Here is a 57671-nt window from a genome sequence, read left to right on the forward strand (position 1 = left end):
GTGAGTCGCAGCGTACCACAGTGTTATCTTTGGCTTTTAATGGCGGTACCGAGGCCATGGTAGGCAAAAATCTGTCGGCTGCGATTGTCAGCGGTAACATTCATAATGCTTTTTTTGAAGTGCTGTTTGGCAGTAATAGATCCAAGGACTTCAACGATGATGGCAAGGCCGATGGCAGGTCATATGGGTTGCAGGAGCGCCGTTTTGCGGAAGCGTTCAAAGTGCTGGAATCAATGACACTGGCGCAAAAAAAACAATTGTACGCGTTGCTCAGTGAGCAAAAGGGCAAGATTAATGACTATCTCAATAATGTTGTCGATGTCAATAACAAGGGGGAGCACAGTCTGCTGGCGGACGATCGTAAAACTGCCATGTTCGCCAAATTTAATAACCTAGTTAAAGAGCTGAAAACCGAGCTGGATGCGGCCGACTTTCCGGTCGGTGAGTTTGAATGTAAAATTGACACTACCTTTCCAACAGAGCCCTATCTTATTTATATGGGCCAGGATATTCACCCCAGCGATCAGCTCTGGGTGAATCCAGATGGCTCTATTACTAAAGGCGGCTACAAAGACCCAGCTACCAATTTACTTCCTCCTAGTGTTGAGCTGATAGAGAGTCACACCGGGGAATTTGTGGAATATTTTACTTTGGTACTGCGGGATGTGATCACCGGTAAGCTTACTCACCCCGATGGTACCACCTATGTGCCATACAGACCAAGAACAGGTAGTGGCAATGGTAACAACAAGGACGATGATGATGATGATGGTGGTTCAGGCAGTAAAAAGAAACCTAAGTATAAACCTAAACCACCACCGCCGCCGCCAAGAGTCCCCAGAGACCCGCTTGCGGTGGACTTAGATGGTGATGGTATAGAGACCAAATCATTAGAAAATGGGGTGCACTTTGATCTAGACAACAGTGGTTTTGCAGAGAAAGTCAGTTGGCTGGCACCCGACGATGGTTTTGTATTTCTTGACCGAAATCATGATGGGATTGTAAATGGTGGTGGAGAGCTTTTCGGTACTGAGACCATGTTAGCGAGTGGCGATTTCGCCAGAGATGGTTACGAGGCACTGGCAGAGCTGGACAGCAACGAAGATGGTATTATTGATGCGCAAGATACGCAGTTTGCAGCACTTAAAGTATGGCAGGACCTGAACAGCGATGGAGTAAGCTCTGAAGGTGAACTGTTCTCTCTTGCAGAGCTGAGTATTACTGAGTTGTCACTACGCACGTCACGCGGGACAGGCATGGATCCCAATGGGGTTGATCACCGTGGTGCCGGCTATTTCACGCGCACGGATGGAAGTCAGGGGTTGACTGAAAGCCTCTGGTTTGAGCGGGATACGATAAATACTATTCCTGTTGAGATCCATCAGAGTAAAGATAAAAGCATCCCTCCTGAGTTGATGTTGCTGCCCGATGCAGACGGCTATGGCAACATGGCATCACTACGATACGCAATGCTGCTCGAAGAAGGTGACCAGTTAAAGTCTCTGGTGCGGGCATTTGCTGAGGAAAGAGAGCCAGTTGCTCAGCGCAATATGCTGATGGATATTATCTGGCAATGGGCTGGTATCCCCGCGGATGCGCCGAGCGAAGGGCTGGAATCGGGTTATGTTCAGTTTCTTGAAAAGCTTTGGGGTGAGGAAATCACATCATGGACTCTAGATAGGCTCGGTGACAGGATCAAAGCCACGTTCGATGAAATGGTTGACGGGTTCTACTTTCAGATGTTGTCAACTTCGACCTTAGCGCCTTACCTTGGCTTTTTATATGATGACACGGTAGACCTCGTAGTATCGACCTCTCGGCTGGTTGTTGATATAGAGCAAGGGTTGGTACATGGAGACTATTTGTTCCGATATATTGATATTCTGGATCATTACTCAGAACCTGGCGAGTCGATGTTAATTGAAATATATCCTCTGGTTAAGGATGAGCTGCGTATCTTACTACTTGACCCACAAAAACGACTAGAACTGGAAAATGGTGATTTTGGTAAGTTGCTATCTATTCTTGAAAGCTCTATGAGCGAGCTTGAGCTTTTCCCAGAAGTTGCACTGTTGCAAAGTAAAGGAAGAACGGACCAAGATGTCTTTGAGCACATATTCCCTCGCATTCAGGACGAGGTGATTGCTGCAGCACGCGACCCACATAAACGCGCGGTATTGTCAGAACTAAGTTTTGTACGACATGCTGCGCACTCCTATGGGCGAATATTGAAAGGAACTAGTAGCCATAACCTTTTAGTGGGAGATAAGATAGACAGCCAAAGCTATGGCGGTATGGGAAACGATATACTTCTTGGCGGCAAAGGGGCTGACAATCTGTACGGTGGTGCAGATAACGATATCTTGTTTGGCGATGCTGGAAATGATGTGCTAAATGGCGGCTTTGGCAATGACGAATTGCAAGGTGAGCTAGGAAATGATCGGCTAGAGGGCGGTGCCGGTGAAGATATACTGCAAGGTGGACAAGGTAATGATATTTTAACTGGTGGCGCCGATGATGATATTTACTTGTGGAATGTAGGAGATGGTAACGACATCATTATTAATGATATGTCCCGTTACTGGTCCAATGCTCATGATAAAATTGTTTTTGGCTCGGATGTGACTAAAGATCAGATCGAGGTGGCGCGGCAGGATAAAGATATCGTTCTAACTATCTTACCCAGCGGCGAAACCATCACTATTCGTGACTATTTTGTCAGTCAGCACCAGCAAATTGACGTGTTCGAGTTTCATGATGGGTCTGTCATGACGGCTAATGAAATCAAAACACGGTTATTGATCGTACATGGTAGCGAGCAAAACGACACCTTGACAGGTAATCGGGGCGAGCATGATGTGCTGTATGGTTTGGGTGGAGATGATGAGCTTAAGGGTGAATCAGGCAATGACGAGCTTTATGGTGGTCGAGGCAAAGATACGCTGCATGGCGACTCCGGCCACGATGCGCTATTAGGTGACGAAGGTAATGACACTCTGGATGGTGGTAGTGGTGATGATGTCATCTATGGCGGTGCGGGAGACGATACTATCTATGGTAGTAGTGGCGATGATTTTATATCCGGTGGTATCGGTAACGACACCATAGAAGATACTGATGGCGATAATGTGTTCTATTTTGAGCAGGGTTGGGGACAAGACACATTGCTTGCACCGCGAGAGTATTTTGAAGCTTATTTGGATGAAAATGGCGAGTTTGCCAATGCTGACTGGCGTTATGATCCACACAATGTTATAGCCTTTGGTCACGGCATATCACTCAGCGATATGACATTTAAGCGTGTTGAAGAATCACTGCTCATTGAGCATGATGATGACTCAATTCTCGTGAAACAGTTTTTTACGTCTGAGGTTGATTTTAATACACTAAGGATCTTTGCTCACATCGATGAAATTCATTTTGCTAATGGTGACGTGATCACCTACGAGCAGATAAAAGCGTTGACATTTGGCGCAACAGATGGAGATGACACGATCACAGGTCTAGCACAACCTGATCATATCGAAGGCGGCGCGGGTAACGATGACATTCGAGGATTGGATGGTAATGATCAGCTAAAGGGCGGGCTTGGTGATGACCGACTTGATGGGGGGAAAGGCAGAGACAAGCTTTATGGAGAAGCTGGCAATGATACTCTAGTGGGTGGAACCGGTTATGACGAGCTGTTTGGCGGTGCTGGTGATGACGTATTGGAAGGCGGTAAAGACGGTGACCTGTTAGTTGGTGGTTCTGGTAATGACCTACTCAATGGAGGCTCGGGCAACGACAAGTATATCTTTGCGAAAAGTTGGGGCCAGGACATCATTGAGGAGTATGGCTCAAAGGATGACTGGATCATTTTTGAAGATGGTATCACACTGGCTGACGTGCGATTTGAACGTAATGCCAACCACTTGACTATTATTGCTAAAGAAGATGATAGCCAGATACAACTAGATAAATATTTTTGGGGTGATGGCGTCAATGATTACACTATAGAAGTCATTGAGTTTTCCGACGGCCAGCAACTGCGCTTTGAAGATCTCTACCAGCTATTGAACACTGCAACCGAGGGTGATGACATGCTCTATGGGAAAGAGCAATCAGCCGTTGAAATCCATGGTTTGGGTGGCAATGACACCATTATTTCTTACGGCCAAATCTATTCCAAATTTTATGGCGGGGATGGCAATGACACCATTGAAGGTAATGGCTATTTAGATGGCGGTATTGGTAATGACGAACTGAGAGCTGGTTTTTTTGATGGGAATCACCTATTCGGTGGTGAAGGCGACGATACGCTGCATGCATATTTTCACGACTTTTACCGGGTTTCAGGTACTTTTGAGGGTGGTAAAGGAAATGACGAAATCTTCGGCAGCCTAGGAAATGATACCTACATTTTCAACAAAGGAGATGGTCAGGATACCATCATCGAGTGGGATCCACGCATGCGCAAACCGCAACATGAAGCCTCTTACGACGTGATCCAGTTCGGAGAAGGGATAGGCAAAGAAGACCTTGTGTTCCGTCAGGTTCACACAGATCTGGTGATTGAAATTGCCGGAGGTACCGACAAGATCACGGTGAAAAACTGGTTTATGGGTACTGAGTACTATAAAGTCAATGAGCTACAATTTACAGATGGCTCAGTGATCAGCATTGCTGATATTGAACAAAGCATCACAGCGGACTCTGGTGGGAACGATGGTGGTAAAACAAATGACAACAGCAGTGCCTCTGTGACCAATTCAGGAGGTACACAGGATGTACTAACGGGCAGTGACGGCGATGATGTGCTCAGCAGTGGCGCTGGATCGGATGAGCTGATTGGCGGGGCGGGTGACGACTTGTTACTGGGTGGCAGAGGGGATGACTACTACTTCTACGACAGTGGCCAGGACGTGATCCGTGATAGTGAAGGCGTTGACACTGTGATGTTCAGAAATGGCATTACCTTTTCCGATGTCGCATCTGGCCTTACACGATCTGGTGATGATCTGGTGTTGAGAGTACAAGGCAGCAATGAGAACACCCTAACGGTAGAAGGCTTTTTTGCCAGTGGCCACAACATGGTTGAAGTATTCCAGTTTGAAACCGGGGGGATGTTCAATGCGCAGCAAATTTATGGCGCTTTTGGCTTGCCATTACCGAACCCTGAAGCGCCAGCCGCAGCAATCAGTTACGGCACCGCAGGCAGCGATACCCTGAATGGCACAGACAACGATGAGATCATTGAGGGATTGTCCGGTGATGATACTGTGTCTGGTGGTAAAGGCAATGACTTACTTATTGGCGGCCGCGGTCATGACCGCTACCTGTTCAGGGCTGGCGATGGTCAGGATGTCATTGACAACACCCATGGTGGTGATGATGTTATTGAAATGCAGGGCATTGGGTTTTCTGATGTAGCACGCGGATTGCAAAAGTCCGGTAACAATCTGGTGCTGAATATCGGCTCTGGGGGTGACAAGCTGACGGTCAAAAACTGGTTTCTGGGTGGAGATTTTGTGGTTGAACAAATTCAACTATCTGATGGCTCGAGTATTTCAGCCGATCAGATCTTTTCCGCATTTGGTATGACAAACCCAAGCCGAGTGCGCTCAGTACAGTATGACAACTTGCCTGATGAAACGCGGTTTGAGTCACGTTTTTCTGGCGATGGCAGCCAAAATACCCTGCTCGGCGGCTCTAGTGCTGATCTGATCGATGGTAAGAACGGTGATGACTGGATCATCTCTGGCGGTGGAAATGACTATCTGATTGGTGGGGCGGGCAATGATACCTATGTGATCGGTGCTCAGGACGGGCATGTGGTGATTAACAATTTTGATGAATCAGTGGTGAGCACAGAGACGCTGATATTTACTCAGGCTAGCTCAACAGATGTCCAGTTCAGGCAATCTCAAGCGGATCTGATCATCGATATATCGCCAGGCAGCAGTGTCACAGTGCTCAACTACTTTGTCGGTTCCGAGCAAACAAGTTATCAGCTGGAGCAATTCCAGTTTGCAGACTCTGTGCAGCTGACTCCCACGGATATTGCGGGCAGGTTGCTTGTGAGCAGTGAGCAAAGTGGTGTCTCAATCAGTTTTGAACGTCTGATGCAGGCTGTTCATGCTGCTGATACTGCGGACGATGATGCAGAGCTTGGCAGCGCTGTGCTGCTGGACAAAATGCTTGCAGTTACTCAGCATTAACTTCCCGATCAACCGCTACACTTTGGCTGTAGCGATTGAACTTACAGGCCACGTCATGTAAATGGCGCAGCCTGTGCGTTCTATTGCGACTTTTTCCGAGCGGACTAGCGCTTCGGCCTGTTCATCTAGTCGATTCTGAATAATGACGTATTAATACTCAGCTTGCTGAACTAAATCAGTTTGGACTGAGCATTATCTGTATTGAAAGCTCTGTTATCGCACAGTGCTTCATGCTGCTAATAACTGATATGAAATCAAAGCATAAAAAAGCAGCTGTTGGGCTAGAATTGTACGGCAGTTTTGGCCTACGCCTGCAAGCACTGCATTAAGCCTATCACCCAGCTTTCCTTTCAAACGGTTAAGACCTAAGTGACCGTCCTGTTTCATGTGCCCGAAGATTGGCTCTATCGCATTGCGTCGCCTGAGCTTTTTCTTAATGCTCTGCACCATTTTCCGTTATTGCCCAGCAATATACACATCATAACGTGCTGTAAAGTGCCCGCGCCAACGTCTATCTAAAAAACAGCTTTAAGGTCGCTCATCTTTGACATTTTCCACTATGCTCAACGTGTTCTATAACGCGTCACTATCATAGGGATTACTGTGTATCATATGAGAGTACACTACAAATTGCTCTTTCAATGTCGTTGCGGCACTCTCTTTGACACCAAACTCATACGGCCTTGCGCTTTTTCCCTTGGCGATATATTCAACACTCGGCTCATGTTGGCTATAGAGTTTGTTTTTACTCGTTTTTTCTTGCTTTAACAGTCGCTCGGCCCGCTTAGCGAAACCAGCCAGTTTATCGCAGTATTTTTCTAGTAGTTTACAACCTTTTGAATGGGTAACATTTTTCTCCATGGTTGTACTGTCTACGAGTACTTCTCGCAAGTTTGAAGGCTTAATGGTATTACTTTTAAGACCAGTATCAACAGGTAACGACAACATCGACTCAGCCCCATCTTCGTCAAATCGCTTTCGAAAGCGTGTCATTTAACTGGGCAGCAAGGCAGCTCATGGGTAAAAAGCTGTGTTCCACAAAAGTATTGGCCAATATGGGTTTTCGCCCCACATGGCCAGCCTATTCTCGTCGGACAGTTTGTAAATTTGTTTCAGGAGCGACTAAGCATGGCACTTAGTGTCCTTTAGTTATTAGCCAGTTATCACGTCATACTGACTTTGCCTGCCAATTGCGCTTCAGGGTGGGTTTCAATGGTTTCGGCTTCGCCACGGTGATCGCTGGCTAGCTTTTCATAAAGTAGCGGTAAGACAATCAAAGTGAAGAAAGTACCGATGAGCATGCCTGCGACTAAGATAATACCTATACTGTTGCGCGCTTCTGCGCCTGCACCGGTTACCAATACCAACGGGAAGTGACCAAGCACGGTTGCACCTGTGGTCATCAGTATGGGTCTTAGACGTGTGGCCGCAGCCCCTTTTACCGCCTCAAATTTCGATTTACCTTCAAGCTGTAAATGGTTCGCAAATTCAACAATCAAGATGCCATTTTTGGCTATTAAACCGATAAGCGTAATTAGGCCGATTTGGCTGTAAATGTTGACGGTCGTGAGTGATAAAAACGGTAGCATCAATGCACCTGCGAGTGCCAAAGGTGCGCAGCCGAGTAGTACCACGAGCGGATCTCTAAAGCTGTTGAACTGGATCGTCAGCAAGAAAAACACCACTATCATGGCAAACAGGAGTACGCCAACCATGGTGTTGCCTTCTTTTCTTAGCTGTCTTGATTCACCAGCGTAGTCAATGGAGTAGTGACTAGGTAAGACGTCTGCTGCAATTTCCTCGACCTGTGTGAGCGCTTGCTCTTTGGTAATGTGTGGCAGTGTGCCTGCCAATATTCTAAACGAGTTTTGCTGATTGAATGAGCCAAGCACTCTAGGGCTTGTAAAGGTGCGCAAGGTAGCAAACGCTGAAATCGGAATAAGATCGCCAGCATCCGTTCTTACTTGCATATTAAGAATGTTCTCAGGATTGTACCTTTCGCCATCGCCGACAATGGGAATGACGCGGTAGGCTTTGCCTTCTTTGTTGAAGTAGTTGGCAAAATTATTCGACATATAAATGCTAAGTTGCTCGTTTACCGACGACAAGTTTAGACCTAAGTCAGCAACTAGCTCTCGGTCGATTTCAAGCTCGGCTTGCGGCAGGTCAATTTTTAGGTCGGTATTGACGAACATAAAGCTGCCACTGGCGGTTGCCCGTTGAATAATCTCATCGGCGTACTGCTTCATCGCGGTTGGATCGTCACTGGCACGGAATACTACTTCAACGTCAAACTGCCCTGCGGTAGGAAGCGATGCCGGTAGAATAGGGAATAAACTTAGCCCAGTCACGCTGCCTAACCGGCCGTATAGATCGTATAGCAAGTCGTGTACTGAGTTTTCTCGCTCATCAAATGGTGCAAGCTCTACACCGCCAAAACCCGCTGCTGCCGTAATAATCTGCCAAGTAAACTCAGCGCCTTCAGTGGCGTTCATGACCTCGGCAGTGTCATTCATTTTCGCTGACGTATAAGCTTGAGAAGACTCAGGTGGTGCTTCCACTACGACTTGGATACTGCTTTGATCTTCGATAGGGGCTAGCTCTTTTTGTGATAACAGGTAAAACGGCACCGACAATAAAGAGAACACGATAGCGACAAAAAAGACCTGTGGACGCCACTTAAACAAGGTATCGAGTGCACGAAAATAGAACGTTTGTAATCGATCAAAATAGCCATTGACCTTTTGCGTTAATTTACCTTCTTTACCGCCCTCGGGATTAACGTAAGCACTCATGATGGGCGATAAGGTAATAGCAACCAGTCCAGAAATTAATACCGCAATGGCTAGGGTGAACGCGAACTCTCGGAATAAGAACCCCGTTAAACCTGTTAAAAATCCGATTGGCGCGTAGACCGCTGCAAGGGTCAGCGTCATGGCAATGATTGGGACGAGTAATTGACGTGAACTGATAAGCGCGGCTTGTAATCTGGGTTTGCCTTCGCGCATATGACGCGCAACGTTTTCAACTACCACTATGGCATCATCCACCACTAACCCAACAGAAAGTACGATAGCCAAAATAGTCAGTAAGTTGAGCGAAAAGCCGATTGCTGAGATCACCGCGATTGCGCCTAAAATCGAGATAGGAATGGTAACCAGCGGCACCATGGCGGTTCTAAACGAGCCCATCATCGCGAGTACAACAATCCCCACAAGTAGGACGGTTTCCCCAAGCGTGGTGAAGATTTCTTTTATGGAATCACGCATATAAAGCGTGCCATCGTAGCCAATTCTTAGATGCATGCCGTCGGGTAAGATGGTATTTATCTCATCAATCTTTTTATACAGCGCGTCACCAATATCGATTTCATTGGCACCTGGTAATGCCCACACCGCTAAGAATACGGTATCGTGGTCATCAAGGCGTGCGGTTACCATGCCTTCGGCCTCACCGAGTTCTACCGTGGCGATGTTACCAAGCTTGAGTTGCGTGCCATCGATTTCTTTTACCACTAGGTTGTTAAAATCTGCTACCGTTTTTAACGAGGTATTGGCCATTAGGTCGATGCGTTGTCTGTTATTTTCACTGTAACCTAAGGTGGCAATGGTGTTGTTTGCTTGTAGTGCGGCAAATACGTCGCTAGCACTTACGCCATAGATAGCGAGTTTTTCGGTATCGAGCCAAATTCGCATTGCTGGATCGCGGCCACCTTCCAGCGTCACTTTTTGTACACCGGGAATATCAGACATAGAAGGGACAACATTTCGGATCAAATAATCGCTCACGTTATTACGTGGCAGACCTTGAGATTCCACATCGAGATAGAATACCGCATACGGACTATCGGCACGTACGATTTGAATGGCTGGATCTTCCGCTCCGCTGGGTAACTCAAACTTAATCTGGTTTAATCGGGTGGTCAGCTCAGCCAAGGCATCGGTGGTACTGTGATTAAGCTCAAGCCAAGCGGTGACTTTGCTAAGTCCCGAGGTAGTTATCGAGTCTACATAGTCGACACCCGGGACAGTAGAGGCCACTCGCTCGATAGGCTCGGTCACATAGCCTTTAACGACGTCTGCGGCTGCGCCCGTATAGACAGTATTGATCACCAGTGAGGCACTTTCTATTTTTGGATATTGCTGCACCGATATATCTCGGGCGGCATTAAAACCCGCTAGCACAATAAGCAATGACACCACGATCGCTAGTACCGGCCGGTTAACAAAAATATCCATGATAGACGGCTTATTTTCGTGTAATGCGCTCATTACTGGCCTCCGTTATTGCCATCAACAGCGGCAACCTGATCGGTATAAACCAGTAAATTTTCTTGTAGCTTGAATGCCCCCTCAGCAGCAATAAATTCACCACCACGCAGGCCAGATAGTACAAGTTGCTGATCGTTTACCTTATCGCCTAAAGTAATTTTTACCGGTTTTGCTCGCCAGTTTTGGCTGTCGTCCTTTTCAAGTACATAAACAAATTCGCCAAAGTGATTGCGCGTAATTGCATTGGTTGGCACAACTGCGGCGTTCACAATCTCGGTTGGTACATTGACTAACACCATTTGATTGTGGCTGAGTGTGCCATTGCTGTTTTGTAGTTCAGCACGATAACTTTGTTGACGCGATGCGACATCGACCATTGGCATTTTGGCTGATACGCGAGCAGGCATTTGGCCGCTAGCATTAGAAATTGCCACGCTAACGTCTTCGCCTATATTAGGTTGTGGTAAGGTTTGTGGAATTTTGAAATCCACCCAAATGCTGTCCTCTAACCCAACCAAGAAAGTGATTTCGCTATTGGCATCAAGTAATTGACCAACTTGATATTGTTCTAACCCCGTTTGACCCGGGTAAGGTGCACGAATGGTTTTTTTCTCGATTAATGTGGTTAGTCGTTTTACGTCTGCCTGATTAATTGCCACCTCGGCTTCGGCTTTGTCCACCTCATCTGGGCTGATCCGCTTTTGTTCTAGTAATTTGGCAACCCGTTGATAGGTTGATTTAGCAAGCTTTACTCGAGCTTTAGCCGCTAATAGATTTGCCTCATCAATGCTGCTATCTAAGCGCAACAATATTTGGTTCGCTTCCACTTGTTCACCGGGTTTAAAACCGACGTAAGTGATAAGACCAGGATACTCGTTACTAATAGTGACGGTGCACTTGGCATGGAGCTGACCTACAACCTTAACCGATTTAATATGCTCAGTGGTTGATACATATGTGCTTTTTACCGAAGCCGAAGGCTCCGGAAAAGACTCCCCAAAGGCGATTGCCGCTTGGATTTGTGTAAACTTCACAAAACCAAGGCTGGTAATAACGATGAGAATGATGACAACGGCCATAAGCCAACGTTTGATGTTCATTGTGATTTCCTTAAGTTAACGAAGCTCGAGCGCTTGCAATTCTTTCTCTATACGTACCAGAGAGTCTTGAGTGATAGGTTGTTGCCATGGATAACTGTTAAGTAGCCTCACCGTGCTGCGAATAACAGGATCATTAAGCTCAAGTGGTGCGAGCAATGAAGCTGTGCCCTCAACAATTTGCTTAGTTTGTTGCAAGCGCAGTACTTGCTCATATCCCACGGTAAGCGCCCAGCCGGTGATGATAATTTCTTCTATCATGTCGTGTAGATCTGGTGTAGCTTGCAACTCACCTGCTTCAATGCCATCAATTAGCGCTTGTTTAAACACGTTTTCACAGCCACCACAGGATTCGATAATTTTATTGGTCCAAAACTCAGAAGCCCTTTTAATCACCGCCTCATTGGTAGAGTAGGACTGCAATTCATAATCAAAAGAGAAGCGTTTTAGCTTTTGTGGCGAGATAAGACACACCGCGAGCATGCGTTCTGGCGTGCTAAGTGGTAACGACAACACTTGCTTAAAAACACTGGATGTATGGGTAAAAGACTCATAGGCCAGCGCCATTACTAGGTCTTCTTTAGTCTGCACAAATTTATAGATTGAGCCCATAGACAATCCTGCAAGCAAAGAGACCTTTGCCATTGTAAAGTCAGTGACTGAAGACTCATTAATGCATTGTTCCGCAGCGTTTAAAATCATGCGTTGCTGGGTTTCTTTATCATATTTAGGTGCCGGTGCCATCGTTTCTCCTTAGAGTTTGAACCTTATTCGAATGTTATTCGAATAAGGTTCAATTATAGAGAGCATTTTTAAAAGTGCAATAAGTAATCAGGGGGCTTGCTTGAAAATGCGATTTAAAGATATCAAAGGGAGTAGAATGAATGCGCTGTACGGCGTTCCTCTGAAAGAACGCCACGCTAATTAACCAAAGCTCAGGTTAATTAGTGATTTAAAATCCAGCTTTTAACTGGCTTTAACCACTCGTCTCTCGGGAGATAAAAAGCGCCGTGTTCCTTACCGGTTGAAATCGAAAGCTCTGTAAAGCTTTTGAGGTTTGCAGAGCGTGCTTTCACAAAATCGCAAGAACCCACTTGATCTGAGGTTTCGTAAACCGACAACACCTTGCCGTAGAGTTTAATCTCGGTTTTACTTTTGATAAGCCCAGCGCAGCCTGCTAGTACCACGTAGTGAATGGCATCATTTTTTAATGCATCACTTGCCATTATCGTTAACGCTCCACCGCGAGAAAACCCCACGAGTGTAATGTTGCTGGCGCTGACGCCCGCGTCCAGTAACTTGTGAACCTTGCTAACCAAGGTTTTTGTATACGCTTCTGGTGCGACGCCTTTAGGGCGATGCTCAGCAATTAGCGTATAGGCATCATCACTTAATGCCTGTTTGATGGCTGGAAAGTCATATTTACCCCAGCGCTTATGAATAGGGGTTTCATTATCACCTTCAACGATATAGCCATGAGAGTAAAAAACATATTTGGCAGATGAATTAATCTGCTCTGGTACATCTGGGTAAACTGCTTTTGCTGAGGCGATCGACGCCATGCAAGCAGCAAATGAGGTGCATACAGCACGTAGTAAACGATTCATTTTTGAGTTTTTTTAGTTGATGTAGAGAGATGGTAGCCAAGCTTTGATAAAAGAAGCAAGCGTAGCGCGACCATTGTTGGGTATTGAGGTGAAGGCCAAATAAAGTATGCAGATATTTCTATAGTAGGTACACTATCTAGCGAAACAGGTAATAGGGTAAATCGAATGAGTAGATTACAGTTTTTGAAAGTAAACAGTGATGTAGCAGGTGACATGCTCAAGTTAAAAGTGCGTGACTCACAACAACATCTAATTGCATCAAACGCCGAGTGGATCATTGAGGATAGCTTTAATGAAGACAGCGTGTGTTTTGGCATGTACGATGATGACTTGCCTGTTGGTATGATTGCGCTTATTGATCCTCGCTTGGTTGGGGATGACAATGGGCACTTTCAGGCACAACACTTATACATATGGCGTTTGATGATTGATGAAGCGTCACAATCTAAAGGCTATGGTAAAGCCGCTATGTGTTTTGCCAAACAGTATGCTGAGTTAATAGGGTTAGTTGGTTTGTCGCTTACAACCATGGATACAGAGGCCGAAAACGCGTTGAACTTTTATCAAGCATTAGGTTTTATTCCGACAGGAAGAAGGCTTGATGGTGAAATTGAGCTCATCTACACACAGAAATAATTACGCTTCAGGCTTACGCCATGGCTAGTTCGCTCTTATCACCCATCCAGCGCCAGATGATAGGGTCAACAATATCGCTGTGGTTTTTTAGCACGGTAAAAGCGAGGCTTCTCACTTGCGGTAATAGATGTTTATCACGGCTAAGATCGGCAATTTTTAGCTCCGCCAATCCAGTTTGTTTTGTACCAAGCACTTCACCGGGGCCGCGGATCTCAAGGTCGCGCTCGGCGATGACAAATCCGTCGTTACTTTCTCTCAGCACCCCCAAACGCTTTTGCGCAGTGACCGACAGTGGTGCATGGTAAAGCAGTAAACAATGTGATGCGATTTGCCCACGACCAACACGGCCACGCAATTGGTGCAGCTGCGCCAAACCCAAGCGCTCAGGGTTTTCAATAATGATAAGGCTAGCGTTGGGGACATCCACACCTACTTCAATCACGGTAGTGGCAACCAGCACATGGGTATGACCTTGTTTAAATTCGTCCATGATGGCCTGTTTTTCTTGGGCTTTCATACGGCCATGTACCAGCGCAATATTAAGTTCTGGCAAGGCTTCGGCAAGTGCTTTGGCGGTGTCTTCTGCGGCTTGGCATTGTAACGCCTCCGACTCATCTATCAGTGTACATACCCAGTAAACTTGACGCTTATCTTCAACACAGGCCTTTTGTACTTTTTTGATCACTTCATTGCGTCTGGTGTCTGGCACGGCGACGGTTGTGATAGGGGTTCTGCCCGGTGGTAGCTCATCAATAATTGAGGTTTCAAGATCTGCATAGGCCGTCATTGCCAAGGTTCTCGGGATTGGGGTTGCGGTCATCACTAACTGATGCGGATAGCAATCGCCAAACTTACCCTTTTCTCTTAGCGCTAGGCGCTGATGCACGCCAAAACGATGTTGCTCGTCGATAATGATAAGCGCAAGGTTAGAAAACTGTACTTGCTCTTGGAACAAAGCATGGGTGCCAACCACCATCTGTGCTTGTCCTGAAGCAATACGCTCAAGCGCATGAGTGCGTTCCTTACCTTTGGTTTTACCACCCAGCCATACGGTTTCTATGCCCATAGGTTCAAACCAATTAAGGAAGTTGATGCCGTGTTGCTCAGATAGTATCTCAGTGGGTGCCATCAATGCTACTTGATAACCCTGCGCGATAGCCGTTAACGCACTAAGCGCTGCCACAAGCGTTTTTCCTGAGCCAACATCCCCTTGTACCAATCGCATCATGGGGTAGGGATGTTGTAAATCGCCTTTGATCTCTGCCACTACTCGGCTTTGGGCATTGGTGGGGGCAAATGGCAAGGATGACAAAAACTGAGCTTCAAGTGGGTTGGTGGGCGGTAGTGCAACCGCTTTTACCGCTTGACCTTTTTGTCTTAGCTTAAGCAAGCTGAGGTTTTGCGCCAATAACTCTTCAAACGCCAATCGTGCCTGTGCAGGATGTTGCCCGAGCTCTAATTGTGCTAAATCCACTTCCTGTGGTGGACGGTGCAGTAATAACAGCGCTTCTTTTAGGCTTTGCTGCGATGGTCGATATTGAGCTGGTAAATAGTCTGGTACATCATATTTGCGTAGTAACTCAACGGCTTGATCGGCAATTGCCCGAATGCTCAGTTGCTTTAATCCTTCGGTGGTAGGATAAACTGGGGTAAGCGTCGCAAGGCTCGGATCGCTCGGTGCAGAGCGCGTCTCTTTGATGCTGTATTCTGGATGCGCCATTTCAAAGCCATAGTGACCACGGCGAACTTCACCAAAACAGCGGATCACTTTGCCCGCTTGCATGGCATTTTTTTGTGCTGCATTAAAGTTGAAAAAGCGCAGCGCGATCCGCCCCGTCCCATCATTAACATAACACACCAACATGCGGCGTTTGCCTTGCGTGATTTCGCTGCGTTCAATCTCGGCTTCAATACTGACATGGCTATGCGCTTGCAGCTCGCAGATAGGATAGGTGCGCGCACGATCTTCGTAGCGTAGCGGAAGGTGAAATAACATGTCTTGCACCGATTGAATGCCAAGTTTGGCCAAACGCTCGGCCGCTTTTGGGCCTACGCCTTTTAATTCGGTGATTGGATAAGTGGCCAAATTTGGTGTCGACATGCTAATCCTCTAGCGTGATCCGCGTTATTTATTTCTTCTGCGTAAACTTAAGAATGTCCCAAAAAGCGTCGTCTGCAACGATTTCACCGTGCTCATCAAGTGCCGGGTAAGGTAGCCCTTTTTCGCGACAGCGGGTTGCAATGATTGGATGACATCCTTCAAATAGTAACTTATGTTTTACCACAGGATCCATCATATCTGTACGTTTGTACAGTCCTGCTGCATCTCTTTGGCGCTGCGCTTCGTATAAAATAAGCGCTGCAGCAACAGACACATTGAGTGATTGCACCATACCTTGCATTGGGATCACGATGTGCTGATCCGCATGCTCAAGTGCGCGCTCTGAGATCCCTAAACGCTCTTGCCCGACAATAATTGCGGTAGGTTTGGTGTAATCAATTTCACGAAAATCAACGGCGCTATCGCTAAGGTTGGTTGCTAATAATTGTACACCTGGGTTTTGTTCACGAATTGTCGCAACAGCTTGGTCTATATCCTCATGCATATGGGTTTCAACCCAATTTTTGCTTCCGCCTGAGGTATTGTTTGTTAACCGTCTTTGATCTTGTGGCCATACTGCGTGTACGTGGTGACAGCCAACCGCATCTGCGGTACGCACAATCGCTGACAGATTATGGTGCTTATGCACTTCATCTAGGCACACTGTGAGGTCGGTTTGGCGTCTATCTAATACGCTTTTTACACGATGGAATCTATTCTCAGCCATCTACTTACTACTCTAATCAAAAAATTCCCGCGATTATAACAAAAAAGAAGCTAGGGCATAACGGTACGCTGAATTGGGTTTTGCAGTGAGATCAGCGTTTCGGTTGACTGGATAGACTCAATGGTTTGCACTTTATTAATAAGCACATCTTGAAGGTGGTCGATGGAGCGCGCCATCACTTTGATAAAAATGCTGTAATTGCCCGTGGTGTAGTAGGCTTCAACAACTTCTTCAAATTCCTTTAAACGTGCGATGGCTCCCGGGTAGTCGCCAGCGTGTTTTAAGTTTATTCCGATAAAACAGCAGACATCATAACCAAGTCGTTTGGCATTAATGCTCACTTGAGTCCCTTCAATGATCCCCGCTTGCTTCATTTTTTCGACCCGAACATGGATGGTACCGGCGCTAACAGCAAATCTTTTTGCTAATTCCGCGTAGGGCGTTCGTGCATTTTCTTTTAAAGCGTGAAGGATGGATCTATCCAGATTGTCGATCTCATAATTTTCCATGTAAATATCCATTAACAATTATCGTTTATATAAAATTTATAGCATATTTTTGATGAAAATAATTATGTAAAGGTGTTTTTGTTGAGGGTTATTGATGTTTGTGTCGGTTTCTTTAAATATAGACTCAACAAAACGACAAATTCGGGAATGAGGACCTAACCATGTTGAGCAAGTATCAAGAGACACAAAAACAGATAGCACGAGTAAAACAAGTATTTTCAGCACAGCTAACCGAGCAATTGGGTTTAGTTGAAGTACAAGCGCCTATTTTGGCGCGTTTGGGCGACGGTATTCAAGACAACCTAAGTGGCCACGAGCAGGCGGTACAGGTAAAAGTGAAAACGCTACCGGATGCGCAGTTTGAGGTAGTGCATTCACTTGCTAAGTGGAAGCGTAAAACACTAGGCGATTATGGTTTTGCTAAAGGCGAAGGCCTCTATACGCACATGAAAGCGCTACGTCCAGACGAAGATAAGCTATCGCCAATCCATTCTGTCTATGTGGATCAGTGGGACTGGGAAAAGGTGATTTGCGAAAACAGTGAGCGTTCGCTGGCAAAACTAAAAGAAACGGTAGAAACCCTTTATCGCTCAATTAAAGCAACGGAAAAAGTGGTTGAGGATGAGTTTGGCATTGCGGCATTCCTCCCTGAGAAAATTACCTTTGTGCACAGTGAAGAATTACGCACTATGTATCCAGATTTTACTGCCAAGCAACGTGAAAAGGCGATTGCCCAAGAATATGGCGCGGTATTTTTAATTGGCATTGGTGGTGAGCTTGGTGATGGTAAGATTCATGACGTTCGCGCGCCGGATTATGACGATTGGTCAACGCCAACATGCGATAAATATCAAGGGCTTAACGGTGATATTTTGGTGTGGAACCCAGTGCTAGAAGATGCATTTGAAATCTCATCAATGGGCATTCGTGTTTGCCCTGACTCACTTGCAAGACAGCTTAAATTAACCGATGACGAAGCACGCTTGAGCTTAGATTGGCACCAACAATTAGTAGCGGGGGAATTACCACAAACCATAGGAGGTGGTATTGGCCAATCGCGTTTAGTGATGTTGCTGTTGCAAAAGCAGCATATTGGTCAGGTACAAGTTGGGGTATGGCCTGAAGAAGTAAGTAGCAGCGTAGCTGATTTGCTTTAAAAGATCGCGAGGTGAACTCGCTCCTACTGGGTGAACATTCTGGTAGGAGCTGCTTTACGCGGCGAGCTATTAAGAGAGCGCGAAGTGAGCTCGCTCCAACTGGGTTAATATTTTGGTAGGAGCCGCTTCACGCGGCGAGCAGTGAAAAGATCGCGAGGTGAACTCGCTCCTACGTGGTGAATACTTTGGTAGGAGATGCTTTACGCAGCGAGCAGTGAAAAGATCGCGAGATGAGCTCGCTCCTACTGGGTGAATACTTTGGTTGGAGATGCTTTACGCGGCGAGCGGTTAAAAGATCGCGAGATGAACTCGCTCCTACGTGGTGAATGCCTTGGTAGGAGATGCTTTACGCGGCGAGCAGTGAAAAGATCGCGAGATGAACTCGCTCCTACTGGGTGAATACTTTGGTAGGAGATGCTTTAGACGGCGAGCGGTTAAAAGATTGCGAGGTGAATTCGTTCCTACTGGGTGAATACTTTGGTAGGCGCTGCTTTACACGGCGAGCAGTGAAAAGATCGCGAGGTGAACTCGCTCCTACGGGGTGAATACTTGGGTAGGAGATGCTTTAGGCGGCGAGCAGTTAAAAGATCGCGAGATGAACTCGCTCCTACGGGGTGAATACTCTGGTAGGAGCCGCTTTACGCGGCGAGCAGTTAAAAGATCGCGAGGTGAACTCGCTCCTACGGGGTGAATACCTTGGTAGGAGCAGCTTTACACAGCAAAATAACATTCTGTTTTAGAGGAATAAATTTAGCACAGTGATAGGTTTCTGGGTTACTCACAACGCTGAATTTATTCCTCGACTTTTCCTTATTCTCATCCCTAGTGTATTCTTATACGTTACTCGGTATAATGCCCGCTTTTAGCTCTGCGGCAGACTTGAGTAAACCAATATTACTCGGCCGGTACTTATTGTTGAGAATGACTATGACATCACCTACACGCGGTAATCTGTTTATCCTTTCTGCGCCTTCTGGTGCGGGTAAATCAAGTTTAATCAAAGCGTTATTGGAAAAGCACGACGATATTAAAGTGTCGGTGTCTCACACTACGCGTGCTCCTCGTCCAGGCGAAGAAAACGGCGTACATTACCATTTTGTCTCGGTTGATGAATTTAAGCAGCTGATCGATAAAGGCGATTTCTTTGAGTGGGCGCAAGTATTCGAAAATTACTACGGCACTTCAAAACAAGCGATAGAAGATCAGCTTGCCGCTGGTATTGATGTGTTTTTAGATATCGACTGGCAGGGTGCGCGTCAGGTGCGTGAGTTGATGCCTGAAGTAAAGACCATCTTTATTTTACCTCCTTCAACTGCGGAGCTAGAAAAGCGCTTAAATGGTCGTGGTCAAGACTCTCAAGAAGTAATCGCAGGTCGTATGGCTGAAGCGAAATCAGAAAGCTCACATTACAACGAGTTTGACTATATTCTTGTCAATGATGACTTTGAGCAAACACGCGGTGAGCTTGAACATATTGTGATTGCCGCAAGACTTGAGCAACAAGCACAGTCTATCCGTCATCAAGCGCTTATCGCTGACTTGCTAAAATAATTACTTTTAAACCTGAGGTTTTTTAACCATCAATACTTGGCGAAAGGCTAGACATACAGTAAACTAGCCTTTTGCATAATGAACTGAATTTGGAGTGCTTCGATGGCTCGCGTAACTGTAGAAGATGCAGTAGATAAAATTGGTAACCGCTTTGACTTGATTTTAGTAGCAGCGCGTCGCGCTCGCCAAATTTCTGTAGGCGGTAAAGATCCTATGGTTGATGCTGAAAACGACAAGCCAACCGTAATCGCGCTACGTGAAATTGAGCAAGGTTTTGTAACCACTGACTCGCTTGATATTATCGACCGTGAAGAGCAGCAGCATCAAGAAGCTGCAGAGCTTGCCGCAGTAGCTGCAATCGTTGGTGGCAATCGCTAATCCAACCACTGTCTAGATTCAATAATGCCAGCTTTTTTGCTGGCATTATTGTTTTATAGCAATTGAAATTAAGCAAATTGGTATAAATCGCCAGCACATTACACAACGCGTAACGCCTTTAACTTCCTAACAAGTAGCATAAATTGTTCATTGGCATTGCTGGTGTTTCATCGTATATTCTTAAGTAACTAGCTTGTAACCCGTTTTATACTCGCCGAGTATAGCTTCTCTGAAACATTGGAGTGTGAATGTATCTGTTTGAAGGCCTCAAAAAGAAAATCTCAGAATATTTGTCACCAGAAGACGTCGATTTGGTGCAAAAAGCCTATGTCGTGGCCCGTGAGGCACACGAGGGACAGACGCGCTCTAGCGGTGAGCCCTATATCACTCACCCAGTAGAAGTAACCCAGATCCTTGCGAGCATGAGGCTTGATCATGAAACACTCATGGCTGCGCTGATGCACGATGTTATTGAAGATACTGACTTTAGCCAAGACGACTTAGCAGAGATCTTTGGTGATACGGTCGCTGAGTTGGTGGAAGGGGTGTCAAAGCTCGATAAACTGAGCTTCAAAGATAAAAAAGAGTTCCAAGCCGAAAACTATCGTAAGATGATCATGGCGATGACGCAGGATATTCGTGTCATCCTTATTAAACTTGCAGACAGAACGCACAATATGCGAACGCTAGGTGCTTTGCGTCCTGACAAGCGCCGTCGAATTGCCCGCGAAACACTAGAGATTTATGCACCAATTGCAAACCGTCTTGGTATTCATGATATTAAAAATGAGTTAGAAGATCTCGGGTTTCAGGCGTTATATCCAATGCGCTATCGTGCGTTACGTTCAGAAGTCGCCAAAGCACGTGGTAATCGTAAAGAAGTGATCAGCAATATTCAGTCTGAGATAGAATCTAGACTGGAAGAAGCGGGTATTCAAGGCTCAGTAAAAGGCCGTGAAAAGCACTTATACAGTATTTACCGCAAGATGCTGAATAAAGAGTTAATGTTTAACGAGGTGATGGACATTTACGCCTTTAGGATCAATGTCGACAACCTAGATACTTGCTACCGTGTGCTAGGCGTTGCACATAATTTATATAAGCCAATTGAAACTCGTTTTAAAGACTATATTGCCGTACCGAAAACCAACGGTTATCAGTCGCTTCATACGTCGCTGGTAGGTCCGCACGGTATTCCGGTAGAAATCCAAATTCGTACTCACGATATGGATCATATGGCGGATAAAGGGGTAGCGGCGCACTGGATGTATAAAAAGTCAGGCGATAATGCCGGCCATACCGCGCAGCAGCGTGCGCGTCAGTGGATGCAAAGCTTACTTGAGCTACAGCAAAGTGCAGGCTCGTCTTTTGAATTTGTGGAAAACGTTAAAACCGAATTATTCCCAGAAGAAATTTACGTCTTTACGCCAGATGGCCGTATTGTCGAGTTACCTATGGGCGCAACGGCGGTAGATTTTGCCTATGCTGTGCATACCGATGTGGGTAATACCTGCGTGGGTGCTCGTGTAAACCGTAAGCCTTATCCTTTGAGTAAAGCGCTCGATACCGGCCAAACGGTCGAGGTTATTACTAGCTCAGGTGCACACCCTAACGCTACTTGGCTGAACTTTGTGGTAACGGGTAAAGCACGCCTTGGGATCCGCAATTATCTCAAGAGCCAACAAGAAGAAGAAGCGATCCAACTAGGCCGTCGTTTACTCGACTCGGCACTGGGTGAGTATAAGCTAGATGATATTGCTCAAGAGCAAATCGATAACGTACTTGAAGAGCATAACCTCAATACCTTGTTGGAGCTGCTGGTTGAGATTGGCTGTGGCAATATCATGAGTGTATTGATAGCGAAGCGTTTACTGCAAGATGATAATGCGGTAGAAGATATTGCTAAACGTGCTAAAGCCGCGATAATCGGAACAGAAGGCATGTTGGTAACCTATGCTAAATGTTGTCGCCCTGTGCCGGGTGACGCTATCACAGCATATATGAGCCAAGGCAAAGGCCTAATGGTTCACCGCCAAGAATGTAAAAATATTAAGGGTTGGCGCAACGAGCGTTCGAAGTACTTCGTCGTGAAGTGGGAAGACAACCCAGAGAAAGAATATATAGCAGCGCTGCGTGTGGAAATTATTAACCACCAAGGTGCGTTGGCTAAATTAACCAATGTGGTTGCGACGACTCAAGCTAATATTGTCGAAATCGCAACGGACGAAAAAGAAAGTAATTTATACGTGATTGATTTAGGTATTACCGTGAAAAACCGAATTCATGTCGCTGATATTATGCGCCGAATTCGAGTGATGCCAGATGTACAACGCGTGTATCGTAAAAAATAAAGGAACATTAATGAACAAAGCTATTATTTCAACAGATAAAGCGCCAGCAGCAATTGGCACTTACAACCAAGCGGTAAAAGTTGGTACTGCTGTCTATTTATCTGGCCAAATTCCATTGGTACCAGAGACGATGGAATTTATTTCTGAAGATTTTGCAGAGCAAACGCACCAAGTGTTCAAAAACCTTATCGCAGTATGTGAAGAGGCTGGTGGCGAGTTACAAGATATGGTTAAGGTTAATATCTTCCTAACTGATCTGAGTAACTTTGCAACGGTCAACGAGATCATGGCTCAGTATTTTAGAAAGCCATACCCAGCTCGTGCTGCAATTGGTGTAAAAGAACTACCAAAAGGCGCACAAGTTGAGATTGATGGCATTATGGAGTTACCTTCAACTAACTAACCTCAGGTTAACTAATAGTTAGATATATCTCTTCGCTCCAGTGTCAATCGCTGGAGCGGCTTTTCATAAAGCCAACACAGTCCATTCATTTTCCCCTCGCATTACATTACAGGAAGTCCCATGACCGCAGCAAGCGCACTTACTAGCCGTGCATTGAAATTAAAAACAAGTACTGCTGATCTTCATGACAGTATAGATAGCAGCATTATGGCAAAAGACCCGTTTTCCAGCATTGAGCGTTATCTCCAGTTTTTGACTCTTCAGTACCTGTTTCTTAACGATGTCGCTGCATTATATGATCACCGTGAACTCTCTATGCATATTGACGATCTCAAATCGCGCCGACGGCTTGGGTTGTTGGAGCAGGACTTTGCTGACTTACAGCACACATTACCTGTGCCGTCTTTGTCGCCGTTTATCACAACTTCAACCGAGTTTGCGACTGCTTTGGGGGCGCTTTATGTCGTTGAAGGCTCTAAGGTCGGGGCCGCAATGCTTGGGCGTCAAGTGCAGGCGCGTTTGCCTGTCACAGGTGAGCATGGTGCGCGTTACTTAGCAGGCCCAGGTTCCGGGCGCGGCAGTGCGTGGCGTCACTTAATTCAATTTATCGATACGGTTGAGTTAACTAGTACGCAAGAAGATGCATTGATCACCGGCGCTCGTCAGGCCTTTATGCGTTTTCAGCAGTATCAAGCAGAGGTCTATGCTTAATACAATTGGTATAAGTTGAACGGAGAATAACAGGGTTGTTGTCGCGACATAGTGTCGCGACAGGTTAGTGACTAGCACATATTGGTTGGGCAATCACAATGTAATGTATTTGGCTCAGGAACACACGCTAACTCCTTAGATGGGCAGGCCATCGTTGGGCCATCGGTGTCACAGTTTAAGTCGCGACTACAATAGTAGGAACAACCACCACCAATCTCACGGGTCTTGTTGTTATCCAAAATTAGCTTACTACCTGCTAATGACTTCAATTGCTTTTTGTTCAGTTTTAAATCCATCGTTTATTCCTTCAATTGATTTAGGGTAAAAGCAGCACAGATCACTATGACCTATGCTGTGGCTCGGATTTTTTAAGCGTTAAGTCTTCTTCACTTTCTTTAATTGGCGCAGGACGAAAACGTTCAACATAGATAGTAGCCAATAGAGTGGTTATGACGAGAGAAAGCAATACAGATTTTAGGTATGGATAACTATTGAATACAAAACCCCAATGCCAGAATTGTTTTGCAAAGCTTTCTTCAATACCCAAATACTCTAAGTTACGAATTATGTTCTCGGAAAAAGCAGCTATATCTACGAGTATAAATAGGAAGAAAACACCCACCAATAAGATATCCGCATGTGTCATGTAGATATATTCACGCTGAGCAGGGTTGCGTCGTTCAACATAATATAAGGATAAGCGAACTCTATTTTTAAAATAAAAGAATAGACATAGGTCGCACATTAACTGTAGTAAATAAATTGCTAGATTTTGATAGAAAGGTTTTTCATCAACTAGTAGTTTAGCTAATATCAGCTCAAAGCCTGCCAGCTCTATGAGCATAACCAGTAGAATACAGGTACTAATATGTTGAATATTTAACTGTTCTCTGGCCAGGAACGTAAACGATAAAATTAAAAGTAAAATAGGTATGTCAACGAAGCGCCCGAAAGAATGATGTACGAATGCTAAAAAGCACCACAGCAGAGCAAAAACAATTGCAAAATAATACGTTTTATTCACTATTTATTCCCTTTAATTAGCACCGTCATCGGAGTTCGGTTGGTTCAGTTTGGGATCATCCACCTGTTTTCCTGTGCTGCCACCTCTAACCTGACTCGCGCTTTTAGTGCCAATAAGTTGTATACTGTTTATTTTATTTTTTGTGGAAATAAGGCTTTTATGGGTCTTAAAGTGGTTCAAAAGTATCATGGCAGTATTCCTTTTAGTTTTTGCAGTGGTTAAAATCGTTAATACTGTACTCTGAAACTCACCTATTGAGAATATTTTGTAAAGCTGAAGTAGCTTATGTGCCTAGTTTTGGATCTACTACTGTTCCGCCATGAGAAGCCATAGAGGAAGTTCGAGGGTCATGTTTAACCACTCCTAGGCTGCCACCTTTAATGGACTTTAAACTATACATTGGTAACTTTTTGATTTTTATTGCCTTACTAAGTTTTTTTTGCATTCCAAATTTCATTCTTTTAATCCTTTTACTACTTAAACCAGCTGATAACATGATTACTTACTCTTCCATTTTCTTTGCATCAGGAGAGGTCGGGCTTTTGCGTCTTAATTGGGTATCACTAATTAAGCTCCGTAGCGCTTGAAACTGCTTAATAATGGGAGAAAGGTCAATATCACAGTACCTACACCAAACCTGAAAGTGATCCCAAGGTATACGGCTTACACCATTTTCATAGTTTTCGTAGGTTTGGCGGCTAATACCCACAAGGTCAGCCATTTGCTGCGTGGTTTTTTGGGCAGCAAGGCGCATTCTTCTAAGGTCGTCACCGTTATATTTAAAATAGGGATTGCCCACCAATTTAGTCCTTTCTTGCATGGGGAGTCTGCTCAGTGCCACCCAAGTTATTTTTATGTGTAATCTTTGTTAATTTGTAATTGTAATCAATAAAAATGTTTCTGCAAGAGGAAATTTAATTAGTCAATTATGGATATATCGCTTCAGAACATATGTATACTTTTCACTTTATTTTCATCATTTTAATAGAAAAGTTGGTTCGACAAGATTTTTTAGCGAGGCTTTTGTTACTGTAGTGTGAAATGAAACAAGGGTAACAACTGACTGAGGGTGATATGGATTATCTACGTCAATATAACGACTTAAATATTCTCTATGAAGCACTTAAAAAATCGAGTCGCGGAGAGGTTGAGATAGCTGAGACGACCACTAAGTGGTTTTCTCTTGTAGAGAGTACCTTATTTGAGCTTCAGGAGCTGGCGTATATGGAAAAAGCGTATATGCAAAAGTCGCGAACCATGAATAATCTCATTGAACTGGTGTATGCCAGTGTTCCTGCCACTGAGTAGGGTAAATAAAAGAAATAAAATTGTATGTTTTGCAGTGGTAAGAGTGCCAATCAAGCTCAATTAAGTATTGGCACTCTTTTTTAGTGATTTATATGACTTTTAGAGCTCAAATGGCGCGACGCCTTTGGCTTCCATCATATAACCTGTTTGCGCGATGTCGCCCTTCCAAGTAGAAACCTTAATCGTGCCACTGACTGTGATTGCATCATATAGGCTTTCAATCGGAACACCGCCTTTGATTTTGACATGAACGATTTGGTTCGGTGGCGGCGGCGGCACGTGAATACAAGCGCCAAAGTAGGGAACCAACAAAAATTCGGTGATCACTTCACTGTCACCTTCAAGTGGTACAACAAAGCCGGGTAAGCTGACTAGTTGACCATCTAACTCTTTGACGACTGGGGCATCTAAGTCAGGTTGCACCCAATTTTGTTCGGCGCCATCATGGCTTGCTGCGTCTTGATTGCTGATCTGGACATGCCCTTTTGGAATTAAATCTTCCCAGAATATCTCTTTAGGTGGTGCCGCATTTGCAATACCACTGAATACCATCGCAGTGATGAATGCAATGAAGTAAAAAACGTGAGTTCGTGCGGTTAACTGCATCTTGATCCTCTTAGGTTTTAATTTGCATGCCATCGGCAAGCGAGTAAAAATAAGCACGGGCGGCAGGAATGGCGCCGATCAAAGTACCTGCGCCTATAATAACGCTTAGTAGCGTGAGTTCATAGGTTGACAGCGCTGAGATACTTAGGACTACGCCAAATTGACTTTGTAGGCTGGATTGGGCAGCAATGAGCAAGGTATAAAAAAGCGCTACACCGAAAGCACATCCTAACACGGTAATAAAAATTGCTTCGCTAATGAGAAGTGTAAAAATATGCCAAGGCCGCGCACCAACGGAGCGTAGAATAGCAAGTTCTCGACGCCTTTGATTCAGCGTGGCGAGCAATGAGGTTAGCATGCCAAGCAAGCTTATCAACACCACCGCGAGGGTGATAAGCAGCAGGATTTTTTCGACAATATCTAGCATTTCCCACAATTCCCTCAATGTCACCCCCGGCATAATTGCCAGTAAAGGCTCACCTTTATATTGATTAATATTTCTGCGCACTTGTAGGGTATAAAGTGGTGACTCAAAACCAAGTAAAAATGCTGTGATTTGCTTTGTTGAACCGATTAAATCACCGGGCTTAGAGTCGAGGTTGTGTAGTAAAGCGCTATTGTTTTTACTGTCATGCTCATGCTCATGCTCATGCTCATGCTCATGCTCATGCTCATGCTCATGCTCATGCTCATGCTCATGCTCGTGGTTCGTTGCATCCTGCTTTCGTGCAACCATTCGAGATGGCTTGCTGTGGCCTGAGCTATGCATGCTCTCTATGGCACTTAACGGCACATGTAGTGTTTTATCTACGGGCGTTCCTGTGGCTGCCAAAATGCCAGAAATAACCAGCGGATTGTCATCATGATGATGGAAACTGGTATTGCCCATGCCATGAGAAATGACGATTTTTTGTCCCAGCTGATAACCCAGCTTTTTTGCGACCATAGCCCCAAGCACCACTTCTTGGCCATTGTGAAATGGTCGACCAGCGGCAAAGGTGAGATGCTGTTTTTTAGCGTATTGATAATGGCTGAAGTAACTTGCATCTGTGCCCAGCACAGCAAAGCCTTTGTGGCTATCGCCTAAACTAATGGGAATGCTCCACGCAACACCGCGTTGTGCCTTGATATACTCGTAACTTTGCCATTGTACGGCATTATTGGCATGACCAATTCTAAATACGCTTGAAAGCAATAGCTGAATATCACCAGTACGTGCGCCGACAATCAGGTCTGTGCCAGAAATAGTGTTCGCGAAGCTGGATTTTGCGTCTTGACGTACACGCTCAACTGACAGCAGTAACATGACACTAATTGCAATGGTCACTAGAGTTAGGGCGACGCTAGCTTTTCGGTTTAGCGTACTTTTCCACGCAAGTTTGATTAGCATAGCGGTGCTCCTTGTTGTAAATCAGGCAAGCTTATTTGCCTATCAAATAACGGCGCTAAGCTTTTATCGTGACTGACAAAGAGAATAGATGCACTGTAAACCGCGGCTTGGCTAAAGAGTAATTTAATAAAGCCATCACGGCTGTCGGCATCGAGGGCTGAGGTTGGCTCATCGGCAATAATGATTTCGGGCCTGCCAATAAATGCGCGAGCGGCGGCTACGCGCTGCTGCTGGCCAATACTTAACTCCGCGACACTGCGCTGCTGAGTGTGCTCGTCTATACCAAGATCAGAGAGCAGAAGTTTGGCTTCCTGCTCAAGCGATTTATTCTGTGAGGAAATGTTTTGCCTGCGCTTTTTGGAAAATTCGCAGCCAAGGGTAACGTTTTCAACTGGCGACAAATAGGGCAATAAATTAAAGTTCTGAAAAATAGTACCTATATGGTCGGCTCTAAACTTATCTCGTTGGCCACGGCTCAGTGCGCTCGCGTTTGTACCTGCAATTTCAATTTCTCCCTGCTGGCAATCCAAGGTGCCGGCAATCAATCCAAGCAAAGTCGATTTACCGCTGCCGCTTGGACCATGTAAAAACACGTGTTCACCTCGGGCGATATGTAGCTTAGGTATGGTTAGCACCGGGGTGCTCGACTTAGGCCATGTAAACTGTAATTGAGATATCGTAAGCATAACGCCTCAACGCTGGCAAATAATGTTGTGATGGTATAACAATAATGACTAAAGCAAAACTAAGTTAAGTTCAACAACAAGCGTGTAAGTTAAATTGTGATTTTTGTTCAGCTCGACTATTATAGCGACCCTAACCCCCTCATTATTTTGTGCCCTTTAGCAAGGCGCATCCTGTCATTGGAGTAACAATGAGTAGCTACAAAGTTTTAGACGTTAATGACGATCTTCCAATTCGCACTAAAGGTGCGGTTCACAGTGGTAAAGTACGTTCAGTTTATTGGTTAACCGACGCCGACAGTGCACGTTTAATTGAAGAAAAAGGCTATCAAGTCCCGGTTGGTACAGAGCTGGCAATTATGGTCATTTCAGACCGTATTTCAGCGTTTGATTGTATTTGGCAGGGTGAAAATGGTCTTAACGGTGTACCGGGTAAGGGCATTGCGCTTAACAGCGTTGCTTCACATTGGTTTTCACTTTTTGATAAAGCTGGCCTTGCAGGTAATCACATTGTTGATATTCCACATCCTTATGTTTGGATTGTGCGCAAAGCCAGTACGGTAAGAGTTGAAGCGATTGCGCGTCAATATATTACCGGCAGCATGTGGCGCGATTACGCAAAGGGCGTAAGGGAGTTTTGTGGCTTGCAATTACCAGAAGGTTTAGAGGCCAATCAAAAGCTAGATAATGTCTTAATCACACCATCAACTAAAGGGATCATCAAAGGTTTAGCAGACGTACCAGAAGTGGATGACGTAAACATCTCTCGTAAAAACATCGAAGATAACCTTGCAGCGTTCAACTTTAAATCTGCGGTAGATGTGGATAAGTACGAGCAGTTGCTAACCGAAGGCTTTGCCCTGATCAGTAAAGAGCTTGAGAAGCTTGATCAGATCTTTGTTGATACTAAATTTGAGTTTGGTTACGTTGAAGATAAAGACGGCCAAGAGCGCCTAATTTACATTGATGAAGTCGGTACGCCTGACTCGTCACGTATTTGGGATGGCCCTGCTTATCGTGATGGTAAGATCGTTGAAAACTCAAAAGAAGGTTTCCGCCAGCTATTGATAAACAACGTACCAGATAGCGATGTGCTGCTGAATAAAGATCGCATGCCTGAGCGAGAAGCGCTTGCTCGCGACTATCTATTGCCAGAATCTGTGATGATGTCGGTAAGCGAAACTTACGTTGGGATCGCAAGTAAAATCGTTGGCCGTGAACTAACGATCCCTGCTGATCCTCGCCAAGAAGTTATTGATATTCTTGATAAGCAGTACGGTTTAATAGATTAATTCTTTTTCAATTGCCCTTATAGACAAGTTTATTAGGGCAATTTCCTCAATTCACTTGCTTTTCATTGCAAGGTCTCTTTTACTTAACCTAATTGTTGCAAAAAATAGAGTCAGATATGCGAACGTCTGTTCTACTCCTACTAAGTTTTTGTTTTTTATTCCTTTTAGATTCAAGCTGCGCAAATGCTGGGCAATTAACAGTGCTAGATGGCAGCGGCAAGCCCTTGCAGCACGCCGTTGTTGAATTGACGGACGAGCCTGTTGAGTCAGCAGCAAAAGCAGTGGCGGTTATGGATCAAATCAATAAACAGTTTGTTCCTTTCATCCTCACTATTCAAAAAGGACAATTGGTTAATTTTCCCAATAGCGATGATATCCGTCATCACGTTTATTCGTTTTCTGCGGTGAAACCTTTTGAGCTAAAGCTATACGCTGGCACGCCAAATCAACCGCTTAAGTTTGAAAACGCTGGTGTAGTGGTGTTAGGTTGTAACATTCACGACTCTATGGTGGGCTATATTTACATTGCAGATGACAAGCAAGTATTGGTATCTGATGCGAATGGACTGGTAACTTTGCCGAATTCTACGAAACAAGTAACGGTATGGCATCCTTATCAAGATAATGACATAGATAGTCGGCAAACCGTGCAAATAGTGAACACTATGGAGCCGATGTCCGTAACAATAAAAACAACTTATCCAGCGCCGCGTAATACCTTTGGCGAGCGCTTTGGACAACATGAATGAATAACAGCTTTAAAAATAAAATAATTAGTCTCTGTATTTTGCTGATCCTTGTCACGGCGGGGATGAGCTTGGCAAGTTTTTGGTGGTCCACAAGTAAATTCAATGAAGCGCAAGTGCAAAGAAAAATTCAAGTGGCACAAAATGTTTATCAACAGTATTTAAAAGCGCGAGAGCAGCTATTGGTTACCGCAGCGACTGTACTGACCGCCGACTTTGGCTTTAAACAGGCAGTCGCGACGAGAGATGCACAAACCATCAGTAGTGTGTTGCTTAATCACTCCCGCCGTATTGATGCCGACTTAATGCTGCTGCTGGATGTGAAAGGCGACCTGATCTCCGCTAACAGGGAAGGACTCGACTTCCCGAGCGACACCAGAACTTGGATGCAAGCGTTGCAAAGCCACACCGACCACTCAGCTTTTGTGGTGCTTAGTGAGCAGTTGTATCAAGTGATTATTTTGCCTGTGCGCGCACCTAGGACGATTGCATACTCAATTATTGGCTTTGAGGTTGGATCTGCTGTGGCGTTAGAGCTCAAAGAGCTGACAGGAATGGAAACGAGCTTTGTTGGTGCCGCTGATAACCTAAAAGCAAGTTCGCTGACTACTCTTGCACTTGGTGGTGATTTATTTACTTTCCTAGCGGCGCAAAAAACGACACGTTGGCTTAGCCAGTATCCGGTATATGAAAGTGCAGAGGTGAGCTTACCTTCTCTTGAGAGTAACCCGGTGAGTTTGGTACTCAGTGCGGATTTAACTACTCAGTATCAAGAATTCGATAAAATGGTGTTGACCATTATTTTACTCTCCCTCGGTACTATCCTTATTGGTTTTATCACCAGTGGTATTGTTGCCAAGAATCTTACGACACCGCTTAGTAAGCTTACTGAGTTGGCAAAACGCTTTGCTAAAGGGGATTACTCAGCCAAACTGGAAGAGGCTCGACCGACCCAAGAAATTTGCCAGCTTGTTGACGCTTTTAATGATATGGGCGAAGACATTCAAGAGCGTGAAGAGCAGATCCGCTTTCAAGCCAGTCATGACCATTTAACTGGATTTTTTAATCGTAATGCGGCTTTGGATAAACTACATAGTATGCTCAGCAGTGGTGCAGAGTATTACTTTATTGCCATAGACATAAAGGGATTGCGCCATATCAATGACAAGCTCGGCCCTCGGGTAGGAGATGATTGTATTAAAGCCGTGGCGAAACGGATAGCGGAGATCAATACAGCAGAAGGCGGATTGAATGTTAGGCTTGGTGGTGATGAGTTTTTAGTTGCACATCCAGCGAGTGCGTGTGCCGATCCGCAAAGTGCTGTGCTCGGTATTGTTGAATGCGCTGAGATGCTAAATCAAGGTCTGAGCAAGCCCTACACTGTGCAGGGGTTAGATATTTCGCTTCACTTTAGTATCGGCGTAGTGCATTACCCCAAACAAGCGCATACTCCCGAGGATGTTGTTCGCCGGGCTTTGATAGCAGTTGATACTGCAGCGCACGATGGTCATGATGTTTACTACTACCAATCTGGTGAAGATGAAGCCCACCTAGAGCGCCTGCAAATTATTGATGAACTAAAACACGCTATTGCCAACGACGATGGTCAGCTTTTTATGACCTACCAACCAAAGCTAAATATGAAAACCAATCGTATTGATAAGGTTGAGTCTCTTATTCGTTGGCAACGTAAAAATGGCGAATGGGTGTCGCCCGAACTATTTATCGATCTTGCCGAGCAATCAGGTTTGATTGTTGAGTTAACTCAGTGGGTAGTAAAGACTGTGGTGTCTCAAGTTGCTAATTGGGTACGCCAAGGTGAACGCATCAAGGCTGCCATTAATGTATCGGCACAAGACATTGCAGATAAAAATTTCTTGTCTCATCTTAAGACGCTACTAGACACATATAACGTCAAACCTGAGTTGATCACCATAGAGCTTACTGAGCGAGACATGATTGAGAATGAGGAAAAAGGCATTGCGGTTCTCCAAGCGCTTAAACAGCTTGGCGTGCAGGTCTCGCTTGATGATTATGGTGTCGGTCAAACCTCCCTTGGTCGATTAAAAATGTTACCTATTGATGAGCTGAAACTCGACAAGGTATTTATTTTAAAGCTCGCCCAATCGGAAAAAGATCAGTTTATTGTGCGCTCCACTATCACGCTTGGTCACCAACTTGGTTTTAGCGTGGTCGCGGAAGGGGTTGAAGACAAAGCATCGCTTGAGCTACTTGAGTCAATGCAGTGTGATTATGCACAAGGTTACTATCTAAGTAAGCCACTCAAAGCCGCAGACTTTGACCTGTGGCTGGGGAGATATAATGAAGTGGGCTAATGTTTTTGCCGCATGCTTAATAGTATGCGGACCAACTTACGCCGCAACAGGAAAGTTACTAGCGACTCCCGGGGTGTCACAGGTTGAGGGAAGTGCCGGTGGCGGTATTGTGCCATGGGCGCAGCTTGCCGGATATGCTTCGGAAGATGAATGGTCGGCGAGCGGGTTTTGTAGCCGAGCTAGCCTAAAAGACTACCAGCTCGATGTGTGTGGCGTTCAAGCCAACTTATTCAATCGCGTAGAGTTAAGTTTCGCTCGACAAAACTTCGATGTGGATGCGCTTAATCTTGATATTGAGCAAGATATTGTCGGTGCTAAGGTGCGGCTATATGGCGATATCGTCTACAGTAAATATCCACAATTGAGCTTTGGTATTCAGCATAAGTCCTTGGATGATGCAACGGTTGCCAATTTACTTGGCGCTGAAGAAGACTCAGGAACGGATTATTACTTAGCTGCAAGCAAACTGCATTTGGGTGCTGTAGGCGGTTATAACTGGTTCTGGAATATTACGATGAGGCACTCTAGAGCTAATCAACTTGGCATACTAGGTTATGGTGGGGCTAACGACAGTGCGCCTTGGCAACTAGAAGCCAGCAGCGCAGTATTTTTATCTAGGCATTGGGCTGTCGGTGCAGAATACCGCCAAAAATCCAATAACCTTGGACTTGGTGAATCAGATTGGAAAGATGTATTTGTCGCTTGGATCCCGAATAAGTCAGTAAGTGTTACGGCGGCATGGCTAGACCTTGGAAAAATCGCAGGGCAACCTTCTCAAACGGGTTGGTATCTATCTGTTACGGGGTACTTTTAAATGAAATGGCTATCACTAACGGCAATCTTGCTTTTCCTCGTGGCGTGTAGTGCTTCAACTCCACAAACCTCCCTATATGAGCAAATAGGGGGTAACGCCGGCGCAGAAAAGCTAGTAGACGCGTTTATTAAACAGATTGGCAATGATGATGTTATTTTACCGTATTTTAGAGAGTCCAATGTTAGGCACTTTCGTGAAGGGTTTATCACTCATCTGTGCGATACCTTAGATGGCCCTTGTGATTATGAAGGTGATAGCATGGTGCAGATCCACACCGGCATGGCTATTAGTGAGTCTGACTTTAATCGAGTGGTTGATCTCTTGATCAACGCAATGAATGAGGTTGGGATTGCTCACTCTCTACAAAATCAAGTTCTGGCCCGCCTAGCACCGATGCGAAGTGAAGTGATCAAGCTGTAGGCTCGATAGCAAAAAGCTTGCAGAGAGGTTTGTTTGTATTTTGTTAGTAAACTTGTCCTTGTAGATAAATTGTGTTGTTTATTGGAATTATTGTTCTTAATCCAAAAGAGTAAAGTATAAGCTGAATTTTGATGCTTAATTCTGTAATCTAATAGCCAAATTGTCGTAAAGTTCGTCACGGTTTTAGCAACAAATAAATGCCATAGTGGGTTACAGCTCAAATCGTGCTGATTAGAAAGAGAGCCAAGTTGAAAAAAGTTATCACATTTGGAACCTTTGATGTATTCCACGTTGGTCATGTCAATATTTTAGAGCGAGCGAAAGCACTGGGTGATTATCTTATTGTGGGGATCTCATCAGATGAACTTAACTTTTCGAAAAAAGGTAGAAATCCAATATACTCAATAGCAGATCGCCTAAAAATCATTAGCTCATTGCGATTTGTAGATGAGGTGTTTGTGGAGGAATCTCTGGAGCTAAAAGCGCAATATATCAAAGACTTTGATGCGGATGTTCTGGTGATGGGTGATGATTGGAAAGGTAAGTTCGATATATATAAAGATATCTGTGATGTGGTTTACTTAGAACGCACCCCATCAATTTCAACAACGGAAATAATAGAGGTCGTGCGCAGACCCGAAGGAAAGTAATAGCATGAAGCATGTGGTCGATAGGGATTGGCTCTTTGCAAACCTTGGCAAAGTGAAAGTATTGGATGCTGGCATTGTAAAACCGGGTCAGTCAGGCCCTTATAGCGCCCCTGCAATCATTCAAGGCGCGCTGCGTTTTGATATTAGTGGTGCGCTAGCTAATCCCTATGCTACATCACCCAATATGTGCTGCAGTCCAGCTCAATTTCAAGCAGAAATGCGACAGCTTGGTATCAACCAACATGATGTGTTAGTCGCTTACGATGATAAGGGCATGTTTAGCGCTGCCAGAGCTTGGTATATGCTCAAAATGATGGGTCATAAACAAGTGTATGTACTGGATGGCGGATTACCTGCTTGGTGTGAAAAACAATACTCTTTGAGTCAAGCATACGCGCAAGTCCAACAAGCAGGAAACTTTGTCGCTGCATATGACGAAACAGCATTTGTCGATAAAGCGGCTGTGCTTAGTAATATTGATGCTGAACTGAGTGATCTATTTGATGCTAGAGGTGCAAAGCGCTTTACTGGTGAAGAGCAAGAGCCTCGTGTAGATATGCGCAGCGGTCATGTACCTAAAAGTAAAAACCTACCATATACGAGTTTGCTAAATGCTGATGGCTGCTTTAAACCACTCACCGAGCTTGAAGTGCTATATAGCGACTTATCAAAGGACAAAACTAAGCCTCTGATATTCTCTTGTGGCTCAGGGGTTACAGCTTGTATTTTAGCGCTGGTGGCTGACGAGCTAGGTTATGAACATTTGACGGTATATGACGGCTCGTGGAGTGAATGGGGCGCTGATCCCGATGTGCCCGTTGAGACGAGTTATACCACTATTTAATGTGAAAAAGGTGCCAATGGCACCTTTTTCATTTGCGAAGCGAGCTATTTTCTCGCTTCAAAATAGATCACTTATGATAAGCAAGGCACGCTTCAACTTCGTGCTTTGAACCTAAGATAACACCAACGCGTTGATGTATTTCTTCAGGTTGAATATCCAAAATGCGTTCACGCCCAGTGTGGGCAATACCGCCTGCTTGTTCGATAAGCATCGCCATTGGATTGGCTTCGTAAAGTAGGCGAAGTTTAAATGGCTTGTTTGGATCTTTGCGATCTTCTGGATAAGTGAATAGTCCGCCACGGCATAATACGCGGTGAACATCGCCAACCATTGCCGCAATCCAGCGCATATTGAAGTTTTTACCACGCGGTCCGGTTTCACCTTCAAGTAGATCGGCAATGTAGTTTTGCATTGCTGGGGTCCAGTGGCGTTGGTTTGAAGCGTTGATGGCAAACTCTTTGGTGTCTTCAGGAATGGCAGCAAAGTCTTGCGTGAGTAGGAAGCTACCGTGTGTTTTGTCTAGGGTAAACAAGCGAGTTCCCTTGCCGGTTGATAGCGCTAACATGGTTGATGGGCCATATAACACATAGCCTGCTGCTACTTGTTTATGACCTGGCTGCATAAAGATTGCAGGATCGCTAGGATCTGAACCTTCAGGGGCTTCCATAATAGAGAAAATAGTACCAACTAGTGAATTAATGTCGGTATTGGATGAACCATCCAACGGATCGAAAGCGACAATATAGTTCGCTTTTGGATTGCCGGCGACGGTGTAATCTTCTTCTTCAGAAGCGATGGCTTTGACATAGCCAGATTCAAGCAAAATATCTTTCAATAGCTGGTTTGAAAGTACATCGAGCTTCTTTTGCGTTTCACCTTGAATGTTCTCATCTAAGGTTGAACCTAATACACCTGAAAGTGCACCTTGGCCAACACGGAACGATATTTCTTTACATGCCGCGAGAATGGTTCTGATTAGAGAAACCAACTCACGAGAACAACCATCTTCAATTAACACCGGAGGGAGTCTACGCATTTTTTAAATCCTGATCACCTTGTGTTTATGGCAATAAATAGTGTGAGAGGTGCCATAAACAGCGCTGTAATTCGTCTTGAAAGACTGTAAATTGTATACGATTTCATATACAACTGAGGTTAAGCCTCAAAACCATAAATAACAAAGAGCAGCTATGAGAAAAATAACGTGCTTCACTCAAACTGTATCCGCTTTGCTACTGTGTATGATAACCCAAGCACACGCAGCAATTAAGTCTATTGATGAATTTACTGCCAGTTTTAATCATCATCCCGGTTTTTACGCCTTCTATAGCGATGATTCGAGCGGCAAACTGTACTTAGACATCGACAAACTAGACGCCCCTTTCTTGTTACAGCATAGTTTACCTTATGGTGTAGGTTCCAATGATATCGGCTTAGACCGCGGGCAGCTAGGCGGTACGCACTTAGTTCAGTTTGAACGTTTTGGTGATAAGGTCATGCTGCGTGCTATCAACACGTATTATCGCGCAAGTGCGAATAATATGGCCGAAAAGCAAAGCGTTAAAGAGGCTTTTGCTTCAAGCATTCTACACGGGTTCAACGTGGTCGCAGAAGATAAAGACAGTGTTTTGGTTGACTACACGCCTTATCTACTCAGCGATGTGCATGGTGTTTCTCGCACGTTGGCAAATCGTAATCAAGGTAGTTTTAGCTTAGACTCAAGCCGCAGCGCTGTGTTTATGTCGCGTTCAAAGGCATTTGTTAAAAACACAGAACTTGAAGCCGTATTGACTTTCAAAGGGACAAAGCCAGGTGAATATGTACGTCAGGTGAGTGCAGATCCTTATGCGCTTACAGTACATCAGCACCACTCTTTAATTGAGCTGCCTGACGATAACTACCAGCCACGTGCGTTTCATCCGCAATCGGGTTATTGGAGTATCGAGCATAAGGATTACTCAGCACCGCTTGGACAGTCAATGTTTGTGCGTTATATCCCACGCCACCGTTTACAGAAAAAAGACCCAACTGCACAAGTCTCGGAGGCCGTAGAGCCAATTGTTTACTATCTTGATCCTGGCGTACCTGAGCCGGTCAAAACAGCATTACTTGATGGTGCTAAATGGTGGGATCAAGCATTTGAAGCTGCTGGCTACAAAAATGCGTTTCAAGTCAAAGTACTTCCTGATAATGCCGATCCTATGGATATTCGCTATAACGTGATCCAGTGGGTTCATCGTGCTACTCGTGGGTGGTCATACGGCGCGTCGGTGATTGACCCACGTACCGGTGAAATTTTAAAAGGGCACGTGACGCTAGGCTCGCTGCGTGTCCGTCAAGATATTCTTATCGCCGAAGCACTTTCTGCACCATTTGTTGAGGGTAATGAGGTGACTGAGCGACTTCATGCTATGGCGCTAGACCGTATTCGTCAGTTGAGTGCACATGAAATTGGCCACACGTTGGGCATTGCACACAACTTCTCAGCGTCGGTAAAGGATCGCGCGTCAGTCATGGACTATCCTCATCCGCTGGTGGGATTTGAAAATGGCCAACTTGATATTACCAAGGGCTACGCAAAAGGCATGGGCGTGTGGGATACACAAGTGATTAAATATGGTTATAGTGATTTCGCTGGCGCTGATGAAGCCACTGAGCTTGCAGCTATTCTTGCTGAAAATAAGGCGCAAGGGCTTGAGTTTATCTCTGATTCAGACGCCAGAGCACAAGGCGGAGCGCACCCAACGGCACACCTTTGGGATAATGGGGCAGATCCTGCTGCCGAATTACTGCGTGTGTTGGATGTTCGCAAGCAGGCGTTGAATAGCTTTGGTATTCACAGCATTCAAAAAGGAGTTGCTCTGTCGCAGCTAGAGGAGAAACTGGTACCACTGTATCTTTTCCATCGTTATCAAGTTGAAGCTGCAGTAAAATTGATTGGCGGCGTGGATTACGACTATGAAGTTCGCGGTGACGAGGTAATAAAAGGGGCGAAAGTTGTGGCTAAAGAGGCGCAGCAAAATGCGGCCAATGCGCTTTTGAGTACGCTGTCGCCTGCGGCGTTGACTATTCCTGACTCTATTTTGGCGTTAATACCTCCTAAGGCTTACGGTGAGTACAAAACTCGCGAAAGTATTAAAGGGAGAACTGGGCTAACCCTAGATGCGATGGCATTACCAGAAGTCGCCGTACAGCATAGTCTTAACTTGCTGCTTAACCCACAGCGATTAAATCGTCTTGCACAGCAGCACGCACGTGATCCCCAATATTTTGGTACACAGGCACTTTTAGATGCTTTATATCAGCAGGTATTTGCCCAGTCAGGCAGCAAAGGTATGGCTCAAAAGCTACAGCAACGAGTGCAATACCTAAGTGCAACTCAGCTTGTAAAACTGAGTCACAACGATAAAGTCGCACCTGAAGTTCAGGCGCAATTAAAGTTTTATTTAGCAAAAGTTGCGAAAGACTTTAATCAGTCGTCGGTATTTAGCGATGTTGCTTTTGAGCAAGCGTTTAAACATATGCTCGCACAGCAAATTAATCGCTACCTAGATTCAGGAGAGTGGCCTGAAAGCTTTAAAGCGCTTGAAATGCCACCAGGCTCACCGATCTAAACGATCTTGGATTTAAAGAAGGGTTGGCTACTTTAAGCTTACCTTTACCACTCTATAATAATGGCAAATTAACGCATAAGCGTTCGTTTGCCATGTTAAAAAATAATAAAAATCTTCAGCTACATTTGAACTTATACTAGTTTCTTTCTTAATTTGAAGGAGCAAGTTTGACGCAGCTGATTTTAAGATTTTATTATTTAAAACAATTGATTAGAAAGTTTTTCTTATCTGTATGGATGTCGTTACCTTGGTGCTAGCAGGATGCGGTAGCTGTGCTATTGACAAGACTTTCTCGCTTTAAAATAGAGAGCTTAATTAAGCAAGTTGGTATTAAAAACGTACAAAAATCCGTTGATACCTAGTTCCTATTTTGATAACTTTAATTAATGCTATTGAGTCATGTCTTATGAATAATCCACTGCACATTGTATTTTGTAGCAATGGTGACATTATCTTTAGTATTCAATCTAATAAAAATATCAGAATAATTAATTACTAATTCAACAGGAATATTGAAAATGAAACTACATCTAACTAAAAAAAGCATCAAAAACCTATCTCGTGATAATAAAACACTGCCAGTTAAGGCAACTCCGGCAATTGGTGGTGGTTTCGTCACACACAACTGCAACTTGAATTCAATCGACTGTGACAGACCTACGACTTATACATTATCGATTGAAATCTGTAACACTGATAGACCAGAGATGTAATCTCATATTCTTATCTAAAATATAGATAAATTAAAAAGTCACCTAGCTTGAACCGACCCCCAATGGTTGGAGACCAACATTGGGGGTTAATTCAGATGTTAGGTTTTTTATGTCTTTTTGTAGCACTTTGGAGCTTTGCTTTACCCCCCCAAAAAAAATCTAATTAAACGTCCCTATATCATCCAAATACCGTGGATGTGTAGCCCATAGCTGCCTATTTCTAAGAATCCCCATTAGCCCTTCAGCAGATGTGTAATGACAAATAAGGTTTTTATTTTTTTGCATTATTTTTCCCAATTTAAATCATAAACTGCAAATTGGTAGCAGACATCCAGATTCCCAGCACCTAACTCCTAGCGCCTAACCCCTTTATCGGCCACTTTTTTGATTCCCTCTAATATGGCTTCTGTTGTCCACTCTACCTCATTAAATGGGATGTCAGGTTGATAAAAATCACCATTGCCACGGGCTCTATTTACATAGACTTTATTAGGAATAATGACCTTGCTCAAGCCTGATGGGGTATCAGCCAACCTTACATCCATATAGGTTGAATCTGAGCTACTTGGGGCGCCAAATAACACTGTATTTGAAAACAACTTAAAAGTATCGACAGCACCCAGACAGGCGCTGCCACATTGCCCCGGCACGATCACTATCGCTTTATTTTTAAAGTCACTTTCAGCTAGCTGCTTTAAAGCATTGTTTGCTTGTGGCTTATGCTCTACATAAAATGGCTTTCCAGCCTCTAAAGATGCACGCATACCTACAGACACTGCTTTCACCATTTCATGCATCTCAGGCTGGTCGCGTAATACAGTTATTAACGACTCTACATACTGAGTATTATCTTTTGATGCTCGCCACCACACCTGTGATTTTTCGTCATGTTTATCTTTTCGATAATTAACGATTTGCTGCCCCCATAATTGCTCGGCGATTTTCAAACTCCAATACGTTGAACCACCTTGATTATGACGAAGGTCTAATACCACAGCTGTAGCTGTGAGAAGTTGTTCGCGTTGCCTAGCTAAGTCAGCAAATAGTTGTTGGTAATTTGATTTTTCTGTTTCGTTAGGTGCAAAGGTGGGCATTGCTATCCAGGCTATATCTTCAACAGGCCAATGTAAACCGACCTCCAACTTATCGCCATTGTAAGCATTTACTAGGTGTTGACTAACGCTATCTGGTCGTTCTACCCACTGTAACTGTAGACTGTAAGCCACGCCATTCGATTGCATAAAGTCGCATGTTTTTAATGGTGGTAAAAATGGATTACCGTCGTCGATTAATAATCGCCACCCTTGATTCCACCAATGACCAGGCTGCTCAACTTGACCATGAAACTTAAACAACGTGTTACGCATCAAAGGCTTAATAGGCGTATCATTACAGCGTATGACCTTGTCGCCCTTAGTTACTTTATCATGCTCGCTGTAATACACTTTTAAACCATCACCACGCCAAACCACCGAGAACCCCGGCCAGCGCCTAGGTTGCTTCACCGCCTTTGGTAAAACCGCCACAGCGCCAGCATGACCATCTTGTAAAACAGTATTAAAACGGGCAATTGTGGCTTCATAGCCAGGGGCATCTTTGATCTTTTCAGCAAGCACTAACGCTTGTTGTTTTGCGTTTTCAAGTAACTGCGCAAAGCCAGGATTGTGGCTATCCAATATACCGGGGTGATTAGTAGCAGATTGCTGATAGGCGTAATGGATATCTTGTTTTGCTACGGCTTGCCATTGCAAAGCTGTGCTTGGCAGGTTGTCTATTGAATCGTTGTCATTTCCAAGCGCATGAGAATTCGTTGCAAGCACAGAAAGGCAACTAGCTAAAGTACCAAGGGAGATGTTAATCGTTTTTTTCATATAAATTCTTTTAATTATTATAATCTGACTCGTGAACCTGAGGTTTGAATAAGGTATTAATTATCCGAAGCTCAGGTTATTTAATAGACCAGTAAACCAAACAAATCGGTAAAATGTAACCTGTTTTTTATGTGATTAGGTTTTAATGCAGCACAAACATTCGAGAAGTAGTGATTTCTTTCACAATGACAAGTGAGATATAGCAGGATAAATCCCGACCTAAAAAATCATCAAAACTGAAGGCTGGTTGCTCAGCTTAGTAACTCCCTTACTACTGCAAAAAAAATCACTCGGCAACATGTCGCGTTCACCATCGTGTTCTGCGGCTATGTCTCCAACTTTACCATGCAAACATACCTCAATACGTAGCTTGTGGTGTACCTAAATTCTGCACGTCGCGGCTGTCATGAGGTCTGATCTAAGATCGATAATGTGGTTACATAGGAAATTTACGCGACACTTTTAGGACTGAAGTGATAGATATTAAGGGGGCATTAGCAACCATTGACTACACTTTATGCGATTAACAGCTGACGAAAGAACAAATGTTACCGATCTATTCACTGAGCAGGTAGAGGGTGTAGCGCAGATGAAAAATGACAGTTATCGTTCATTTCATGGTGTTTATACCTGTTTGAGAACATTTACCAATAACTTCGGTCTTACTATTATATTGATGTAAATGTAGCCAAATGTCACACTGCGTAAAAGGGTGTGATCTTGCTTTACTTCACATAATGAAGGAGTAAGGTGATGGTAGAGTTTGAAGGAGATCCAAAGATGAAAACACAAATTGCAATACTTGCTTTATTTATGACTCCCTTGTTTGTCAATGCAGGTGAAGTCGCTGTGACTTGGAAGGACTTTAAAGAGTATCGCGATGTTAGGCCAGGTAATGAAACGCGAGGTTCGTTTCATCAACGGGTTGAGAAGCAACTACAGAAACACCTAGAAGAATTAGCGACTAAATTACCCGAGGGTTACAAGCTTGCGATTACTTTTGATGATATAGATCTTGCAGGTGATGTTCATTATGGTACTACTGATATTCGGGTGATTAAACCAATCCATTTCCCCCGTTTTGAAATTAGTTATAAGTTAACTGATAAGTCTGGTAAAACCATCGCAGAGGAAAATGGCGTGACGTTAAAAGATATGTCATTCATGGATAGAATAAAAAGGGGAATGGACGAATCCTTTTATTACGAAAAGCGTCTTTTAACTGACTGGTTTGAAGATGACTTAATGAAGAAAGCTAGTTGAGTTGATCAACAGCTATGGTGATCTTGATGAGAGCGCCGAGACTGGGTGTTCTCATCTTCTTTTAGCTGAATATTAGTAAGTTAGATGAGTCGCTACTACTCGCACTCTATTGTAGTAATTTTTAGTTTTATACCTCAAAATATTTTGCCTACCTCAAATACATGTTACTGTTTCTTGGAGTTGTGAATAGTTCTAATCGTAACTCACTACTTATTTCGTACTTAGGTTGGATGCTTTTATAAGCACCTAAGCTGAACTAAAGTCATAACAATCCAATTGTTACGGTTTTATTATTTTGTTGTGATTTTGTTGACTTTTTTATTTCAGAATGTATATTCTGTTTTTTGAGGAGCCTATGGGAAGAACGCGAGAGTTTAATGTCGATAAAGCATTGGAACAAGCGACAATCCTGTTTTGGAAGCAAGGATATAGGAATACTTCCATGGAACAGTTAGTCACTTGTACTGGTGTTAGTCGGTACGGGTTTTACCAAGAATTTGGTAATAAAAAGGAATTGTTTCAACGCTGTTTGCAGGAGTATTCTCTGCGTAAAATTGGGCCTGGGCTTAAGCGTTTAAGTGCAAGCGATGGCAGCTTGGCAGACTTAACTGCATTTTTTAACTTGTATAGTCAAAACATTGCAGAGCATGGTGCTAATGGCTGCTTGATTTGTAATACGGCCACAGAAGTGGGTGAATCCGACTCTGATATGAATTCAGCGGTGCAACAGGTCTACAGTGCATTGAGTGCGCAGTTTCGAGATTTCATTGAAAAAGCGCAAGCGCAAGGTGAGATTCGCAAAGAGATTGATGCAAATAGTTTGAGCTTTTGTTTACTTGGTGTGCTTCAAGGTGTAGCCGTGATGGCAAAAGGAGATTTCCATCGTGAAACTCTGAGACATTACTTAACTACGATTTTTGACATGATGGCGCAGAAGTAACGAAAGATAATACGTCGTGATAAAGATTTGAATTGAGTGATCAGTAAAGATTACCCAAAGCGTTTGCTTAATTGCTAGAAGTGATCGTGAAGAAAAGCTTTTAGCTATTTTTTTATTTTATATCAGAATGATTGTTCTGTTATTTAAGGAGAGACAATGGGATCATCGCTAGAAGGAGTTGCTAAGCGACTCGGTGAGTTTGTCACTAGATATAAATACTTGTGTTTACTCTTCAGTATCATGTCTTGTATTGCAATTGGTATTGGGGCAAAAGGGTTAACATTTTCTAATGATTATCGGGCATTTTTTAGTGCTTCAAACCCCGAACTACTGGCTTTTGAAGCTTTTCAGGATAAGTACACCAAGAACGATAATATTCTTATTGTTGTACATCAAAAGGCGGGTAACGGTTTATCCAAACAGCACGCAATGGTGGTTGAACAGCTGACAGAGGCTGCGTGGCAAACCCCCTATGCTAGTCGAGTCGACTCTGTGACTAACTTTCAGCATAGTTACGCGGAGGGAGATGAGCTGATAGTTGCGGACTTGATGAAAAACGTCCAGTCATTAAGTGAAGAAGACATTTTACAAAAAGCGGAAATTGCACAACAAGAGCCCTTATTAAAACAGCGCTTGATCGCAAATAATGGTAAGACGACAGGTATCAATATTACCGTTCAGTACCCAGGTGAATCACTGACTGAAGTACCGACAGCGGTAAAACATGTTCGCGAAATAGTTGCAAAAGCACAGCAAGAGAATCCTGATTTAGTGTTTGCGCTTTCTGGAATTTCGATGCTAAACAATGCGTTTAGTGAGTCAGGGCAGCAAGATGCCGAAACCCTTACGCCTATCATGTATTTGGTTTTGATCATTGTAATGTACTGTGGATTACGCAGTTTTCCAGGAACTATTGCAGCTGTATCTGTGGTGATTTTCTCAAGTGTTGTGGCTATGGGGGTCAGTGGCTACGCTGGTATTCAATTAACTCCTATTTCGATAACCGCACCAACTATTATTCTAACGCTAGCGATAGCTGACAGCATACACGTTTTGTTGTCTTACTATGCCGCAAGAAAAGCAGGACACGAAAAAAATCACGCGATAGTGGAAAGTTTACGAATTAACTTCGTTCCCGTATCTATAACTAGCTTGACTACAATTGTAGGCTTTTTAACTCTTAACATGTCGGATGCCCCTCCATTTGCAGATTTGGGCAACATTACAGCATTTGGTATTGCTGCTGCTTGGGTATTATCTCTAATTTTACTACCCAGCCTGATCGCCATTTTGCCAGACAAAAAGAGCTATGCAACTCGTACAAGCATGTTATCTCATTACCTAGGTCGTTTTGGTGGTGCTGTAGCGCAGAAGTATCGAGCTATTTTGCTATTTACTGTTGTTGCGATTGCGGCTAGTGCCTATGTGGTCCCCAATATTGATCTCAATGATGAGTTTGTGAAGTACTTCGATCATCGAGTGGAGTTTCGCCGTGATACCGATTTTACCATGGAAAACCTTACTGGTATTTATGTGGTTGAGTTTGATGTTGAAAGTGGCAAAGTAGGCGGGATCAGTGAACCTGAATATCTTACCAATCTGAATCAATTTACACAGTGGCTGAGAATGCAACCAGAGGTGGTTCATGTCTATAGTTACACGGATATTGTTAAGCGTCTCAACAAAAATATGCATCAAGATGATACCGGTATGTATCGTTTACCTGCAGATAGAGAGTTAGCAGCGCAGTATCTTCTGCTTTATGAAATGTCCTTGCCATTTGGGTTAGACCTGACGGACAGGATCAGTATGGATAAATCGGCAACTCGAGTAAGCTTGACTCTAGATAACCTCTCAACTGGCCAGATCCAATCTTTTATCGCTCGTACTGAGGCTTGGTTAGTCGACCATACACCAGATGCTATGCATGCTAAAGCAACCGGTGCGACCGTAATGTTCTCACATATTTTCCAGCGCAACGCAGAAAGCATGCTCAGCGGTAATTTAATTGCCGTTATCGTGATCACCTTGATTATGGTGATGACGCTGAGAAGTATTAAATATGGGATCGCAAGTATTCTACCCAACACAATTCCGATGCTATTCACTTTTGGTATTTGGGCTATATTGGTCGGTCAAGTTGGTGTGGCGGCGGCTACGGTAACTTCAACTTCTTTAGGGATCATTGTTGATAATACCGTGCATTTCCTATCCAAGTATTTACGGGCGAGGCGAGAGCAGGGATTGGACCCCGCAGGTGCGGTGAAGTATGCCTTTGAAACAGTCGGTGAAGCTATTTTACTGACCACATTTATTCTGGCTGGCGGTTTCGCAGTGTTGGCCTATTCAACCTTTATGATCAATGCGCAGATGGGGCTGCTAACTGCACTTGCCATTGTCATGGCACTCATCGTGGACTTTTTATTCTTACCCGCGCTGCTTATGTTACTAGCTAAAAGATCAAAGCAAGCGAGCAAAGCGCCTATTCAAGAAGGAACGAAAAATGAAATCTACAACGTCTAAGTTTTTATCACATTTAGCAATCGGATTGCTGGTTATACCTTTTGCCAGCAACGCAACGCAAGACAATCTAGGCTACAACATAGCAGCTAAAGCAGATCGTTCAGATCGAGGTTTTGAAGTCAGTGCGGTTGATTTAAAAATGCGTTTGATAGACAAAAAAGGCCAAGAAACCGAACGTTTATTGACCATGAAAACCATGGAAGTGGCAGACGAAGACAAAGGTGACAAAAGCCTTATCATTTTTAACTCTCCTGCAGATGTAAAAGAAACCAAGCTGCTTTCACATGCGCAAATTATAGATGCTGATGATCAGTGGTTATATCTCCCAGCGCTTAAGCGTGTTAAACGGATCTCTTCTGCAAACAAATCGGGACCATTTGTTGGCAGCGAGTTTGCGTTTGAAGATTTTACGGCTCAAGAACTCAATAAGTATAGCTATGAATATGTAGCGGAAGAGACGTGTGGCGAGCTGACATGTGCGGTGATAGATCGGTTTCCAAAATATGAAAACTCGGGATATACCAAACAACGTGCATTAATAGATACCAAGGATTATCAAGTTAGAAAAATAGACTTCTACGATAGAAAAGGCAGTCATTTAAAAACATTGAGCCTAGATAACTACAAGTTATATCAACAAGCGTACTGGCGTCCGCTTACCATGACAATGGAAAATCACCAGTCGGGCAAAAAGACGATATTAGAGTTTTCAGACTACCAATTTGATATTTCCTTGAGTGCTCGCGACTTTATTAAATCGTCGTTGAAATAGGGGGTGGTATGCGACTCAAGGCGATGCTTGCTGTTGTGCTATCTTGCATTCCGTATGCGAAAGCTGAGATGGAATGGCAAAGTAGTACCAGCATTGACCTTAGCACTCGGCAGTATAATGGCTCTCCGATGAGAGCCTCACAACTTGACCGAGAGTTCGATGCTAAATTGATGTGGGAGCTGGATTTTGAAAACCCAAAGACAGGCTTAAGCGGAGGGCTTAAACCTGTATTGAGTGCAGCGAAAAATGAGGGGATAAGGGCATTCGACATTCAAGAAGCATATATCACTCGTTCTTTCTCTCAAGGACAGTTGAATGTTGGTGTAAATACTGTTTTTTGGGGAGTTGCAGAGTCTCGTCATTTGGTTGATATCGTCAATCAAAAGCAGCCGACACGAAATTTGGATAACGAGGCTAAGCTTGGAGAATTACTACTCCATTATCAGCATTTTACTGATAATGGTCATTGGTTTGCCATGTCTTTACCTTATTTTCGTGAGCGTGATTTCGGCCTTCCTGATGACCGCTTGTCGTTGCCACTAGCTGTGACCGATGAGCAATTTGTAGGCCGAGATGCTAATTATAGAGGTAGCTACTTATTAGGTTATCGCGGTGTGCTAGGTGATTGGGATGTCGGAACCTACTACTTCGACGGCATCGACAGGGAGCCCGTTACACGCCCTAATGATAATCAAGAGTTCGATGCCATTTATCGGCGCCTTCAACAAACAGCATTGGACTTACAGTGGACGTCTGAGTACCTGCTTGGGAAGGTTGAAGCGGTACATCGCCATCACCAAATGGGAGGGAAAAGCTGGGCTTATGTAGTCGGTGCCGAATACTACTTTTACGGCATCGCCAATTCCAACAAAGATCTCAGTTTACTCATGGAGTTACATAGAGATACCGAAGAACAGGTGAATCTAAATCGTCTTTATCAAGATGCGACATTTATTGGCATGCGACTCGCGTGGAATGATGTTGATGATACGAGCATGATTACTGGGGTCTTAATCGATAACGATACTGGGGCTCACACCATTAAAACCGAATTTTCGACTAGGCTCTCCAGTCACTTGAGTCTAGCGCTTGAAGCAAACTTGTTTTTAGAGCAAACCCAGCGTGATGCGACCTACGGGTTTAAAGATGATGATTTTATAGAACTTAGGCTGACTTACTACCTTTAAGGAGAAATTATGGTAAGCCAATACGCAGATGTATTGATTATTGGTGGTTCAATGGCGGGGGCTTGCTTGGCAAGACAACTAAAATTGGCTCATCCAGATATGAAAATTACGGTTATAGAGAGAAAGCAGGCGTTTAATAGTTGGGTTGGAGAGTCGACACTGGAGTCTTTTTGGGACTACATGGCAAACGATTTAAAGCTTGGTTTTTATCTTGAAACAAACCACCTATACAAACATGGGCTGCGTTTTTACTTTGATAGTGATAACCGCGATTTAAGTGTGGAAGAACTGAGTGAGCTTGGGCGTAGTTGGTATCATGGCATCCCTGCGCATCAAATTGACCGCGAAAAGTTTGATAACGATATGGTGCAGTTCAATCGTGAACTAGGTGTCGATGTTGTAATGGGCACTACAGTTAATGAAATTAGTCTCGATGCGCAGCAAGGACACACTGTCGTTACCAGCAGTGGTAGCACTTATACTTGTCGTTATTTAGTTGATGCATCGGGCTTTAATTCACCGTTGGGTAAACAGCTTGGATTAATTGAATCACAAAATGATCGCCACCCTGTGAGTTCATACTGGGGAAGGTTTAAGCATATTGAGCTGATTGATCACCTTGGAAGTGATGAGTGGCGTGCTCGATCGAACTTTACGAGTAGAGCACTGGCTACCAATCACTTTATGTACAAAGGATATTGGATTTGGTTAATTCCATTGAATCAAGACACCTTTAGCATAGGGATTACTGCTAAAAATAATGAAGTGAATTTAAATATTCGTTCAGCTGAAGAATTTGAGCAGTTTTTACGCTCTCATCAAGCACTCAATGAAATTCTAGGACAGCACGCTGAATTATTAGATTACACCTCGATGAAGCGACTATCTAGAAAGGCAAAGCAATCCTTTTCTACAGAACGCTGGTTCTTAACTGGAATGTCATCAGCCTTTTTAGATCCCTTGTTATCACCAGGTTCTGCTTACCTAACCGATGCTAATCGCATGATTGGCGAGCTTATTGAAGCGGATATCGCCGAAGATGCAGAAGTGTTTGCTGGTAAAACAAAGGCATTCAATGCGTACCTTCTTTCTTGGTATGAGAGTTTTATGTTGCACATTACAGGTAACTACCATGGTAGTTATGAAGTACATAAAACGCATTTTGAAGCATTACTAATGCATTGGTTTGGTTTTATTTTACCGTCCTCTATGTCTCGTCGTTATGGTTATTGCCCAAGCCAGCATGGAATGAGTCAAGACGAAGTTAATCAAAAAGCTATCGCGATGATAGAAAATGCTGCGATTGCACGAATTCACGTATTAAAAGATGAGTTTATTCAATTAATCAAAGGGTATGAATACCGCTACAATCGTGGACACTTTTTCGATATTGAACTTACGCGACAACGTATGAAACACGCACATACAAGAGGTGCAATGTTAGACGATGCGGCGATTGCTGAGTTAGATCATGCACTTTTGGAAGTCACCTATCAGGGGTTTTTACGTAGCTTATGTGAAATTCAAAAGGTCGACTTTGACGAAGAAAAAATGCCGATGGTAGTTCAAGCTGCTATCGAAGATAAATTATCACTTACCCATGCTATGCAGCTTTTTCACATATAATAATTAGGCAAAGAAAATGGAAAATTTAGCTATTAAACACCGCATCCAGGATTGTCAAATACAGTCGTTAGCAGAAGATATTATTTCACTAATTTTTGAGCAACGCCGTTTGTTACCTATAGAAGATAACGCACCATTCACTGAGCAGATCGCGGGGCATGTGGAGAGAGTCGAGCAATTCATCGCAAATAACGAACCTATTAATATGGTATTGCCAGCTTTCCCTGCAAAGTCACCAAATAGAACGAAAACACTGGGTTTCTTGCCTGATAAAGGGGAGTTCTATGCATTTGAACGCTTAGTCAATCTCTGTAAACAGATTGAATCTATTTATGAACCAGGTGCAAAAGTAACAATTTGTTCTGATGGTCGTGTTTTTGCCGATATCATTCATGTCACGGATTCACATGTCAGTCAGTACGTAAATACACTACGCCAATACGCGGCTCGTCATTACCCTAACTATTTTGAATTCTTTAATTTAGAAGATGTATTTGACAAAGTTGATGACTTTACTGTACTTCGTGAAGAGCTGATGATCCGCTACGGAGAGAGCTTGTCAGACTTACGTCAACGAGTGAAAAATGAAAAAGAAGCGTCCACGATGTATAAAGGCATCACGCGCTTTATGTTGGAGGATTTCTCTGGCATTGAAAAGTTTTCGGATTATAGCCGCACAGCGTTGCAAAAAGTTGCTAAAACAGCTGCCTACCGAGTGATCCAAAGGAGTAATGCATGGAGTCGATTGTTGAAAGATCACTTACCTGAAGCGTTACGCCTATCAATTCACCCTCAATACTTGGTGTCTGAAAAAATTGGTATTTCTTTAGTTTCACAAACTGATGTCTGGACAACGCCATGGCATTCAGTATTGGTGAAAGATAATACAAGTTATCAACTCATGCCGCGTGAACAAGCTGAGAAGTTAGGTTGTGTATTGGTGTTCAACGAAGGCCGTGCAAGCCATTTTGAGCGTATTCATCGAGGAGCGGAGTGATGGATACAATTAAAGCCTTGGATAGCGTTGGAGTTGTCATTGATGCAACTTCTATGGCTTGTCAACGAGTTGAGCGTCTTAATATTGCGTCATTGATCGATGAAATATTTTCTCAAGGACTGGTTGTGCTCAAAGGATTTGAGCCCCTCAATGATACTGATATGGAGTTAGTAGCTAAAGAGATCGGTCCGCTTTTGCAGTGGGACTTCGGTTATGTACTTGATTTAAAAATACAAGAGCAACCGCAAAATCATATTTTCAGTGAGGGTAAGGTAGAGCTGCACTGGGACGGAGCATTCGCCTCAGAAGAGCCAAGGTTTAACTTCTTTCAATGCTTGCAGAGTAGTTCCAGCTTCGGTGGTGGAGAGACTACATTTTTGAATACAACACGGTTACTAGAAAGTCTACCGAACGATACCATTGAGCAATGGAAGCAAATTCGGATCCGTTATGAAACGGAAAAGAAAGCCCACTATGGAGGGGTGATTGAAGTTCCTTTAATAAGCCGTCACCCTAAGACAGGCAAGCCTCGCATGCGTTATATTGAACCTTTCAATAAAGATAATATGGCAGTGAATCCAGTTGAGGCACAGGTGATAGGTTTTGATACTTATCAAAGTGACGTCTTTTTGAAAGAAATGAACTCGTTACTTTACTCGTCGAACTACTTTTATAAACATAGTTGGAGGAAAGGCGAGTTTGTGTTTGTGGATAATCTAGCTTTATTACATGGACGCAGTCGCTTTGAAGGAAGCGGCTTAAATCGTCATCTAAAACGGGTTCATATTCTATAGTAATGTATTTACTTTCTCATAGCTCACATGGATGTGAGCTTTTTTATCTAAGATTACTAATTGAATAGTGCTAATACTTCCGATAAATCACTGATAATGGCGTCAGGCTCACTTTGTGAAATTGGATTGCCATGATTATAGCCATAGTCAACGGTAACAACTTTACAACCTGCATTTCGTGCAGTTGTCACATCGTTGATGGAGTCACCGACATAAAACCCATCTTGTACTTCGCAATTCATATTATTTACAGAGGTGTATAAAGGCAGTGGATCTGGCTTTTTCTTTTTCAAAGTGTCAGCACACACAATTGTGTCAAACATAGCTTTAATTTCTAAGTGCTCTAATAACTTATGAGTATGTGAAGTATTCTTGTTGGTGACTAAAGCGAGTTTAATTCTTTGCTGATGTAAACTCTGCAGTGTAGTTTTTGCATTAGAGAATAAACTGGATGAGCGTGTAACACAGTCATCGTAAATGGTTTCAAGTAAACGAGTCGCTTCGGCTCTGTCAATATTGGTATTGTTATGGAAGTCTAACGCACGTTCAGTCAGCTTAGTTGTACCATTGCCAATCCAAGTTTTAACAAGGGCAAGTTCAATATCCGGCAAATAGTAATGGTTTAATGTCGTGTTTAAAGCGTAGGCGATATCTTCAGCGGTACTTACTAAAGTACCGTCTAAATCAAAGCCAACCCAAGTCGGGTATGTAAACATGATTTCATTCCTTGTACATTACAGAGGCCCCAAACAACAGAACCTGAATTGATAAATTATTTAAAGGTAGCGAGTAGTTGTAATAGGCTCTGTAGCTTTTTCACAACAAGTGCAAGTTTTTGCTCGTCAATTTCTTCAGTCGTCGATAGACCTTCAACGTCGGCTGCAACATCCAAAACATAAGGTTTAAAGCGCTTGGCTTCAAACGTAAACCCCGCTTCTTCTGTAAATAGTGCTTTAAACTTACCGTGACCTTGCTGCTGCAATTCATCGAGTTTTTTATCCGCATCTAGTGCTTGGCGGTATATGATCTTGAGATTTTCATTGAGTTTTTCGATAACGGCTTGCATGGTCAGTCCTAATCGCCCTATTAAAAGGGCTTATTTTAAGGGTTTCATTTACAAATGTCAGGTGTAAATCTACCCTTTTATAAGTAGTACAAAGGAATTGGAAACTTATCTCGTAATTTATCCTAAAGGTTTAAATTTATACGCCGATAACCAATTTGATCCATCAAAAAGTCAGGTAATCACTTATGAATATTTCCGGAAGTAACCTACCTGCTATGTCTGGAGCGAGCCAAAGTGGTGAAGTGTACAGCGCTGCATTGGCAAAGAAGCAACAGCAAGCAGATGGACAAGCCGCACTTGCTTTAATTGAATCTGCGGGCAGCAGTGCAGCAGCACAAACGCCAGCGAAATCAGTGACAGCAACGCTAGGCAACAACATCAATACATACGCGTAAGCTTATGTCTGATGGCACGTTGTCTTCGGCATGTCCGATAGATATGTGCAAAGCAATCGGTGCTAGGGTCATTAGCACCGATTTTTTGCTATTTTAGTCTAGTAAATTTAAGTCGATCAGCGTTTTACTTGGCTGACCACCAATTTCTCGCACTAATTTAGGCACCAAGAATCCCGGTAGCACTTCTAAAAGCTCAGCCATTATCGCCTTGGCTTCACGCTCTTCTACATCAAAATGACTAGCGCCTTCTACCTTATCGAGTAAATGCAAATAATAAGGCAGTATATCTGCATCGAATAGGGCTTCACTCAATTGGGCCTGAGCCGCAACATCGTTATTAATTCCTTTAAGTAGCACTGCTTGGTTTAGCAAGGTCACATTGGCTTGTTTAAGTTTTTGCATTGCCGCTTTAAAAGTATCATCGATTTCATTTGCATGATTAATGTGATTTACCAAAATCACCTTTAAATGACTGTTTGCTAAACGTTGGCACAATTCCTCGGTTACTCTCGCTGGGATCACTACCGGTAAGCGGCTGTGAATACGTAAACGTTTGATTTGTGGTATAGCCTCTAATTGTTTTAGCACCCAAGCTATCATGTCATCTTTGGCCATCAGCGGATCACCGCCACTTAAGATCACCTCATTGATTTCATGATGGGCGCGCAAATAATCAAATACAGGCTCTAAGGTGCGTTTGTTGACCTGATTATCCTGATAGGGGAAGTGGCGTCGAAAACAGTAGCGGCAGTTGACCGCACAACCGGTTTTGAGCATGAGTAATACCCTAGAACGGTACTTATGTAACAAACCAGGTACAGGTGCGTCTTGTTCTTCGAGTGGATCTTTACTAAATCCCGCTTCAGTTAAATATTCCTGATGTACAGGTAACACTTGTAAAAGCAAGGGGTCATGACGATCTCCGTGGCGCATTTTAGCGATAAATGGGCGAGGTACTCGCATAGGAAACAAGCGCTTAGCTGCAAAGTCTCGTGCATCAAATTGGTCATGCAACCCCAAGATGTTGAGTAGCTCTTGTGGGTCAGTGACAACATTTGCTAATTCTTTTTGCCAGTTAGTCTGCAAATTTACTTCATTTATTTGTATCATTAGCAGGTTAATTACTCGAATATACGTAGATTAGAGGATACGATGGCGAATTATAGCACCAACGAGTTCAAGGGCGGCCTAAAAATTATGATGGACGGCGAGCCTTGTTCTATCTTAGAAAATGAAATGGTCAAGCCTGGTAAAGGACAAGCGTTTAACCGCGTTAAAATCCGTAAGCTTATCTCAGGTAAAGTACTAGAGAAAACATTTAAGTCTGGCGACTCAGTGGAAGGCGCAGACGTAATGGATACTGATCTAGCGTATTTATACACTGACGGTGAGTTCTGGCATTTCATGAACAACGAAACATTTGAGCAGATCGCAGCTGATGAAAAAGCAGTGGGTGATAGCGTAAAATGGCTGGTTGAAAATGACGTTTGTACTATCACACTGTGGAATGGTAATCCAATCGCAGTAACACCTCCTAACTTTGTTGAACTTGAGATCACTGAAACCGATCCAGGCCTGAAAGGCGACACTGCGGGTACTGGTGGTAAGCCTGCAACCCTAAGCACAGGTGCTGTTGTTCGTGTTCCTTTGTTCGTTCAAATTGGTGAAGTGATCAAAGTTGATACGCGTAGTGGCGAATACGTAAGCCGCGTAAAATAATAGCGTAAAGCAATTTACGATGTTTTATAAATCCCAGCATATTGCTGGGATTTTTTTGGAGTAAACAATGACGGTGAACAATTGGCAGCCGAGTGCAACGATAGACACGCTTAGGCAAAGGGCTGCAATTTTAGCGAAGATACGGCACTTTTTTGCGGCTCGTGACGTGATGGAAGTCGACACACCGAGCCTTTCTCAAGCCTCAGTGACCGATCCTCACTTAGATACTTTCCATACTCGATTTGTTGGCCCAAATCACAGCCAAGGTTTGCCTTTATTTTTACAAACGTCACCTGAGTATGCGATGAAAAGACTACTTGCCGCCGGCAGTGGTGCGATTTTTCAATTATGTAAGGCTTTTCGTAATGAAGAGTCAGGACGTCATCACAATCCAGAATTTACGATGTTAGAGTGGTATCGTCCGGGCTTTGACGAATTTGACTTAATGGCGGAAATCGATGAGTTGATGCAGATGTTATTGGACTGTCCTGCTAGTGATTCGATGACTTACCAACAAGCCTTTGAGACATACCTTGGATTTGACCCCTTAAGCGTGTCGCTGACGGAATTAAAAGCGCACGCCAACAAATATGGTTATGGTGATATTGCAGCTATCGAGAACAATCCAGATACTTTACTGCAATTGCTATTTTGCATGGAAATTGAGCCTAAAATAGGTCAGCAGAAACCTTGTTTTGTTTATCACTTTCCGGCATCGCAAGCGGCGCTGGCAAAACTTAACCCGAAAGACAATCGCGTTGCAGGGCGTTTTGAGCTCTATTATCGCAACATGGAACTGGCTAACGGATTTAATGAATTGACGGATGCGGTAGAGCAAAGAGCGCGTTTTGAGCAAGATAACCAACTCAGAGCTGAGATGGGATTGCATCCTGTGCCGGCCGATGAGCGGTTATTGGCTGCACTTGACGCAGGCATCCCCGATTGTGCTGGCGTTGCACTGGGAGTAGATAGGCTAGTCATGCTGGCGCTAAACAAAGCTAGCATAAGCGAAGTGCTCACATTTGATGTTTCGCGAGCTTAGCGCCGCGAAACAAAACGAGTAAGCTCTTTTTGAGTGGTTTCTGTGAGCTTTTGGGCACTTTGGCATTCAGCTAACGCGCCATCAATTTGTGATTTAGACTGCTGACCCAGTTCGACAATTTGTTGCACTGCTTGATGGGTATGTTTTTGTGTTTCTTCAAGTTGGTGTACCGCACTAACGATTTCTTCTAATTGTGCTTGATTGCGTTCAAAGTCATCACTCATCGAAATAAAGCCTTGAGAGGTATCACTGATGGCTTTCTCTGCTGAGCTTGAATGAGAAATCAATTGCTCTGATTCTTGATTGGTTTCACCGACAAGCACGTTCATTTGATTGATAAAATCGCTGATCTGGCGGGTGGCCGCATTGACCTTGACCGACAGCGCACGAACTTCATCGGCAACCACTGCAAAGCCACGCCCGGCTTCACCTGCTCGAGCTGCTTCAATTGCCGCATTGAGCGCAAGCAAGTTGGTTTGGTCGGAAAACTCTTCAACCATTTTTAGAATGTTGCGAATATTCTCACTATTTTCTTTTAGGCCTGAAACCGTCGATGAAAAGTTACCTAGTAGCGTGGTGATTTGTTTTACTTCAGCGACAAGCTTAGTTAACGACTGTGATGAACCGCGAACAAAATGCAAGCTTTCGGTATTGGCCTGATAAACCTGATCGGTATTGTGCACAATACTTTGTAAACTGTGGCTGACCTGATCGGAAGCTGCAATAATTGTGTCACCTTGGCTCAGCTGCTGCTGTCCATACTTTGCGGTACTTTGCATGGAATTGGTGATATCGCGGTTGCTTTGTGTTGCCGCAGCGGCACTTTCATATGTTCTTTCCAAAAGGACACTAAGGTGGGTGGTAAAGGCGTTGTACTGCTCGCTTAAATCTCTAAATTCGTCATAAGTGAATTGTGGCAGCTTTGCATCTAGGTTACCGTCTTGGCGGTTAACACGTTCCAGTGACTCTTTCATCGCTTGTACAGGTCGCACGATTAAAAAGCGCATATAAAAGACGGTAAATGCAAACGCAGCAATAATCACAATAGTGATCAGCCAAAACAGCCCCATATTCGCGCCAGATTGGGATAGCTCCGAATACAGCCAAAATAAACTAATTGCTTGAAAGAGAAGTAAAAAACCTAAATTGCCAATAATTTTGCGTGTTAGGGTAAAGAAAAACGTCTCTTCTAAAAAATTATAAATGCGCATATATAAACTCATATTGGGCTCATCATTGTGCCACTTTATTTGTCTCAGTATAGATGAGCTAAATGGAATAACAATGCTAAAGCGATCAAGCAGTTACTCAATTGGGGTGGCGTAAGCGCCAATGCC

52 protein-coding genes (2 of these 52 running past the window's edge) are annotated in these 57671 nt (G+C 43.9%); 29 read left to right on the forward strand and 23 right to left on the reverse strand.

Annotated elements, in window-relative coordinates; all coding sequences use genetic code 11:
• A protein-coding gene (locus L3V43_RS09240) for a calcium-binding protein (RefSeq protein ID WP_346656519.1) crosses the window boundary here: on the forward strand, nucleotides 1–6200 show its 3' portion. The gene continues 505 nt to the left of window position 1, outside the view; only the last 6200 of its 6705 coding nucleotides appear in the window; the start codon falls outside the window, past its left edge; the stop codon is at nucleotides 6198–6200.
• Nucleotides 6201–6428: 228 nt separating this feature from the next.
• Here the strand turns inward: L3V43_RS09240 and L3V43_RS09245 are convergent, their stop codons facing one another.
• The 6 genes from L3V43_RS09245 to L3V43_RS09270 all read right to left on the reverse strand — a co-directional run bounded on the left by L3V43_RS09245 (nucleotide 6429) and on the right by L3V43_RS09270 (nucleotide 13175).
• Entirely contained in the window at nucleotides 6429–6650 is a 222-nt protein-coding gene (locus tag L3V43_RS09245; protein ID WP_010605875.1) for a hypothetical protein, read from the reverse strand.
• 123 nt (nucleotides 6651–6773) lie between these two features.
• Nucleotides 6774–7193 (reverse strand): hypothetical protein, encoded by a 420-nt coding sequence (locus tag L3V43_RS09250; RefSeq protein WP_235366767.1) that lies wholly within the window; start codon nucleotides 7191–7193, stop codon nucleotides 6774–6776.
• A 170-nt stretch (nucleotides 7194–7363) separates the two neighbouring features.
• Nucleotides 7364–10471 (reverse strand): efflux RND transporter permease subunit, encoded by a 3108-nt coding sequence (locus L3V43_RS09255; RefSeq protein ID WP_237116429.1) that lies wholly within the window; start codon nucleotides 10469–10471, stop codon nucleotides 7364–7366.
• Entirely contained in the window at nucleotides 10471–11571 is a 1101-nt protein-coding gene (locus L3V43_RS09260; protein WP_237116430.1) for an efflux RND transporter periplasmic adaptor subunit, read from the reverse strand. Before L3V43_RS09260 ends, L3V43_RS09255 begins: the two co-directional genes overlap by 1 nt.
• A 15-nt stretch (nucleotides 11572–11586) precedes the next feature.
• Nucleotides 11587–12312 (reverse strand): TetR/AcrR family transcriptional regulator, encoded by a 726-nt coding sequence (locus L3V43_RS09265; RefSeq protein WP_010605871.1) that lies wholly within the window; start codon nucleotides 12310–12312, stop codon nucleotides 11587–11589.
• A gap of 200 nt (nucleotides 12313–12512) precedes the next feature.
• Nucleotides 12513–13175, reverse strand: a complete 663-nt coding sequence (locus L3V43_RS09270) for an esterase (RefSeq protein WP_010605870.1) — start codon at nucleotides 13173–13175, stop codon at nucleotides 12513–12515.
• A 165-nt stretch (nucleotides 13176–13340) separates the two neighbouring features.
• Between L3V43_RS09270 and L3V43_RS09275 the strand changes: the two genes are divergently transcribed.
• Nucleotides 13341–13811, forward strand: a complete 471-nt coding sequence (locus L3V43_RS09275) for a GNAT family N-acetyltransferase (protein WP_237116431.1) — start codon at nucleotides 13341–13343, stop codon at nucleotides 13809–13811.
• A gap of 13 nt (nucleotides 13812–13824) precedes the next feature.
• Here L3V43_RS09275 and recG read toward each other — a convergent pair whose 3' ends face one another.
• From recG to asnC, 3 genes are read right to left on the reverse strand one after another with little or no spacing between them, the layout of a single operon-like run.
• On the reverse strand, nucleotides 13825–15912 hold the full coding sequence (gene recG / locus L3V43_RS09280) for an ATP-dependent DNA helicase RecG (protein ID WP_237116432.1): 2088 nt from the start codon (nucleotides 15910–15912) through the stop codon (nucleotides 13825–13827).
• A 28-nt stretch (nucleotides 15913–15940) separates the two neighbouring features.
• A complete protein-coding gene (gene trmH, locus L3V43_RS09285; RefSeq protein ID WP_010605868.1) occupies nucleotides 15941–16639 on the reverse strand; it encodes a tRNA (guanosine(18)-2'-O)-methyltransferase TrmH in 699 nt (232 codons plus the stop codon).
• A gap of 50 nt (nucleotides 16640–16689) precedes the next feature.
• Nucleotides 16690–17148, reverse strand: a complete 459-nt coding sequence (gene asnC, locus L3V43_RS09290; protein ID WP_010374296.1) for a transcriptional regulator AsnC — start codon at nucleotides 17146–17148, stop codon at nucleotides 16690–16692.
• Between the two features lie 161 nt (nucleotides 17149–17309).
• Here asnC and asnA point away from each other — a divergent pair, with 161 nt between their 5' ends.
• From asnA to L3V43_RS09320, 6 genes are all read left to right on the forward strand, one after another.
• A complete protein-coding gene (asnA, locus tag L3V43_RS09295) occupies nucleotides 17310–18305 on the forward strand; it encodes an aspartate--ammonia ligase (RefSeq protein ID WP_102056035.1) in 996 nt (331 codons plus the stop codon).
• Nucleotides 18306–19232: 927 nt separating this feature from the next.
• The gene (gmk, locus tag L3V43_RS09300) at nucleotides 19233–19856 is read left to right on the forward strand and encodes a guanylate kinase (RefSeq protein ID WP_010605867.1); all 624 of its coding nucleotides are present in this window, start codon (nucleotides 19233–19235) and stop codon (nucleotides 19854–19856) included.
• A 102-nt stretch (nucleotides 19857–19958) separates the two neighbouring features.
• Nucleotides 19959–20234 (forward strand): DNA-directed RNA polymerase subunit omega, encoded by a 276-nt coding sequence (rpoZ, locus tag L3V43_RS09305; protein WP_010374289.1) that lies wholly within the window; start codon nucleotides 19959–19961, stop codon nucleotides 20232–20234.
• A gap of 248 nt (nucleotides 20235–20482) precedes the next feature.
• Complete coding sequence (gene spoT / locus L3V43_RS09310; protein ID WP_010605866.1) at nucleotides 20483–22585, forward strand: bifunctional GTP diphosphokinase/guanosine-3',5'-bis pyrophosphate 3'-pyrophosphohydrolase; 2103 nt, start codon at nucleotides 20483–20485, stop codon at nucleotides 22583–22585.
• 10 nt (nucleotides 22586–22595) lie between these two features.
• Complete coding sequence (locus L3V43_RS09315) at nucleotides 22596–22988, forward strand: RidA family protein (RefSeq protein ID WP_010374286.1); 393 nt, start codon at nucleotides 22596–22598, stop codon at nucleotides 22986–22988.
• Between the two features lie 120 nt (nucleotides 22989–23108).
• A complete protein-coding gene (locus tag L3V43_RS09320; protein WP_237116433.1) occupies nucleotides 23109–23699 on the forward strand; it encodes a biliverdin-producing heme oxygenase in 591 nt (196 codons plus the stop codon).
• A 71-nt stretch (nucleotides 23700–23770) separates the two neighbouring features.
• Here L3V43_RS09320 and L3V43_RS09325 read toward each other — a convergent pair whose 3' ends face one another.
• The 4 genes from L3V43_RS09325 to L3V43_RS09340 all read right to left on the reverse strand — a co-directional run bounded on the left by L3V43_RS09325 (nucleotide 23771) and on the right by L3V43_RS09340 (nucleotide 25543).
• The gene (locus L3V43_RS09325; protein WP_010605864.1) at nucleotides 23771–23995 is read right to left on the reverse strand and encodes a hypothetical protein; all 225 of its coding nucleotides are present in this window, start codon (nucleotides 23993–23995) and stop codon (nucleotides 23771–23773) included.
• A 44-nt stretch (nucleotides 23996–24039) separates the two neighbouring features.
• Nucleotides 24040–24723 carry a hypothetical protein gene (locus L3V43_RS09330; protein ID WP_237116434.1) on the reverse strand — a complete coding sequence of 228 codons (684 nt, stop codon included), beginning with the start codon at nucleotides 24721–24723 and terminating at the stop codon, nucleotides 24040–24042.
• Between the two features lie 283 nt (nucleotides 24724–25006).
• Nucleotides 25007–25180, reverse strand: a complete 174-nt coding sequence (locus L3V43_RS09335; RefSeq protein WP_167310199.1) for a hypothetical protein — start codon at nucleotides 25178–25180, stop codon at nucleotides 25007–25009.
• A gap of 45 nt (nucleotides 25181–25225) precedes the next feature.
• Nucleotides 25226–25543, reverse strand: a complete 318-nt coding sequence (locus L3V43_RS09340; RefSeq protein ID WP_010374283.1) for a helix-turn-helix transcriptional regulator — start codon at nucleotides 25541–25543, stop codon at nucleotides 25226–25228.
• Nucleotides 25544–25797: 254 nt separating this feature from the next.
• Here L3V43_RS09340 and L3V43_RS09345 point away from each other — a divergent pair, with 254 nt between their 5' ends.
• Entirely contained in the window at nucleotides 25798–26031 is a 234-nt protein-coding gene (locus L3V43_RS09345) for a hypothetical protein (protein WP_010374281.1), read from the forward strand.
• Between the two features lie 99 nt (nucleotides 26032–26130).
• Here the strand turns inward: L3V43_RS09345 and L3V43_RS09350 are convergent, their stop codons facing one another.
• Genes L3V43_RS09350 through L3V43_RS09360 form a run of 3 tightly spaced genes read right to left on the reverse strand, consistent with a single transcriptional unit; the run spans nucleotide 26131 to nucleotide 28713 of the window.
• Nucleotides 26131–26637, reverse strand: coding sequence for a DUF3299 domain-containing protein (locus L3V43_RS09350; protein ID WP_010605860.1), 507 nt, complete (start codon nucleotides 26635–26637; stop codon nucleotides 26131–26133).
• Nucleotides 26638–26647: 10 nt separating this feature from the next.
• Nucleotides 26648–28027, reverse strand: coding sequence for an ABC transporter permease (locus L3V43_RS09355; protein ID WP_237116435.1), 1380 nt, complete (start codon nucleotides 28025–28027; stop codon nucleotides 26648–26650).
• Entirely contained in the window at nucleotides 28021–28713 is a 693-nt protein-coding gene (locus tag L3V43_RS09360) for an ABC transporter ATP-binding protein (RefSeq protein ID WP_237116436.1), read from the reverse strand. Before L3V43_RS09360 ends, L3V43_RS09355 begins: the two co-directional genes overlap by 7 nt.
• 188 nt (nucleotides 28714–28901) lie before the next feature.
• Between L3V43_RS09360 and L3V43_RS09365 the strand changes: the two genes are divergently transcribed.
• The 7 genes from L3V43_RS09365 to L3V43_RS09395 all read left to right on the forward strand — a co-directional run bounded on the left by L3V43_RS09365 (nucleotide 28902) and on the right by L3V43_RS09395 (nucleotide 35812).
• Nucleotides 28902–30002, forward strand: coding sequence for a phosphoribosylaminoimidazolesuccinocarboxamide synthase (locus tag L3V43_RS09365; protein ID WP_237116437.1), 1101 nt, complete (start codon nucleotides 28902–28904; stop codon nucleotides 30000–30002).
• 116 nt (nucleotides 30003–30118) lie between these two features.
• The gene (locus L3V43_RS09370) at nucleotides 30119–30751 is read left to right on the forward strand and encodes a methylamine utilization protein (protein WP_174170468.1); all 633 of its coding nucleotides are present in this window, start codon (nucleotides 30119–30121) and stop codon (nucleotides 30749–30751) included.
• Entirely contained in the window at nucleotides 30748–33084 is a 2337-nt protein-coding gene (locus tag L3V43_RS09375) for an EAL domain-containing protein (RefSeq protein ID WP_237116438.1), read from the forward strand. Before L3V43_RS09370 ends, L3V43_RS09375 begins: the two co-directional genes overlap by 4 nt.
• Entirely contained in the window at nucleotides 33071–33898 is an 828-nt protein-coding gene (locus L3V43_RS09380; protein WP_102056042.1) for a DUF3034 family protein, read from the forward strand. Before L3V43_RS09375 ends, L3V43_RS09380 begins: the two co-directional genes overlap by 14 nt.
• Complete coding sequence (locus L3V43_RS09385) at nucleotides 33899–34318, forward strand: group 1 truncated hemoglobin (protein ID WP_069020563.1); 420 nt, start codon at nucleotides 33899–33901, stop codon at nucleotides 34316–34318.
• Between the two features lie 248 nt (nucleotides 34319–34566).
• Entirely contained in the window at nucleotides 34567–34968 is a 402-nt protein-coding gene (locus tag L3V43_RS09390) for an adenylyltransferase/cytidyltransferase family protein (RefSeq protein ID WP_206471823.1), read from the forward strand.
• 4 nt (nucleotides 34969–34972) lie between these two features.
• Nucleotides 34973–35812, forward strand: coding sequence for a sulfurtransferase (locus L3V43_RS09395; protein ID WP_237116439.1), 840 nt, complete (start codon nucleotides 34973–34975; stop codon nucleotides 35810–35812).
• Between the two features lie 67 nt (nucleotides 35813–35879).
• Here the strand turns inward: L3V43_RS09395 and L3V43_RS09400 are convergent, their stop codons facing one another.
• Nucleotides 35880–36848 carry a class 1 fructose-bisphosphatase gene (locus L3V43_RS09400; RefSeq protein ID WP_010374260.1) on the reverse strand — a complete coding sequence of 323 codons (969 nt, stop codon included), beginning with the start codon at nucleotides 36846–36848 and terminating at the stop codon, nucleotides 35880–35882.
• A gap of 154 nt (nucleotides 36849–37002) precedes the next feature.
• Here L3V43_RS09400 and L3V43_RS09405 point away from each other — a divergent pair, with 154 nt between their 5' ends.
• Nucleotides 37003–39426: a zinc-dependent metalloprotease gene (locus L3V43_RS09405; RefSeq protein WP_237116440.1), complete on the forward strand. Its 2424-nt coding sequence runs from the start codon at nucleotides 37003–37005 to the stop codon at nucleotides 39424–39426.
• 518 nt (nucleotides 39427–39944) lie between these two features.
• Nucleotides 39945–40139, forward strand: a complete 195-nt coding sequence (locus L3V43_RS09410; protein WP_010605848.1) for a hypothetical protein — start codon at nucleotides 39945–39947, stop codon at nucleotides 40137–40139.
• A gap of 353 nt (nucleotides 40140–40492) precedes the next feature.
• Here L3V43_RS09410 and L3V43_RS09415 read toward each other — a convergent pair whose 3' ends face one another.
• The gene (locus tag L3V43_RS09415) at nucleotides 40493–42010 is read right to left on the reverse strand and encodes a S41 family peptidase (protein ID WP_237116441.1); all 1518 of its coding nucleotides are present in this window, start codon (nucleotides 42008–42010) and stop codon (nucleotides 40493–40495) included.
• Between the two features lie 753 nt (nucleotides 42011–42763).
• On the opposite strand from L3V43_RS09415, the gene L3V43_RS09420 reads away from it, so the two are divergent.
• The 8 genes from L3V43_RS09420 (at nucleotide 42764) to L3V43_RS09455 (ending at nucleotide 52112) form a co-directional block, all read left to right on the forward strand.
• Nucleotides 42764–43273: a DUF3016 domain-containing protein gene (locus tag L3V43_RS09420; protein ID WP_237116502.1), complete on the forward strand. Its 510-nt coding sequence runs from the start codon at nucleotides 42764–42766 to the stop codon at nucleotides 43271–43273.
• A 355-nt stretch (nucleotides 43274–43628) separates the two neighbouring features.
• Nucleotides 43629–44213: a TetR/AcrR family transcriptional regulator gene (locus tag L3V43_RS09425; protein WP_158299096.1), complete on the forward strand. Its 585-nt coding sequence runs from the start codon at nucleotides 43629–43631 to the stop codon at nucleotides 44211–44213.
• Between the two features lie 156 nt (nucleotides 44214–44369).
• Nucleotides 44370–46736 (forward strand): MMPL family transporter, encoded by a 2367-nt coding sequence (locus tag L3V43_RS09430; RefSeq protein ID WP_010605844.1) that lies wholly within the window; start codon nucleotides 44370–44372, stop codon nucleotides 46734–46736.
• Nucleotides 46717–47508: an outer membrane lipoprotein-sorting protein gene (locus L3V43_RS09435; protein WP_102056046.1), complete on the forward strand. Its 792-nt coding sequence runs from the start codon at nucleotides 46717–46719 to the stop codon at nucleotides 47506–47508. The genes L3V43_RS09430 and L3V43_RS09435 overlap by 20 nt, the downstream gene beginning before the upstream one ends.
• Before the next feature lie 8 nt (nucleotides 47509–47516).
• Nucleotides 47517–48695: a hypothetical protein gene (locus tag L3V43_RS09440; RefSeq protein ID WP_237116442.1), complete on the forward strand. Its 1179-nt coding sequence runs from the start codon at nucleotides 47517–47519 to the stop codon at nucleotides 48693–48695.
• Nucleotides 48696–48704: 9 nt separating this feature from the next.
• On the forward strand, nucleotides 48705–50321 hold the full coding sequence (locus tag L3V43_RS09445; protein ID WP_206471829.1) for an NAD(P)/FAD-dependent oxidoreductase: 1617 nt from the start codon (nucleotides 48705–48707) through the stop codon (nucleotides 50319–50321).
• A 16-nt stretch (nucleotides 50322–50337) separates the two neighbouring features.
• Nucleotides 50338–51318, forward strand: a complete 981-nt coding sequence (locus L3V43_RS09450) for an isocyanide synthase family protein (RefSeq protein ID WP_010605840.1) — start codon at nucleotides 50338–50340, stop codon at nucleotides 51316–51318.
• Nucleotides 51318–52112 (forward strand): TauD/TfdA family dioxygenase, encoded by a 795-nt coding sequence (locus tag L3V43_RS09455; protein WP_237116443.1) that lies wholly within the window; start codon nucleotides 51318–51320, stop codon nucleotides 52110–52112. Before L3V43_RS09450 ends, L3V43_RS09455 begins: the two co-directional genes overlap by 1 nt.
• 56 nt (nucleotides 52113–52168) lie before the next feature.
• Here the strand turns inward: L3V43_RS09455 and gph are convergent, their stop codons facing one another.
• Complete coding sequence (gene gph, locus L3V43_RS09460; RefSeq protein WP_010605838.1) at nucleotides 52169–52828, reverse strand: phosphoglycolate phosphatase; 660 nt, start codon at nucleotides 52826–52828, stop codon at nucleotides 52169–52171.
• Nucleotides 52829–52884: 56 nt separating this feature from the next.
• Nucleotides 52885–53178, reverse strand: coding sequence for a hypothetical protein (locus L3V43_RS09465; protein ID WP_010605837.1), 294 nt, complete (start codon nucleotides 53176–53178; stop codon nucleotides 52885–52887).
• Nucleotides 53179–53363: 185 nt separating this feature from the next.
• Between L3V43_RS09465 and L3V43_RS09470 the strand changes: the two genes are divergently transcribed.
• Nucleotides 53364–53573: a hypothetical protein gene (locus L3V43_RS09470; protein WP_010605836.1), complete on the forward strand. Its 210-nt coding sequence runs from the start codon at nucleotides 53364–53366 to the stop codon at nucleotides 53571–53573.
• A gap of 93 nt (nucleotides 53574–53666) precedes the next feature.
• On the opposite strand, the gene epmB is transcribed toward L3V43_RS09470, so the two are convergent.
• Entirely contained in the window at nucleotides 53667–54683 is a 1017-nt protein-coding gene (epmB, locus tag L3V43_RS09475; protein WP_095729930.1) for an EF-P beta-lysylation protein EpmB, read from the reverse strand.
• A 42-nt stretch (nucleotides 54684–54725) separates the two neighbouring features.
• Between epmB and efp the strand changes: the two genes are divergently transcribed.
• Complete coding sequence (gene efp / locus L3V43_RS09480; protein WP_010605834.1) at nucleotides 54726–55292, forward strand: elongation factor P; 567 nt, start codon at nucleotides 54726–54728, stop codon at nucleotides 55290–55292.
• A gap of 67 nt (nucleotides 55293–55359) precedes the next feature.
• A complete protein-coding gene (epmA, locus tag L3V43_RS09485) occupies nucleotides 55360–56334 on the forward strand; it encodes an elongation factor P--(R)-beta-lysine ligase (RefSeq protein WP_102056051.1) in 975 nt (324 codons plus the stop codon).
• Here the strand turns inward: epmA and L3V43_RS09490 are convergent.
• Together L3V43_RS09490 and L3V43_RS09495 are read right to left on the reverse strand one after the other, a co-directional pair.
• Nucleotides 56331–57545, reverse strand: coding sequence for a methyl-accepting chemotaxis protein (locus tag L3V43_RS09490; RefSeq protein WP_102056052.1), 1215 nt, complete (start codon nucleotides 57543–57545; stop codon nucleotides 56331–56333). The genes epmA and L3V43_RS09490 overlap by 4 nt on opposite strands.
• A 93-nt stretch (nucleotides 57546–57638) precedes the next feature.
• On the reverse strand, nucleotides 57639–57671 hold the 3' portion of the coding sequence (locus L3V43_RS09495; protein ID WP_102056053.1) for a glycerophosphodiester phosphodiesterase family protein. It continues 690 nt past the right edge of the window; 33 of the gene's 723 nt are visible here — the last part of the coding sequence; its start codon lies beyond the right edge, outside the window; its stop codon occupies nucleotides 57639–57641.

Source organism: Pseudoalteromonas sp. L23, assembly GCF_021728455.1.
Taxonomy (GTDB): domain Bacteria; phylum Pseudomonadota; class Gammaproteobacteria; order Enterobacterales; family Alteromonadaceae; genus Pseudoalteromonas.

Excerpts from the sequence above, each read along its gene's own strand:
- L3V43_RS09405 (WP_237116440.1), top strand. The coding sequence starts at position 37,003 with ATGAGAAAAATAACGTGCTTCACTCAAACTGTATCCGCTTTGCTACTG.
- gph (WP_010605838.1), bottom strand. The coding sequence starts at position 52,828 with ATGTTTACATACCCGACTTGGGTTGGCTTTGATTTAGACGGTACTTTA.
- L3V43_RS09275 (WP_237116431.1), top strand. The coding sequence starts at position 13,341 with ATGAGTAGATTACAGTTTTTGAAAGTAAACAGTGATGTAGCAGGTGAC.
- L3V43_RS09340 (WP_010374283.1), bottom strand. The coding sequence starts at position 25,543 with ATGCAAGAAAGGACTAAATTGGTGGGCAATCCCTATTTTAAATATAAC.
- L3V43_RS09395 (WP_237116439.1), top strand. The coding sequence starts at position 34,973 with ATGAAGCATGTGGTCGATAGGGATTGGCTCTTTGCAAACCTTGGCAAA.
- L3V43_RS09370 (WP_174170468.1), top strand. The coding sequence starts at position 30,119 with ATGCGAACGTCTGTTCTACTCCTACTAAGTTTTTGTTTTTTATTCCTT.
- L3V43_RS09380 (WP_102056042.1), top strand. The coding sequence starts at position 33,071 with ATGAAGTGGGCTAATGTTTTTGCCGCATGCTTAATAGTATGCGGACCA.
- gmk (WP_010605867.1), top strand. The coding sequence starts at position 19,233 with ATGACATCACCTACACGCGGTAATCTGTTTATCCTTTCTGCGCCTTCT.
- L3V43_RS09365 (WP_237116437.1), top strand. The coding sequence starts at position 28,902 with ATGAGTAGCTACAAAGTTTTAGACGTTAATGACGATCTTCCAATTCGC.
- L3V43_RS09260 (WP_237116430.1), bottom strand. The coding sequence starts at position 11,571 with ATGAACATCAAACGTTGGCTTATGGCCGTTGTCATCATTCTCATCGTT.
- L3V43_RS09270 (WP_010605870.1), bottom strand. The coding sequence starts at position 13,175 with ATGAATCGTTTACTACGTGCTGTATGCACCTCATTTGCTGCTTGCATG.
- L3V43_RS09255 (WP_237116429.1), bottom strand. The coding sequence starts at position 10,471 with ATGAGCGCATTACACGAAAATAAGCCGTCTATCATGGATATTTTTGTT.
- L3V43_RS09435 (WP_102056046.1), top strand. The coding sequence starts at position 46,717 with ATGAAATCTACAACGTCTAAGTTTTTATCACATTTAGCAATCGGATTG.
- L3V43_RS09420 (WP_237116502.1), top strand. The coding sequence starts at position 42,764 with ATGGTAGAGTTTGAAGGAGATCCAAAGATGAAAACACAAATTGCAATA.
- asnC (WP_010374296.1), bottom strand. The coding sequence starts at position 17,148 with ATGGAAAATTATGAGATCGACAATCTGGATAGATCCATCCTTCACGCT.
- epmA (WP_102056051.1), top strand. The coding sequence starts at position 55,360 with ATGACGGTGAACAATTGGCAGCCGAGTGCAACGATAGACACGCTTAGG.
- L3V43_RS09430 (WP_010605844.1), top strand. The coding sequence starts at position 44,370 with ATGGGATCATCGCTAGAAGGAGTTGCTAAGCGACTCGGTGAGTTTGTC.
- L3V43_RS09315 (WP_010374286.1), top strand. The coding sequence starts at position 22,596 with ATGAACAAAGCTATTATTTCAACAGATAAAGCGCCAGCAGCAATTGGC.
- asnA (WP_102056035.1), top strand. The coding sequence starts at position 17,310 with ATGTTGAGCAAGTATCAAGAGACACAAAAACAGATAGCACGAGTAAAA.
- L3V43_RS09335 (WP_167310199.1), bottom strand. The coding sequence starts at position 25,180 with ATGAAATTTGGAATGCAAAAAAAACTTAGTAAGGCAATAAAAATCAAA.
- recG (WP_237116432.1), bottom strand. The coding sequence starts at position 15,912 with ATGTCGACACCAAATTTGGCCACTTATCCAATCACCGAATTAAAAGGC.
- L3V43_RS09325 (WP_010605864.1), bottom strand. The coding sequence starts at position 23,995 with ATGGATTTAAAACTGAACAAAAAGCAATTGAAGTCATTAGCAGGTAGT.
- epmB (WP_095729930.1), bottom strand. The coding sequence starts at position 54,683 with ATGATACAAATAAATGAAGTAAATTTGCAGACTAACTGGCAAAAAGAA.
- L3V43_RS09490 (WP_102056052.1), bottom strand. The coding sequence starts at position 57,545 with ATGCGCATTTATAATTTTTTAGAAGAGACGTTTTTCTTTACCCTAACA.
- L3V43_RS09400 (WP_010374260.1), bottom strand. The coding sequence starts at position 36,848 with ATGCGTAGACTCCCTCCGGTGTTAATTGAAGATGGTTGTTCTCGTGAG.
- L3V43_RS09355 (WP_237116435.1), bottom strand. The coding sequence starts at position 28,027 with ATGCTAATCAAACTTGCGTGGAAAAGTACGCTAAACCGAAAAGCTAGC.
- L3V43_RS09425 (WP_158299096.1), top strand. The coding sequence starts at position 43,629 with ATGGGAAGAACGCGAGAGTTTAATGTCGATAAAGCATTGGAACAAGCG.
- L3V43_RS09465 (WP_010605837.1), bottom strand. The coding sequence starts at position 53,178 with ATGCAAGCCGTTATCGAAAAACTCAATGAAAATCTCAAGATCATATAC.
- L3V43_RS09360 (WP_237116436.1), bottom strand. The coding sequence starts at position 28,713 with ATGCTTACGATATCTCAATTACAGTTTACATGGCCTAAGTCGAGCACC.
- L3V43_RS09245 (WP_010605875.1), bottom strand. The coding sequence starts at position 6,650 with ATGGTGCAGAGCATTAAGAAAAAGCTCAGGCGACGCAATGCGATAGAG.
- L3V43_RS09250 (WP_235366767.1), bottom strand. The coding sequence starts at position 7,193 with ATGACACGCTTTCGAAAGCGATTTGACGAAGATGGGGCTGAGTCGATG.
- L3V43_RS09345 (WP_010374281.1), top strand. The coding sequence starts at position 25,798 with ATGGATTATCTACGTCAATATAACGACTTAAATATTCTCTATGAAGCA.
- spoT (WP_010605866.1), top strand. The coding sequence starts at position 20,483 with ATGTATCTGTTTGAAGGCCTCAAAAAGAAAATCTCAGAATATTTGTCA.
- L3V43_RS09415 (WP_237116441.1), bottom strand. The coding sequence starts at position 42,010 with ATGAAAAAAACGATTAACATCTCCCTTGGTACTTTAGCTAGTTGCCTT.
- L3V43_RS09440 (WP_237116442.1), top strand. The coding sequence starts at position 47,517 with ATGCGACTCAAGGCGATGCTTGCTGTTGTGCTATCTTGCATTCCGTAT.
- L3V43_RS09470 (WP_010605836.1), top strand. The coding sequence starts at position 53,364 with ATGAATATTTCCGGAAGTAACCTACCTGCTATGTCTGGAGCGAGCCAA.
- rpoZ (WP_010374289.1), top strand. The coding sequence starts at position 19,959 with ATGGCTCGCGTAACTGTAGAAGATGCAGTAGATAAAATTGGTAACCGC.
- efp (WP_010605834.1), top strand. The coding sequence starts at position 54,726 with ATGGCGAATTATAGCACCAACGAGTTCAAGGGCGGCCTAAAAATTATG.
- trmH (WP_010605868.1), bottom strand. The coding sequence starts at position 16,639 with ATGGCTGAGAATAGATTCCATCGTGTAAAAAGCGTATTAGATAGACGC.
- L3V43_RS09375 (WP_237116438.1), top strand. The coding sequence starts at position 30,748 with ATGAATAACAGCTTTAAAAATAAAATAATTAGTCTCTGTATTTTGCTG.
- L3V43_RS09445 (WP_206471829.1), top strand. The coding sequence starts at position 48,705 with ATGGTAAGCCAATACGCAGATGTATTGATTATTGGTGGTTCAATGGCG.
- L3V43_RS09320 (WP_237116433.1), top strand. The coding sequence starts at position 23,109 with ATGACCGCAGCAAGCGCACTTACTAGCCGTGCATTGAAATTAAAAACA.
- L3V43_RS09410 (WP_010605848.1), top strand. The coding sequence starts at position 39,945 with ATGAAACTACATCTAACTAAAAAAAGCATCAAAAACCTATCTCGTGAT.
- L3V43_RS09265 (WP_010605871.1), bottom strand. The coding sequence starts at position 12,312 with ATGGCACCGGCACCTAAATATGATAAAGAAACCCAGCAACGCATGATT.
- L3V43_RS09450 (WP_010605840.1), top strand. The coding sequence starts at position 50,338 with ATGGAAAATTTAGCTATTAAACACCGCATCCAGGATTGTCAAATACAG.
- L3V43_RS09385 (WP_069020563.1), top strand. The coding sequence starts at position 33,899 with ATGAAATGGCTATCACTAACGGCAATCTTGCTTTTCCTCGTGGCGTGT.
- L3V43_RS09350 (WP_010605860.1), bottom strand. The coding sequence starts at position 26,637 with ATGCAGTTAACCGCACGAACTCACGTTTTTTACTTCATTGCATTCATC.
- L3V43_RS09455 (WP_237116443.1), top strand. The coding sequence starts at position 51,318 with ATGGATACAATTAAAGCCTTGGATAGCGTTGGAGTTGTCATTGATGCA.